This window comes from Marinoscillum furvescens DSM 4134, assembly GCF_003386095.1.
Classification (GTDB): domain Bacteria; phylum Bacteroidota; class Bacteroidia; order Cytophagales; family Cyclobacteriaceae; genus Marinoscillum; species Marinoscillum furvescens.
Genome location: NZ_QREG01000010.1, coordinates 89,593 through 137,172, shown reverse-complemented (window position 1 = coordinate 137,172; position 47,580 = coordinate 89,593). Strand labels below are relative to the sequence as shown.

The following is a 47,580-nucleotide window of genomic DNA, read 5'->3' as shown; positions in this document are numbered from 1 at the left end:
ATGAATTACAAATACCTTTATGAATAATGAGATTGTAATTGAGATAACACTCAAAATCTAGTAGGTTACATATTACAATTTGGACTTTAGTCTCAAAAAGAGCAGAGAAAGATTTTCATCTGGGTTTGTCTTTTTCATGAATAACTCATTTATAATATTACCCATCTCACTGCAATGAAATTAGCTTGAAATTGCTAACCACCAAAACAGTATTTGTAATACTCTGATTCTCAAATAAAATATCTCTATTATTGTTTGGTTCCTTAACACTGACTAGGAAAGAATTTAAGCCAGCCATAAAAGAAGCAATAAGAACAATTTGATTAATCGAAGTTCGCATTCTTTTTGATTTTGTAAAGAATCAATATCGGATTATCAAAGTCACCAACCGTCATCTTTGAAAGTATTGATCCATAGGGGTGATTCTCTAAATTTATATCATGGATTCTTTGATTGAAAATATTAGCTGGGATAATAGAAATAAAATAATTCGCGTTCACATTGTGTCGGCCAATACTCGACACACCTCCCCAAAGTCCATCCATGTCATTATTCAATTCTTTGATATAATAAAGACTGTTATGACTCTTATCAAGAATAGCCATTCTCCCTTGATTGCCTTTAATAAGGCCCAACATCATAAAACTCGGTGAATCCACAATTTGATCACTTAACGAAATAATGTCATTTTCTTTAAATCTTTTAAAAACATCCGCCGCGTCATAAGTAATATCAGGCTCATAGTTAAAGGAACCAGAACTGAAACTGATTGAGATTAACTTGGATAAAGAATCGCCTTTAGTCTCAATAAGTTTATTAGAAAATGTATTCTTAGCGTATAGACCTGCTCCATCATAATTTTGATATAAATAATTCTCTACTACACCATTTACAATGTGGATATCATCTTCCAAATGAATATAAACGGACTTCATTTTATTCAAATCCAAATCATAAAGCACAAGGCTCGTCTTACCGGTTTGATCAAAGGTGAACGCACAAAGAACTCCATTAACATATTGTAAATCTCTAATATTCAGGTTCATTGGTTTCTCCCATAGAAATTCACCCTTCAGTGAATAGACCAATATCTTATTTTGCCCTGAATCCTGAATATAAATTCTTTCGTCATCTTCAACCAATACCACATTATTTGGATGCTTGTACTCACCTGGACCTTTACCTAAACGACGGATTTTAGTTTTTAATTTTCCATGAAAATCATAAAGAAATATTGCTTTGCTCATTTGAGCATCTAAGACCAATAAAATCTCTTTACCTATTATAACACTTGATATCTTACCTATTAGGTTTTCTTTTGTTGTATTTAATGGTACAATAAAGCAAGTGTCAAAAAGCTGTGAGTAATGATAGACTTTCTCATCATCGACATCAAGAATATAATGTTCAGAGTTTACATCTCCATTCATCTCTTTTCGATGAATATCACAGGCGTATAAAAACATGCCTGATATTACTATTAAACAGGTTTTTCTCATATCATGGGCAATCTGATTCATCTTGACAGTATGCACTACTTTCGTCTTCATTGGGTTCGCAATCATCCCAGAAATATGATACTGGTACTGGAGGTACGGTTCTAACTATGCCATTCTTGTCGGTGCTTCTGTGCCAGTACTTCAGCCTCAGTTTTTTGATTATTGGCCTCATAAAGCATGGCCAATAGGTATTTGTGATAAAGCTTGTGGCCACCATGGCGCTTGCTTGCTCAAAGCTCTTAGCAGCTTCTCTGGCCTTTCCCAGTATCTTATTCTACTCATCCAATGTTAGGTAGTTATTTGTATTTTGATTTTCGGCTCTTGATAGCTTGGCCATCATAAACAGCGTGAGGGTAGAAAATGCGGATGTAAATGAAGACTGGTTCAAGATTTATATTGAGTGATTGTGTTAAGTCATAACAAATAACGCTCAAAACTTGACTCCTGAGGCTAAATGATGATCCATAATGGATAAGCCATGGCACATTACGGTGTTAAGTGTAGTACTTTCTAAGTTTAGCTGGTATTAATTACAAATACCTTTATGAATAATGAGATTGTAATTGAGATAACACTCAAAATCTAGTAGGTTACATATTACAATTTGGACTTTAGTCTCAAAAAGAGCAGAGAAAGATTTTCATCTGGGTTTGACTTTTTCATGAATAACTCATTTAGAACATAAGCTCGATCATATGGATGGATTAGAGGACATTGTGTATACAACAAGGACCGGATTGCTAGAGACATCAAAGTTTTCAAATCTTTCTATAACATCCAGTGGAAGATTCTGATCTTGACCTTGCTTAATCAAGTTGAATTTTACTTTTTAAATATCAGGAAACTTGAGTTCATAAAGAAGATACTCTGGCCCTGAGTCACATACATTTATGGTAGTTTGTCCAGCAAATAAGTCATCTACAATTTTTGCCTTTTTTACTTGGCCTGTGAACTTATCCACAAAAACAAATAGCAGCTTGTTTGAGGATTTATAAAAAAAATTAATCATACGGTCAGTTTCCAGGTAGTTCTGAATTCCCCACATCCCGGTATATTCATTGGATGCACTAAATGGGAGTCCCTGGTCATCTAGTTCGCCGCGACCTTGTTTGGCTTGAAGCCTTTCGAGTAAGTCTAAATCAACACTGAATTCGGGTACTATTTCTATCCACTCGGATAAATCATTCCCGTCAAAGCTGTAAATTTTCGAGAAGTAAGAGGGAAAAAAGCGAATTGTATTTTTATACCTCTTAAAACTCCCATTACGGAAGCTTGAAGAAGTATAAATGGCATTCTCTTCGAAAAATGAACGAACAATACCACCGTTTTTATCAATCAAAAGTAATGGGCTAATATTTTGACCAGGCTGGGGGCTTGGTTGAATGAAAAATTGATCGTCTCCAGCGTAACAAAATGATTTTACTTGACAGCCAATTTTAAACTTTACTTCACCGATAAATTGCCCACTAGATAAAAATGAAATTATTTTTTGCTGCAACGCATCTAAAATGAATATCCTCTCGCTTTCAGCATCGAAATCAACATACCATAGCGTACTATACTCACCCGGCCCACTTCCATATTTGCCAATCGTGGTGACATATGATCCTAGTGAATCAAATAGGAATATGTTCTCGGACCTATTGTCAGCTATGAGTATTTTATCATTCATTAACCAGGCCCCTGACAGGTGACTTATTAAGCAGTTTTTGTTCGTTTCGAGTAATACCAATTGAGTTGACTCCACAATATCTGACAAAACGATAGAATCTGATTCTCCCATATTCTTTCTTTCATCAAATACATAGTCAGCGTTACCAGCAGGCAATGCATGTTTTACACAACCTGCTAGCATTACACACATTACAGCAAGAAATAAGATCGATTTCATTCCGTTTATTTATCCTTTTAAGTGGCCACAATTAGGGTTCCTTCCTGCATTAATCTACTCAAACACCTTATCATCCTCTCTTCGTGTTGATGTCCTAAAATCTTTAAATCTTTTGCGTTCACGTTTCCCGACAAGTACTATTCCGAAACCGTCTGAGGTCTGTTTGTTCTACTTGTTATCTAGTTTTTGCTTTATGTTTTCCCTAAGATGATAAATAGTCAAAATTGGATTGCTATCAATCTTAACATTCTGAAAGTAATGGTCAAATACATTTTTTTCATCTTTATATTCCACTCCAGAAGATTCAAAATACTGTCGGGTTCTAATAATATCTTGAGCCATCACCGTTCCTACTAATTTGTTGTGATCCGCAAAAACCATAGGACTGAAAGGGACCCATTCCAAATCATTTCTAAGAGCACCGACTCGCAATTCCCTGGAGACTTTATCGTAAAAACAACTTAGGGTTTCGTAAGCGTCAAAAAATAAAAAATATAGATAATTGGTGTTTTCCACATAGCTATCTAAAACCCTGGAGTGTTTATTCAGTTGCTCTTCCAAATTCATAACATCATATGTCGAATCAGTGAGGTTCATACTCTCCCCTACGAAATCCAGTTGATAACTAATTTCTGAACCTTCAGCTTCGAATGAATGGAGTTTACTATCAAGCGATTGAACCAACCTCAAAGAATTATCCCCTATTTTATGTAAGTTCCAACTCGATTCAAAATAAACTGGTGTACTGAAAGGAAAATCTTTTGATACAATATCCCCATCGAGGTTGGATCTAATGATGTTGTACTTCCCGTGAACTGTTTCAGCATATCCTGTGTAGAAATAAATTTCATCTCGCAATATTTCAATATCAATAGCATGGAAATCAAATTTCAATGACCTCTCAAACCTACCCTTTTCGTTAAAGATTGATAGTTGGTATGAATCAGCGTCATAAACATATATTCTACCTGATTCGTCCAAACAAAAAGTTGTGACCTCAGAGAACTCTCCTGGGCCATTACCAAACTGACCTAATTTGAATAAAAATTCCCCAGTGATATCAAAAACAAAAAGGGCTTGTGCAATTTCTCGATCAAGAACGAAAAATTTATTGTCGTGAACTTTAAGCTTGTCTATGTTTCCTACCATGCTTTCATGGGAAAGCTGCAACTGAACATGCTCAATTGAAAAAACAAAATCAGAGACTAAAAATGATCCGTTCTGAACAAGTGGTATTTTTTGATAAGCATCATTCTCAGTCCTGACATTGCAGGATGAAACTGAAATAATCAACAACAAAAGTGCTGTCTTGAAATTATTAAAAAGATTCATTAGGAAATTAAATTTTATTGTAAATCATATGTCATTAATAGCTTGATAAATTATTCACCTCACCTAATGTTAGGAAGTTATTTTTATTTTTGGCTCTTGATAGCATAGCCATCATAAACAACGTGAGGATGGAAAAGGCAGATGTGAATGAAGGCTGGTTCAAGTTTTATAGTGAGTGCTAGTGTCAGGTCATAACAAATAACGCTCAAAACTTGACTCCTGAGGCTAAATTATGATCCATAATGGATAAGCCATGGCACATTACGGTGTTTGAGGAGGTAGTTTCTAAGTAGCCTGCTGGATGCTTGAATACTGTGGGAATTATGGAATTCTCCAACTCTATGGTACGTGTTTTTCTGGCGTTCCATAAATTACTGAATATCGAAAGTTATCAAAAATGGATTATCCCCTACATCAGTCGGTTTTTCTGTAACATTGACATGTCCTGGCTCCCCAAAATGAACCATTTCCGATGCCTCTACAACGGCATAAAACAACCCACCTTGTGTTATTTGAATAAATTGACATTTGGGTAGCCTCCCTTGATCGATAAAATCATTTATTCGCAACACCTTTCCCGTTTGCTTATTGATGGCCATGTAAATAAGCTCACCTGCGTATTGGACGTCAAATAGGAGATATTGTTCATTTTCTGATATCCCAAGAGGGTGAGAAACCCTACGACCTGATTTTACTGAACGCCACACCGCTGGTATTCCACCATATTCTACTTCTGATTGCTGGAGATTGAAATCACCAAAATCTAAATAGTAAACACTCGTTGCACCATCTTTAGTTAGCTGGTAAATGTGATAATCAAAAGCAGAGAGAAAAAGCGTTCTCTGTTTTACATAGTTTATCGCTTTCCCAAGGGCCTGCGAACCCCGATAAGTATATCCTGGCACAAACCTATTGATCACTTCAAAATTACTATCATATAAAGTATACTCATAATCCTTCTCAAATGTGGATCGGATCAAAACGTCCTGATTTGGTATCCTTTGGAAATCTGTCAATGGAACCCCTGGATAACTTTTCACTTTCAACAAATTGAGGTCCTGGTCGTAAATAAAGAACTTCTTGAGCGTCTGATCATAAATCCATATGTCAGGATCATTTTCTGTCCCTGTATCAAAGGCGTAGGGGTTGATCATTTCCTCTGGACCCTTTCCATATTTTGTTTTGTTCACAAATTTACCCGATAGCGAAAAGGCATAAAGCGCCTTAGAAACTCGTGAATCTAATAGGTAAAACCGATCTCCAGCAAGGCGAACAGTGCTTATTTCTCCAAAAATACTCTGGTCACTAGTCTCAAAATTTACTACATGATTTATCTTGATTTGTGGCAGTGGATTTTTAGTTTTCGCATTGATATCAATTTCTATCTTGCCATCAGGTTCATCATTACACCCAAATTGCATAGCCCCAACCAAAAACAATGAACAAAGACATCTTAAGTAATGTGATTTATTGAAAATTTGACGTTTCATCTTTTTTTATGTAATTAATGATCCTTTTGAAATATGGAGAATTTATAATCTGATCTCCTCCAGCCTTATACACAAATCGTGTGTACAAACTTTTCTCCAACACAAAAAATGAAGCTACGTACCTATCATTTTCAATGGGAATCGGAAAACTCTCAGAATAACTATAGAATGAGCATCGTATCTCTTTTCTCTTGATGAGGCTAATTAGCTTATTTAGGTTGAAAGTAGATATTATGGCAATATTTCGAATACCAACACTATCTTCAAGTTGCTTCACTATATCTAATTCATCCTCAACACATTGGGAGCATGTTTCATCATAGAAGCGATATATCAGCAATTTATCCTCCATAAATATGGAGGATAAATTTTTTGATTCATTCTTAGAATTAATTAATCGCACATCTGGTAATTGTACGTTCTCAGAAAAAAGGTTATAAATAATAGCTCGCTGGTTACTTTTTCTATCCCTTTCGCAATTATTGTAACTATTTCCACATTCAATAACTTCAGTGTTCAATTCATAAATTTGAATTACTAAATAGGTTATTTCCCCAATCAGCATGCAAGTAATCAACCCGAAGAATAAGTATTTAATCTTCATTTGTTATTTCTTCTTATTCCCTGAAGAATTGGTCATAGCACCACAGCAATAAGGCCCGTTACCTTGTCTATCATAACCGTCACCTGATGGTTCACCTCCCTTATCCGAGCATTTGGCGGTCGATGAACAATCTTCACCTTCCGAAGAAGTTTCAGCTAAAACATTCGATATTTCAAGCACCATGGATAATTTTTCGCGAGTTGAAACCTTTGACATTGAAGTGAACTGTACAATGTTTAGGTTGAGAACAGTTAATGATACCATGAACAATAGAATAATTGAATATAGAATTAAACTTATTTTTTTCATAACGTTATTATTAATATATAAAGGATATTATAATCTACTCCCCATCTATCCTTTCAGGGGCAGAAGCGTATAGCTTCTCGTACTATCTATCAATACTCTTTACCTTTGCACCTCCTTTCCTTTTAAAGGGGAGCTCGGAGCGGAAGGCTTTAGAGTTTTGCGGCTCACCTTCCGCTCCTCATTCCCAGATTCTACCATTGATTTACTCAAGATGTCCTGCATGGCTTGCCGTATTTCCGTTATAGCCGTGGACATCACCTTCACTTCTGAAGTGAGGATCTCATTAGCCAGTATTTTGGCCTCAGTTTTTTGATTATTGGCCTCATAAAGCAGCGCCAATAGGTATTTAGGATAAAGCTTGTGTGGCACCATAGCGCTGGCTTGCTCATAGCACTTTGCAGCTTCTCCAGCCTTTCCCAGCGCTTTATTCACCTCACCCAATGTTATATACCAGAAATCGTCTTTGTAGAATTCTCCGGATTGATCTAGTACCGCTAGTGCCTGGTCATAGTTTCCTGCCATTTGCAGGCACTTGCCGTATTGCTGCATGAATAGCCCATTCGTGTGAAGTACCTCCCTGGCTTCTTCAAAACTTTCATTGGCCGCTTCGTAGGCCTTGATCTGGTACAGAGATTTTGCTTCATCCCACAGCCAATAGGCTTCATCGAGCTTAGGAGCCTGAAGAAGCCCAAACGCTGAAAACCCTACCAACACCAGAGCCATTATAGGATTAAGGACAGGCAACAATTTTGTGCCTTTACTTATCCGCCTGGACTTCAGGTTTGCAGCGATCACGGCCAGAGCAAAAAAGAATAGCAACACGATGGCCGGAGAATGAAAGGGATAGGAAAACAACCCAAAACTAAAAACACCAATTACTGACCCCCTGGCAGCCAGGACTATTTGGTTCTGAATTTTTGACGGATCAGTTTTAAGAGGATATGTAAGCGCAATAACCACAACAGCCAGAAAGCAAAGCATCCCCGGAAAACCCAGCTCCACCCCCAGTTGTAGTGCTTCGTTGAACGCCCAGGGCACATTGCCCGCCAGCATTTGTTCGGCAGGTGTGTCGGATCCGCCGGCAAAATAGGCGGCTAGTGCCGGGGCATAATGAGCCTGAAATGTATCGAAGCCTGTTCCAATTACTGGATGCTCCAGTAGAATACTTTTACTCACTTTCCAGATCAACAATCGCCCATCAGCACTGTCTTCTTTGAAGCGATACAGTCCGTAGCTCCCCATGCCCCCTACCACTACCAATCCTAGCATAAGTGCAGCTACAAGTACTTTACGCTTCTGATATAAAGCTTGTAAGCGAGCCATTAGGTCATAATACTGTAGTGCAAAATAGGTCAGTACGCACGCGGCGGCTATCCAGGCTGCTCTGCTTTGAGTGGCCGGCAAGATGGCCAATATCAGCAGGGACCCAAGTAAACCTAACCAGGACAGTGTCTTCCACGCTGTGGTGGATACCGGGCAATTAGCTACTAACAGCGCATAAGGTAAACAAGCCACCAAAAATCCGGCATAGGGTCCCGGATTAAAAAATGTGCCCGTAACCCGATAAATCCCATGATATATGGGGTAACGATCTAGAATTTGGAGTTGCCCTAGAATGACTTCTGTACCTCCAAGCAGTACGATGACCACTACTGGTATCCAGAGTGGGTTAAAAGTTGATTGGTTAGTATTCGCTAAAAGAGCAGTCTTAACGATCCAAAAAAAGGTAAAACTAACGGAGAAATAAAGGAATTTTTCACTGTGCCAAATACCTCCTGGTCTACCCACTATTAGAAGCCACCCCATGAAAAGCAGCAGCAGCGCGCTGAGTACATCAAAGGCTGAACTTCTACTCCAGACCAACAAAGGAAGGGCTACCACTACCAGCACCGGTAGTGTATATAGCAGGTACAACCACTTACCCGAGCGGGTAGGATCATATAAGTCTGAAGATACCATCAGCACACAGCATAGGCATAGGGCCATTGCCGCAAACAGACAGCATTGATAGGTTAGGCGGTTCATTAGCTAGGTTCTTTAAACAAACAGTGCGTTAACACTTTATCAAAAGCTGACGATAACAAATAGCGTTGATTATGAATTTTTAAGGTATAAATTATGGATCATCTTATATCACTTATGTCCCTTTTAGGTGTATAGCATAAAATGGCACCTCTTTTTTAAGAAGAAATTTGTCACTGTTCTTGGTTTTAAAAAGAATTGAATCAAGTGTAACGCCTTATAGTTCATTAACTAACTTCTTCCCACTCCAGTCTTCAGCATAGAGGTGCTACATACGAACATGGATCAATTATAATTGTCAAAACCAAGCCACCGCTGCTTTCCGGAAGCACTTACTGTAAAAACATGTTCTTCTTTCCCTCGAGAGTGATTCTTTAACCAAAACAATGTATTGGAAGGCACCTGATAATACAATACGGTGTCCTGTGCCCTCTGTCTATCCCAAGATACCCATTGCCCCTGGTGTGAATTCATGTCTACGTCCCAATAAAACAATTCATAATCGTCTTGCTTTACAATGTGATTCTCGTCATTTCGAACCATATATTCTATAATAGGAATGGGTTGAGGCGATCGTAGTTCCAACCCTTGGGTAATCCATGCACTATGTGGTAGTTTTTCATTCTTTGGATTGATCACGCTCCCTTTGATTTTTTGATTCGCAGAATTTTTATAGGCTACAAACTGAAAAAGGTGTGGCTCGCTAGTCTGTGTATAAAATCGCATGTATTTATACACGTTCTGGTTATTTGTTTCGATTCGCTGGGGGTGTGTGGAACGACACGACTCGATTTTATGTAGCACGGTATAGTTTCTAAAATCAGGGAAATTGGAAGCTTGAAACTCTCCCCCTTCGATATTTTTAAACCATTGCAAGTCGGCCCGATACCTGGGCACCGTAAGACCATACTTGCGTAGCACGGTGAGGGAGTCTTTTTGCCTTAGGTTTACCCGAAAGTGCTCCACACGGCCATCAGCGTTTATAAAAAATGGGAAATTAACCGCTACCATCCCTGAGCTAGTGAGAATTCCTGGTAGGTACAGTACGTTAGGCCCGAGATCTGAAAATTTAAACTGGCTTCCATTCCACTCCCCAATGTCTACGGGCTCCCACTCTTTATGAAAATTGAATACACTCACAACCGGCACAAAGCTATTGCTCCAATCGCACCAGGGGTTATCTACTTGCACGTCATAGGTTTTAGTGTACTCATGGGTAACGTCTATACTATGAGGATACAATTCCCTATCTGACTCGGAGGAGTATTTTTTGCGGTAAACTTTTGGCACACTTTCATTCAGAGAACTGTAAAAGGACCTCAACCCCGTCTCATAGTTGGCTCCTGAGATATTAAAAGCACGTTCTTGCCCTCCATAAGCAACGGAAAACCATGAATGACCATTGGAAGCACTATTTCCCCATTGGGGTATAGACTCTCGGGAGGCTACGAGCCCAACAGACCTCAAAATGGACACGAGCAAATTGACTCCATCGTCGCATAAACCAAACTTTGACCGGATGCTTTGTGATGCACTTAGTGGAATGGGATAAATCTGACTGACTTCCGTAGCCACTTGAAAATTTACCGCTTTCATGAGCTGAAGCACAGTGCTGTCCAATGACACTCCATTTTCCAGGGAGTCCACCACCCAACCATAAGTTTTTCTAAACACTTTTCGTGTTTCTATTTCAATAGGCTCATTGTTACACTTATAGGGTAAAATAAACTCGCAAAAGTCGTCAAAATCGGCACGTTTGGATACGTGGATGTTCATCCATGCGTCATAGGCTTCATCTATATTTTGGATCAAATCTTCGGCACGCAATACTTGTACATCCTTACGACGAACCGTTCTAAAGCCAGTACCCAGTTGCTTAACACGCTGATCAAGCATCGCTTTATAGACGTGCTTCCTGTCCTGATCATTGTCATATGTAGATGCACTGTCAAAAACCGATTCTAGCTCATTTAAAAGCTGATATGACTCATGCTCAGCCATATTTTCAAGGAGAAAGAGAGCAGCTCTGAATTTTTCTGACAACACCCCCTCTTTTCTATAATGAATCAACACCTCCTCTAGCTCTTGGCGGTTGGCCCCTGCAAGTGCCAGTGTCTGCTTCAGGCGAGGAGAAAAAAGCTCCGCCCAGTATACGATATGGCTACAACCGGATAAAATGATCAATGAGAAAATAAGGCTCAGATTGAATGGCGTTACTCGTACCCTTGATAAGTTATTGGTTTTCATAGTTAGGTGATGTGCGTTCTATAGGCCGTGTTTTGTCAGCAGACTTTAGTTTTTCATTACAGATATGGTGAACCTGCGTACGTAACAAATAACGCTTAAAACATGACTTTTTGGGTTAAACCATGATCCAGAATGGATAAGGTATGGCACATTACGGTGTTTGGGAGTAATTTCCATCCGCCTTTAGTTTTTTTCATCTTTCACCTTAAAATTGTATACCATCAATACCGGATTGTTTTGATGGGTATAGTGATCAAGTATCTTCCTGTTCTCCTTATTTAATCGAATGGAGCCATCATTGACTTTCTCAAAAAAGGGGTCAACACTAAACCGACTGGAATTAATCCTCCTTCCAAACAGGTATGAAACCATTCCCTTTTCGCTTATAGACAGAAACTTTCCTGCTGAATAACCACCTGTCATGTCATCGATTAGGCGATTCGTAACGATTGGATCATTTGCTGACTTGGCATAAAAGACACTATGGTCATTCCCTTTGGATAAGTATTTGAAGTAAATCCATTCGTCATTTTCAAGGTAATTATGAATACCCCATACACCTGGAATAGACCGGAAGCCCGTAGATGGGTCTGTAGGGTCATAAGTATGTTTTAACGTTTCGCCCAGGATCGTCCGCTTAGGTACGGTGGCAGATTTGAGATGAACGTATTTGGTCATGCGCTTATCTTCTAATGAATAAACATAATTGGAGAACTCGGTGTAGCATCGCAACCCATTTTGATAGTTAAAAAACGGGGATGACGAGTCCAATCCAAGTTTGGAAAACACGGATACATCTGTCAAATAAGATTGATCAGGACGTCCACGATCATCAATGTGCATCACCAGGGCATTGCCAGACTGATTAGGGTGGTTCGGTACATTGTGAACGTAGAGGTTACTGTGCTCTACCCCTACTGACAGTACCATATCGCATTTTCTCGGCACAATTTCTTCGATGTACTCACCTCGGTAATTATACCTGACAATTTTGGATAGCATACGATCGACAATAAGTACGGTATGGGTTTGGACATCTACTGTAAATGAAGAGGGCTTTAAGTACTCCCCTTTTCCTCTTCCTACTTTTCCGACCTTTCTCAGAAATTTCCCATTCGATGCAAAAAGTAAAACGGACCTGGCGTAAGCATCGTCCAAAATGAAAAAAGTATCATTAACCACTTCGATCTGGGAAATTTTCCCCAACTGGCTCATTTCACTTGTTTCAAGCTGAATGAACTCAACATCTTCAAACAGTGATGAATACCGTACGGTATTTTCCGTAGGAAGGCTATCTACATCTACAGTAATGAGTGCTACGTCCTTGTCGCCAGCAATAGCAGGCTTTTCAGCAGCTGGTAATTGACAGGAACATATCACCAATGTCATTAAAACATACACAATACCTAAGCCCTTACCACGTGAATAAAGCGTCACCTTTTCTTGTATTATAGCTTTGTGATGTTTCACCAACCTGTACAAGCCGCTATTCGACATCACATGTTTTATAGTTGTCATTGCTTACCAAATAACGCTCAAAACACAACAATTGACGCTAAACCATGATCCAGAATGGATAAGGTATGGCACATTACGGTATTTGAGGAAGTAGTTTCTATGTTTAGCCAGGATGCATTAATAAGGGGGCTCTTGTGTTTATGCAACTCTAACGAGACTTTACGAATCAGTAGTTTTGCTCAACGAGACCTAATTGGAAAGCAAAGAGCGTTAATCAGCTCACTCTTTAAACTTGAAAAATGTCAATACGGGTTCACTGTTCATATCAATTTCATCAAGGCCTTGTTGTGAAAGTAAATCCTCGAAACCTCCCACCTTTTCTGGGAAGTATTTATTTAAGTAGTCTCTGTAAAATTGAATGGATTCATAGATCGAAACACCATCGTTCACCATTACAAAATAGCCTTCATATGCACCCACAATTTTGCCAGTCGTCCAGTTAAAGAATAAATTATCCAGCAAGAAAGTTGATTTAAACATATCTGGCACACCTGGTTTGAGTCCCTTCCATAGCCGATACCGATTAGTCCCTTTTCCTATTTCGAAGTAGATAGATTGATCTGTTTTGTAGGAGCAACCTGAGAGAAAGTAATATTTATTGAGACTGACTGGATCTTTTGAAGGGCTAATAATCTGATCTTTAGGTAATGATTCTTTACCAAAATCCAGGCCGTAAATAGTACTAATACCAACTGGTTCATCTTTAGAAGGAATGGAAAATTCATAAACAGACGCGCTAAATTGATCTGTAAATAAAATGGCATCAGAGCCATCACTTGAAAAATACGACCTGGCCAAATAGGTAGATTTTTGTTCTCTTTCGGAGTAAGGCATCCAACTTGATCGTATTCCTTCAACTCCTATTTCTATTTCGTTAATTGCATAGTAAGTCTCCTTGTGACCCCTGCTCGAATACCCGTCAAATACCATCATTCTGCCACCGTTGAAAAAAGCCATATCCACCAAGGCAAATTTGAATTTAAAACTCCCAACGTACTCCCCATTAGCAGTGTATTTCACTAAATTGTAACGCCTGTCGTATATCAGCAATTCATCTGTTTTGGTGTCAACAGTGAAGGCTTGTATGCCATTAAACTCTCCCGGCCCATCACCATGGTTATCAACCCTGAAAAGTTCCTTTCCTTTAAGGTCATACACTGTCACCAAACCTCGGTTCTCATCCTCAACATAAATCTTGTGGTTTCGCACTATGACTTTTCCAACTACGGAAGTGTAGTTTAGGCCTTGTAATGGGACATAGTAGAAGTCTTCAATCAGCTTTGTCAGAGAAATATCCTTTCCTGATTCGGTTACGTTAATATCTACCCTCCTTACATCTTCTATTTTACCCCCATCGTTAATCGGATTGCATTGACTACAAGCTAATGTGATAGCCCAACAAATCATGAGTCTTGAAGAGTACATAGTTCTTATATTCTATTACTAACAGGTGAAAGGCAGTAGGTCAGAGCCATGGCTATTACCGTATTTTCATTAACAATAGGATAGGATTGTCAAATTCATTTACCGTTAAATTCAGAACCTTCTGTTTCATTGGTGTAATCTCGTTATCTGTCAGTACCTCTTTGTATGCTTTTTGATATTTGATTATAATACCGGCTGGAACAACCGCTATAAATGAATTATCACTGAGTTGATGAAGAAAAACCTCCAATGCTAATTCTTCTATGAAAAATGAATAGATAGAATTAGCAATACATTTACGGTTATGCTTGTCATAAAGTGAAAATCTTCTAAATCCCCTTTTTTGTCCTTTTATGATCTCTGAAAACTCCAGGAAGAGGTATTTATCTGTTTCCATTACCTTATTTAAGGAAGTACGATTTTGGTGTAGTGATTCGGTCAGTAAATTCTCAAGCCTACTTTCGTAACTACTTTTACTGAATTCATATTGAATATTATATTTTGGCGTTGGACCATTTTCTGTTAATAGGTAGACAACTGAATTAAACGGTTCAAAGAAATGGACTTTGTTCTGATAGGTATAAAAGTTAAACATTGAACTGGTAGGAAAAACAGTTCGGTCTTTAATGTAAGGATAAGGAAAGCTCATGTACTCAACCTTGTTCTTATTTAAGAAAAACAACCTGTAGAGGGTATCTTCTGGAGCATTCATATCAAACCTAAAATTGTTATATAGAAAACTCAATTCCTTCCCAGCTGGGTAAATGGCATCAAGACTAAAATTGTCAAAAACCAGCCTGCTTTCTTCTAATGCTTCACCGGACGCAACGTCATATTGAATAAGTTTCCTACTAACATCCATCAAATCCATTGTATTAGACCATTGATTGTAGAAGAGCGACCTTATTTGTGTATACTCCATAATCCCTTTGCCTAATCGCCCTATCTTCCTTTCATAAGACCCGGAATTTTTAAATTTGAGAATGCGCTCTAACTGTCCGTCATAAATAATGTAAGAAGAGTCTGCAAAGAAGATCTTATCTACTCCCCCAATCAACGACTCATCAGTTGTTTCTAAAGCGATGAACTCGATTGAATTAGGTTCAAGAATGCTGTCAAGCGAAATTATTTTATTTGTCACTAAATCAATATTTACAATTTCAGTGCTTTCATCAACCTCATTTTGAGTTTCTGAGGATGTGTATTGCGAGCAACCCAGACACAAGAGTAGGAAGCCCATTTTGACGTTTTTCAGATAGGTCATTTGCTGATCTTGCAGAAGATTTGATGTTTCTTTTTTAGCACTGCCGACAGTAATTAAAACTACACTCCATCACATTAACCTCATCTAATATTATACATCATCAATCGTTTTGTTTAACCAGTCCTGACACCATCGCTCCATTAAGGTGAAAATGAGGTAATTAAAAAAGGCAGATGTTACATAAGACTGGTTCATGTTTCATAATGTGATAAGTGCCAGGTAAAACCAAATAACGCTCAAAACACAACGATTGACGCTAAACCATGATCCAGAATGGATAAGTCATGGCACATTGCGGTGTTTGACAGAAATTTCTTTCTACCAGCCCCAGGCATAGCCTATTCATTCTTTCTTCGGCATGTACACCGAGGAGTAGCTAGTTGATAAGACCTATGTACATTTTCATCAGTTTTCAGTCTATTATTTGGATTTACCCCCGTTTTGAATCATAATTTATAGCTACTGAGCCACCATTAACAGTATAACTTACGTTTTTTCGCTACCATTGTGATATAACAATCATCCTGCGATGGTAAGATTGGTTCCCAACCCAAAATTGATGATTCCTGTATGAAAACCACTTTTTCTGTAGCTGTTAGTTATACATTGGTTTTATTGGCACTCATTGCCATTCCTCTCGGCGATTGGCAGACCTCTCCAATAGCTGCATTTCTAGGCAACTTCCATCCACTGGTACTCCACCTGCCCATCGGGGCGCTGCTGGCCTTGTTTACCCTGGAGGTAGTCAATCTGCTGGCTCCCAAACTGGCCCTCGACAATGCCGCCAAAGTCTTGCTATGGTTTTCTGCTGCCAGTCTCTTGCCTGCCGTGCTGTTTGGTTTTTTTCTCGCTGCTGGAGGTGGCTACCGTGAGGAGCTCCTCACCTTCCACCAATGGCTCGGCTGGAGCACGGCATTGCTGTGCATATGGCTGTTGGTTTTGCGCCAGTGGGCACATCAGCGGGGAGGCACATTCGTGCGAATCTACCAGTTCACCCTCTTAGTCAACGTAGCTACACTCAGTGCAGCAGGACATTTTGGAGGCTCGCTCACCCATGGCCCCAACTACCTCACCAAAGACATGCCCGTGGCATTGAAAAAACTAGTGGGCATGCCAGTAGCTGCTTCCAAACCGGCTACCACATCTACCGTAGCTCAGCAGGTATCGGCCCCTACTGAAGAAGCCGTACAATTTCTGGAGCACATTTACCCGGTGTTGGAGCAGCGGTGCTTTGAGTGTCACAACGCCAACAAGCAAAAAGGAGACCTGAGACTAGACACAATCACGGGTTTTTGGGCCACAGCTAAGGCTCAGGACCTGTGGGACGATATTCTGTACGAGGTAACCGAGCGAAACATGCCTCCAGAGGAAAAAGCCCCCCTCTCTGATCAGGACTATCAGCTGCTTACCAGCTGGATTGACGAATCGCTCAAAGCAGCAGCACCGCCCAAAAATACCCAAGCACAGGTAAAGCTAGCCAGTCTAAATACCTCTCCGCCCCCGGCGCCACGAGAGGAACCGAAAGCACCTCCCTATTACCTACAAAACATTCAGCCCATCTTTGAGCAATACTGCTATGGATGCCACGGGCCCGACCGGCAAAAGGGTGGCGTGCGTCTAGATGTGTTGGACGCTGACTTCATCAATGGTGCAGATGCCCAAAGGTGGCATGCCGCACTAGATGAGATCAATGCAGGCAACATGCCTCCAAAGAAAAAGCCTCAGCTTTCAGCGGAAGAGCTGGAGCTGGTGTCGTCCTGGATCACTGCTTCCCTCAAAGAGGCCGCCAAAGCTCATAAAGGCAAGCAGCAGGTCAAAGCACGCAGGCTCACTAAGGTGCAATACACCAACACCCTCAATGAGCTACTAAAACTGCCAATCAACTTCGGAGACGTACTGCCCGATGATGCCAAGTCTAAATCAGGTTTTACCAACAATGCCGAAGCACTTCAGGTATCACAACTCCACATCGAGTATTACCAAAAAATTGCGCGGGAAGCGCTGGATAAGGCTATCGTGTCCGGCCCAAAGCCTCAGCCCATACGGTATAAGATCACTTTTGGTGAAGGTATCGGCCAGGGCCTGCCTGCTGCGGAGTTTAAAGGCTACCAAACAGCAGCCATCAGTGGAGACCATTTTCGCATCGACATCCTGGATGCTAATGGTCAGGAAATTATAGGTACCACCGAGGAGGAGCGAGACTCGCTACGTCAGGTAAAAGAACTTATAGGGGTAGGAATGCGTGGGTCCTCCAGTGACCGCTACGGCATCACCGACCAGGGACTGATCCTCTATTCGGCCATCCCGCACAAAGAACAACCCCCACGCTCCTGGCAAGGCCCCTCTCCCAACATGAAGGTGCTGATCAAAAATAACTACCCGCAAAGTGGAAGCTTTGTCTTTCGGGTGGAAGCCTCCAAGGGCACCACGCTTCCGCTAAAAGAGGGCATCTATGCACTCAGAGAGGAAGCTCCGGCAGCACCTACCGCCGATCAGATCGAATTGCCTGCCACCGCCTTTGGTCAGCTAAAAAATCTGGAGCTCCGCGCCGATGGCAAGCTGATCCCTAAAGAAACGGATGCTGAAGCCAGCGCCAAAGGTGTACTGAAGGTCAGCAAAGCAGGGATCTACCAGATCGATATGGTTCACCCTTACGTCTCGCAGGAGAACATGCCCTCTTTTCGTCTGCGGATTGGTAAATTTCGCCGGCTACAGGAGCGCCTCAGGTTTGAGCCTGTGCATGCCACCTCTGACAGCCTCATTACGCCCATTACGCTGGCATACCTTAAGCCGGGCACCTACGACCTCAACATCGGAGGGAAGTTTTTTGTGGGCTTCAAAAGCCTGCTGGTCACTCCTCTGGCCGATGACCACCCCATCTCACGCTCCCTCTTTGAGGAAGCTGCTACCAATACGGAAAAATATGCCGGAGAAACTCCAGCCATCCGGGTGTATGCCGGTAGTAGAACAGACGATGGCATGGACTACAGTAATTTTGGAGAAGTGGTAGCAGTCACTTCGCCACTGGGCGAATACCAGACCTTTGAATTTAGCGGACAGTTGGAAAACCTGCCTATTCCGGACTTTGACATCAACGACAACAACCCCTTGTCCAACACCATGAACGTGGGACTTTGGAACAACTACTTTGTCACAAGCAAGACCGAAACGGGCCCTCCTCTGCTCATCCGATCTGTGGAGCTGGAAGCTCCCTATCATCCTCAGTGGCCACCAGAAAGCCATACCACCATCTTTTTCGAGTCGCCAAATCAGGACAACCCTGAAATCTATACGGCTGAGGTACTGCTGGCCTTTATGGAAAAGGGCTTCCGAAGACCTGTGAGCATGGACGAGCTCAATCGCTACCTGGAGTTTTGGAAAGAAATCAAAGACGACTACACCTCCTACGAGCAAAGTGTGAAAGAAGTACTGGTGGCCGTGCTCTGCTCACCTAGCTTTCTCTACATCCTGGAAGACACACCCGCTAAAGCCTACGGCAATGAGGATCAATACGTGCTGGCCTCCAAGCTCTCGTATTTCCTCTGGAATGCACCTCCAGATCAGGAGCTACTAGACCTGGCAAGGCTAGGCCTGCTAAAAGATCAATTGCCGGCCCAAATCCAGCGGATGACACAAGACCCGCGCGTCATGCGGATGGTGGAAGCCTTTGCCTACGACTGGTTACGCATCGATCGGCTAAAAACCATGAACACCAGCGTGAAGTACTACCCGGATTTTACGCATTTTGTGAAAGAAGACATGGAAAAGGAGACGTATTATTTCCTCCATCGCCTATTGCAGGAAAACCTAAGCGTACTCAATATCATCGACTCGGACTTTGCCATGCTCAACCAAAACCTGGCAGAGTTTTATGGAATTGATGGTGTGGTAGGCAGTCATTTTCGGCCAGTAGCCATACCCCCTGCGGCCAATAGAGGCGGACTGCTATCGCAGGGAGCTTTCCTCACAGGGCATTCTGATGGAGTGCAGGCACACCCCATCAAGCGTGCTGTATGGCTCAAAGAGAAAATATTGGGTGACCCGCCACCACCGCCACCACCCAATGTACCCGAACTTGACCCTGAAACGCCGGGCTTTGAACACCTGACACTCAAAGAACAGCTGGAGCTGCACCGAAACAAGCCTTCGTGTGTGAGCTGTCACCTAAAAATTGACCCGTATGGAGTGGTTTTTGAAAACTACGATGCGGTGGGCAGGTACCAGCAAACTGCAAAAGATAAGCCCATAGATGCCGTATCTATTTTGCCGGATGGCACCAAGATAGAAGGCGTACAGGGGATAAAGGACTACATCCGCAACTATAAAAGAGACCAGTTTGCACATGCCTTTGTGGAGCATCTATACACCTATGCGCTCGGACGCGAAGTGGGCTTTGCCGACGATGAAGCCCTGGAAGCAATCGTAGCGCAGCTCAAAGGAGGTGACTACAAAATCCATAGCGCCATAGAAGCCATTGTACTCAGCGAATCATTTACCCATCAAGTGAACTAAAACAACGAAACCATGAAAAGAAAATCCTGGCACCTCGATCGACGAACATTTCTGAAAGGCATGGGAGCAGTATGTATGCTGCCCTACCTGGAAAGTATGGGTATGGACAAGCTCTCACGGTTTGCCACTGGCCAGGCGCCTAAACGCCTGTGCTTTTTGTATTTCCCGAATGGGGTAAGCATCGTGGGAGATGACAACCCTGCTGCAAGAGATTGGAACTGGTTTCCGCACACAGAAGGACGAGATTATACGCTCAATAAGTCCCTAAAACCTCTGGAACCATTTCGTGACGATTTTTCCATACTTGGTGGACTGAGCCATCCACTCAGCCGTCAGGTACTAGGGCATATCGCAGGAGATACCTGGCTCACGGCCGGTGACCTGCGAGGCAGCGCCTACCTCAACAACATATCCGTGGATCAGGTAGCGGCACGTCATCTTAGCAAATACACGCGAATACCGTTTTTGAGCCTGTCTACCGATGGTGGTGTAGGCTATAAGTCCCGAGCCTCCACCCTGTCCTATGACTCGCGTGGTGTGGCCATTCCTTCGGAGCATCGCCAGCGAGAGATCTTTGAGCGCTACTTTTCGCCAAATGGCGGGGGCACAACGGCTGAGCGCCGAAAAAGCCTGCAAAAAGGCAAGAAGATTGTAGACCTGGTACTGGAAGACAGCAAGAGCCTCAAAAACAAGCTAGGCTACAATGACCGGTCAAAGCTCGACGAGTACATGACGTCTCTCAACCGCGTGGAAGAGCAGGTCATACGCAATGAAAAGTGGCTGGATGTACCACTGAAAGAATTTGATGCGTCTAAGCTTAACTTAAATCCCGATGCTAGTGTGGATCCGGAAGCCTACCTGCGGTCTACCATAGACCTGATGGTGCTGGGCTTTCAGCTAGACCTCACACGGGTGATGACCTTTATGATGGCTCGCGAAGACGGCATGGGACTGGGGGACAACTTCCCAAAACTGGCCCTGAACCTGAGCGGACACCACAGCATTTCGCATGACAAAACCACCGGCCACTCTGAACGCTGGGGACAATATGACCAGTGGTTAACGAGACAGTTTGCCTACTTCCTGGAGCAAATGAAAAACACCCAGGATGAACATGGCTCGTTGCTAGACAATACCATTGTGCTGTACGGCAGTGCGTGCAGCTCTACACATAATGCCAACAATTGCCCGCTAGTGCTGGCAGGGGGAAAAAACATGGGCCTCAAGCATGGTAGCTACACCACATTTGATCCAGATCATGTGTACCTGTCCAACCTGTTTGTGAGCATGCTCAACACCGTAGGGCTGCCTACCACCAGTTTTGCCGACAGCACAGGCCCACTACCAGCGATTTTTCCTTCATAACCTATCAACAACAATTCATCTATAGCTAAATGAGTCAATCACGTAAAAAACCAGTAGTCAGCAAGGAGCTGCTCTTCCCATTTATCATCATCACCTCGCTGTTTGCCCTCTGGGGCATAGCCAATGACCTCACCAACCCGATGGTGTCGGCATTTAAAAAGGTGATGCCCGAACTCTCCAACGTGCAGGCATCGCTGGTGCAGTTTGCTTTCTACTTCGGTTACTTCTTCATGGCGCTGCCAGCATCGCTTTTTATCCGCAAATACAGCTATAAGTCGGGCATTGTCCTGGGTTTGCTGCTGTATGCTATTGGTGCGTTTATGTTTTATCCGGCAGCCAGGTATGAAGAATACAACTTCTTCCTGATTTCGCTATGGGTGCTTACCTGCGGCCTGGCCTTTTTGGAAACGACAGCCAATCCGCTCATACTAGCCCTCGGCGACAAAGAAACGGCCACCCGCCGCCTTAACCTGGCGCAGGCGTTTAACCCCATCGGGTCGCTCACCGGGATGATCATCGCTCAGGTGTTTGTGCTGCAGCTGCTGCGCTCCGACGACTATACGGCTGAGGCTTATCAGGCACTTACTGCTACAGAGCTGGCCGCAGTACGCGAAAACGACCTTGGGATTATTAGTATTCCTTATATCACGTTAGGCATGCTGGTGCTGGTGATCATGGCCATTGTATTGTTTACCAAAATCCCTAAAACTCCAGAGGAGCAAAAAATTAGTCTACCGGATGCCTTCAAAAAACTCTTTGCCAACAAAAACTACAAACTAGGGGTACTGGCCCAGGCAGCATGTGTAGGCTCACAGATCATGTGCTGGACGTATGTATTTCAATATGTAGACAACCTCAACGCAAATACGGGCTCCAATCTGACGGCCACCAATTTCAATGTGGCAGCCATGGTGCTGTTCCTTTCCGGGCGGTGGATAGGTACGGTGCTTATGCGCAGGTCTTCACCGGCTCGTATTCTCATGCTTTTTGGACTGGGCGGTGCCATTTGTAGCGCAGGAGCCATATTGCTTCCTGGTATTGCGGGGCTCATCTCACTGGTAGGCATTTCAGTGTTTATGTCCATCATGTTTCCTACGATCTACGGCATTGCCCTCAAGGACATGGGCGATGAAGCCAAAATCGCTTCGGCCGGCCTGGTGATGGCCATCGTAGGAGGTGCGCTCATGCCGGTGGTGCAGGGCGCCATGCTCGACTGGGGTGGTGATGGATTCGATGACCTGAGTATCCTCGGCTATATTCCCGAAATCAACTTTTCATTTATCCTACCGATGATCTGCATGCTGGTGGTAGGCTATTACGGCTTCACAGCGAGATCAAAAAAGAAAGCGTCACCTGAAGAAATCAACGAGCCAGTTGTGAGTAAGGAACTGGTAGAAGCTTAAAATACCCCCTGGTTACTGACTCACCTCAGTAGCCTTTTCTTTCAATCAAAAAAACACCTCCAACCTGAGAAAGGAAGGAGGTGTTTTTGTGTGATGCAATACCTGAAAAACATAATAATGGGCGACCCCTTGGGTCGCCCTGGATTCATCATTTTGATAAATCCTGCCTTAGTTTCATTTACCTTAAGAAGTAATAATACCGTCCGACAAGCATTCATAAAGACTACTGTTGGTTGTTTTAATAAGGTGTTGATCATTGCTCCAATTGATCTCTGACAACTTCAAACTCCTCCTTGAAATATTGATTTAACAGATGTACCATTGTTAATGAATCTTTCGGGTTTGAAAGCGTTTGTGATACTTCGCTTAGCTTTTTAGCCAGCTCGTACTTACTGGTATCAGGCACAAATCCTTTTCCCACCAGTCTAAGGATATTTTTCTCAGTCTGCAGAATATACTGATATCCATGCTCTACGCTTGGTTCTACTTCTGTTCCTTCATTCCAATCGTTCCAGGTTTCCACCATTACATATGCCATGGGTAATGTCCCGGAGTAATTCGAAATATACTGCCAGGTAGAATCATAAACTCCTCCACCCTGACGGGCAATGAGTCGATTTCCTCCCCAGGAAACATTATTGCGATCGTCAAACCCTGGCCATACTCCACCTCCAACGAATCGATGCGTTGAAATATCAAAGCGATCCACCTCCTGGTAGAAATAATCGAGGTAGTCCGCGCCCCAATTGAGCCCGGATGCTTCCCATGGCCCACCTGGCTGAACCCACGGATAAAACGCATCAACATAATCCTGGGTGTTTTCACCTTCGCCGAAGGTATTCCAAACAAGCAAGGCACCACGATCACCAAAAACCTGATCGAGGCTAGCACGCAAGGTCTCGGCTGTTAAAAACTTATGTGGATAATCAAACGAAAATATGACCGGTTTGCCCTCATAAGTAAGGTAGGCATCGTTGTTTTTATAGTTCACCATTTTGAACTGCGTAATCTTCCGCAAAGCAGTGTCAAGAGGAGGTTCCAAATCGAATCCCTGATCATCAAAACTAATGGCTGACTGGAGGTCAAAAAGACCTCCAGAAATCAACCTTAATTCTGCAATAACCTCTTGCACCTTGAGCAGGGTTTGCCGATCATACTCATCCTTCACATTCACCACCACAGCATCAATACCTGCTGCCCAGCTCCACATCATGTGACACAATATCACCGACTTATTGTGCGAATTGTAGTGCCCTAGCAATGGACGGTTGGCGGTACCGTGTTTCCAGTGCCTCATGGAGTCTACCCCTTCATGTGTATCGCTGTACCACCCCATGTAATGAATGACAGTCTTGGGTGTGTTAGGCACGGTCATTGATGAATTTGATTTTGGCTCACAAGAGAGAATCAAAATCGTCAGTAAAACGAACCAAAATCCATATTTTCTAATCATAAAAGCTTTATTGTACGATTAATCTTTGTACAGATTTTTGCGTTTGGGTGGTAATCTCAATGAGATAAAGTCCCTGAGCACCAGACGCATTCCATTGAATAGCTTTCTGAGCAGGATCTACCACTTGTGTATACACTTTCTTTCCAGCAAAATCATGTATTGTTACTTCTGCCTTTTCGTTTGGTAAAGGTATATTGACCAGTCCAAATGACGGATTTGGGTAAATTTCAGGAACTACCAACTCCTGGCTGCTTGCCAAAGCAACTACCGGGTTTATTATCTGGTCCAAAGAAGTAAGTGCTCCTTTAGCATCCCTATCGATAAAACTACCTATAGCATCTTGTAAAAAACCATAGAACGTAGCTGAGTCTCGCTCACCTGTTTCTATCATTTCCGCAGCAAAATAGAGTTTGGTAGCTGCTGAAAACAAGCTGTCATTCACGACGTAAGTGGTATCCTTAAATGCTGCTATATTTTCAGCTGATTTGGTAGCATAAGCAAAACCATGTTCCTTACTGGGCTCGAGCTCCGTTCCTTCGTTCCAGTCATTCCATGTTTCTAGAATCACCCATTTGATTGCACTCTCCTCCTGATACTTATGGATCAAATCCCATGTCTGCTGTAGCGTTTCACCATCTTTTCGATCAATCCATCTATTTTGCCCCCAGCTTGCCGCTCTATCATCAAATCCAGCCCAAACACCCCCTGTTGAAAAGGCAATATCTTCCCGTATTTGCAAGGTACGGTAGTACCAATCCAAGTATCCTTCACCCCAGTTGGTACCCTCATCATCAAAACCCTGAACCCACGGATAATAAGAGTCTATTGCTTCTTTGGTCGTGTTAAAATCAATTTCATTTCTCAACAGTACCGCATTCTTCGTAGGAAATGTAGCTGACACAGCCTCACGATAATCTTCTGACGAAAGGAAGCCGTCATAGTTCCATATGAATATTACGGGATCATCACCGGCATGTAGATAATGATCTGTAGTACCAATTATGTCATCTCTGAGCACCGCCAATTCCTCTTTTACAGACTCAATGGTCATGTCCTGGTCGTCATAGCTAACTGCAATCTGATAATTGAAGTCTGCATCTACATCCACTATTCGCTGAAGTGATGGAAATAACATTTTCAAACTAGCTTCGTCATAGTCAGTACGTACGTTTACCACCATGCCGTCTACGCCCAGCGCAGAAGAAATTAAGATGTGGTAAAGGTGTGTAGACCATGATTGTGAGTTATAAAAACCAATAATTGGCTCTTGGGCAGTACCGTCTTTCCAGTGGTTTCCATCTTCACCTGCGCCGTACCAGGCCATGTAATGCATGAAAACTTTATTATTTACTTCTCGTGATGCAGTTGCATCCTGAGCAAAGGTTGAGAAAGAAAATAATAAGCTATAGAGAATAATAAATTGAACTCTTGATCTCATAAGTTTTAGGAATTTAGTGATAAATAGATTTTATGGTATAGCCACATGATGAAGTATGTGCATCACGGAAGCTTCGATTGTTTCAGATATCTGTCATGACACATCTAGCTACTGGTTTCTTTAATAATGTGCCTGGCAAGCAGTATGGATAGCATTTGAAACAGCCCTATAAATACGAGGGAGAACCGTATGGCAAACACTTCCGATATAAAGGCATCCAGGCCAATGAAAAGCGCAAGGCCTGTAAACCGTCCAATATATAAGCCGAATTCATGATTGACGATGTAAGAAAATTCACCACGACCATCCTTGTCACACAAATAGTTGATGACTTTCATCTGGATGGGAAAGTACGCCATATCATGGAGTGGCTGGTACAGCACTTTGCACATGATGAAGATGATCACACCGATAGCTGAAAAGAGTACACTGTGCACTACTGCTCCGACAAAAAAGATGACATACCCTAGCGAAAACACATAAATTCTATGTTCTGGCCCAGTAACACGCCCTAGCACATACAACAGTAGCGCCGTGAGTAATCCGCTGATACTTTGCACGGATGATAGCGCCCCTTCATCTCCTACCATTTGCATGACCAATATGGCCGGAACGGTGACGAGATAGCCTTGTGCAAGCCCCTTCAACGAAGACAAGACCAATAGCTTTTTCCATAGCATGGAAAACCTAAAATGAAGAATCCTATCGACCTTTGGGTTCTTGAAATTTCCTCGATGCACCACAATACTTGAAAGTACCGTCAGAGCGAAGACACCCACAGTAATCAGTCGGTAAACGGCTACTGCATCACCTTCCAGCAGTCCAAACCGAGAAGTAAGCACAAAGACCAAACCTATTCCAGCTGGCACAGCAATTCCTGTGATGGTATAGAAAAAAGTTTCCAGACCATAATAGTAGTTCCTGTTTTCATCTACTGTGGTTTCTATGGCCAGGAAGTCACGATTGGACCAGAAGAAGCCATAAGAAATCCCCATCAGCAAGCCTGACAATGCAACCTGAATGATGTTCAGCTCTGGCAAATACATCATGGCCGAAATGGACACTCCGCTGAGCAACATCCCAAGGCTATAGAGTCCCTTGACACTAAACCTGCGGAGTAGGTAGCCGTTTAACACGAACGTGATAGGAATTCCTGTAAATACGGTGATCTGATAGATCATCACAGCCCTCGGGCTATTTAGGCTCCTCATGATGTAAGCACTGACGAAAATTTCAATAATGGGCAGCACCAGTGCGTAAATCATGTTGGTAATCAATAGCACGCGCATATCTCGCGGCATTGATTTGAAATACTCAAACTCTTTTTTTAAGTGACCTATCATCGTTCGTTAATCGGTTATTGATTCAAGCATTAATCATTGAATAGGCTATTTACCAGATCGTCAATAGCTACTGTAGCCAAACCGATGCTCGTGTCACAACAGCCATAGTAGATATAACCTACCCCATCTTTTTCCACAATACTGGTTGGAAAAACGACATTTGGAATTACCAATCCACATTTTTCATAGTACTCAGTTGGTTCCATTATCGGATCTTTACTTCTCGCCACTACTTTAGTTGGGTCATTTGAATCCAACATAAGGGCTCCTACCCGATACACGATCTCGCTATCTACACCATGATAGAGCACAAGCCATCCTCGAGACGTCTTTATCGGGTTGCAAGCTGCTCCGATCTTTTCACCTTCCCAGGGTTCTTGTGCTGTAGCCAGTAGCTTCGGTTGTGACCAGTCAAAAAGATCTTCAGAAAAGGTGATCCACATGCCGGGTCTGTCTGTACCGTATTCCTCCCCAACAAAATCCATCGGTCTACGAAGTAAGCAAAATTTCCCATCTATCTTTTCTGGAAACAGGGCATGATCTCGATCATCTATATCTTCCGGAGAAGTAAAACAAAGGTGTTCCCAATTCACTCCATCTAAAGATGTAGCAATCCCAGAACGCGTAATCATTGGATAAGGGCATTTTTCCCAGTTTTGATATTTTGATGTGTCATAAAATGGCACCCCTTCACCCGTAGGAAAGCAATCAAATCCATAGGGTTGGAAAGCGTAGTTCATATAAAAAACCTCATCTATTTTTACGACCCTCGCGTCTTGAACACTACCTTCAGGATATCCCAACATCTCTGAAGTAAAGACAGGTTGGTCTCCCACAGGCTTAAAATTCTTTCCATCTTCACTTTCAAACATACCAATAGCAGTACGAAAAGGACTCAGGGTACACGCTGCACGGTCATAAAGCAAGAATTTACCATTGTCATAAATGGCTCCAGGGTTGAAGGTTACTACCTTTCTAAAGTCTTTACCATTCGGAAAAATTATTGGGTTTTGGGCGTACTTTTCTATTGTCAGTGGCATTCTGAATTGATTAAATATTCTAGTTTATATGTGTTATGCGTTAATTACTACTTAGCTAGTTTGGGATTTTTGAGCACTTCCGCCTCCGGGATAGGCGCATACAAATTATCCAATGTTACATTTCCGATTATGGGCACTTGCTCACTCGGGTCTCGCTTATTTACCACTTCCTGAACTTTTTCTGTCCTCAGTAAATCGTACCAGCGTTTGCCTTCTCCTGCAAATTCCCAGCCTCTTTCTGCGATCACTGCATCTACAAACCCCTCCCTGGCAAGGCCTTCAGTCAGATCATCCAGTCCTGCGCGGTTTCTCACTTCATTGATAGCTGCATAAGCCGTGGCATCCGCACCGTGAGCCTGGGCCTGAGCTTCAGCATAAATGAGCAATACGTCTGCATAGCGCATGAGCATATAGGCTCCTGCTGTATGGTAAGCATTGACCCATGGAGTCTGCTCATCTACAGCGCCATCTCTGAACTTTGCATAATATGGATGTCCGGCTGCTGATTCCTGATAAGGGACTGTATCTCCTTCTTGTGTATAAAACTGCGTTCGGAACGTAGCATCTTTTCGTGGGCCTGCCGGAAACTCATTAAAAAATGTCAATTCGCAGAAAAAATCCTCCCAGCCATTTTCTTCCTTCGGCATGGAAGCCGTACCCATGAGGTGATTGGCGTGGGCTCCGTCACCGGTATTTCTGTCGTACTGGAGCGCAAACACCGACTCTGTGCTGTTGTCATTAGCCCTTAGCCACAGCGAACCAAAATCGGCCAGCAAATCATATGCCCACCTGGACTTTCCATCAATCACCTCTTTAGCTTTGGAAGCTGCCAATGCGTAGCTGGCCTGATCTTTCACTGGCCATCCAGCCCTGGTCAAATAGGCTTTCGCCAAAAAAGCCTTTGCTGCACCGCTGGTAGGCCTACCTACCTCTGCTTGATTATCTGGCAATAACTCTTCCGCTCGAAGGAAGTCATCAACCACCTGATTGTAAATGTCGTCTACAGGAGATAGTCCTATGTCTATGTGTGCCCCAGGTGTGGTGTAGAGTGGTACCTCGCCCCAGCTTCTCACTAAATAAAAGTAGCTCAACCCTCTTATGAAATACGCCTGACCTATCAGGTTGTCTATGTCATCAGGGTCAGCTTGTGTGTATTGCGCATATTCGATCAATGCATTGGCATTCAAAATTGCACGGTAGCATCCTTTGTACAAGTTGGACATCCAGATATTACTTGCAGACTTGCTGAAGGAGTCAAACTCACGATAAGGTTCTTTGTTGCCCCCAGCAATGGTGGTGAGGTCATCCGCGCCAAACATGGTAGTCATATGTTGGGCTGTAGCAAAGCCCTCCGCCCAGCTTCCATCGCCCCTTAGGGCTGCATACATGGCTATGCTTAAGGCATCCAGATTAGCTAATTCCTGAAAGGCCGTTTCCGGGTTATTTAGTCTGCCGTAGGGATTTTCGTCCAGCTCTACACACGCTGCTGCCAATAGCATGGCTAACAAAGCGACGATTATAGTATTTGATTGATTCTTTTTCATTGCTCTCTAATTAAAATCCGATTTTCAAACCAACAGTCACCGTCCTTGGGCTTGGATATGCTCCTGTATCAATATTTTGATCCACATCTGTATTTGACCCACCACCAACGGTGTTTCCCGCAGAAGACGCCTCAGGATCATATCCCTTGTAATTGGTCTTAACCCACAGGTTATCTCCACTTAGATACATCTGTGCAGAAGCAATCGGCATCTTATTCGTAATGAACGCAGGCAGATTATATGCTGCAGTTACGTTTTTGAGTCTCAGGTAACTACCATCCTCCAGCCATCTGCTACTGTTAGCAAATAGTTTAGAAGAAGTGCTAAACGCTGGCACATCGGTGTTTTCATTTTCCTCCGTCCACCGATCGTAGTGATCCGGGCTGGTAAAGGCCTGACTTTGTCCAAATAGTCCCACAGACTTTTGGTGCATGCCATTGAAAACCTGTCCCCCTTGTACTCCTTGAAATAAAACATTCAGTGAAAATGCCTTGTAACGAACGCTACTGCTAAGCCCAAAAATAAAATCTGGTTGGGCTACACCTATCACGCCCAAATCTTCCGTATCGATCACCTGGTCGTTATTAAGGTCTTTGTATTTGGCATCACCAGGTACATTTCCATAGCGCGCTGCCTCGGCAGCCTCACTGCTTTTCCACACGCCTTCATATAGATACCCATAAAAGGTACCCAGTGAGTGGCCCTGTTTGATAATGTTAATCGGAGCATCCGCATCCCCATATCTGGTAGTGGGAAAAATGACCTCTTCATCACCCAGGTCCAGCACCTTGTTTCTATTCACTGAGATGTTTCCCGATACATCCCAACCCCAATCATTCTGGTCTACTATGATTGCATTAGCGGCCAGCTCAAACCCCTTATTGCTCACTTCACCAATGTTGGAAATAACCGTTCCATTGCCTGCGTAAAACGGGAGTCTAAAGTCGAGCAATAGGTCTTCTGTGAATTTTTCGTAATAGTCAAAATTTACAAAGACCCGATCTTCCCAGACCCCAACTTCCATTCCCAAATCCAATTGTTTGGTTGTTTCCCATTTCAAAGACCTGTTACCGGGTGCTCCTATCCCCAGTCCGGTGATGCTTTCAGAAGTAGGCCCTCCAGGACTGTAATCTACCGTAGGATTTTGTACAAAATAGGGCAAAGTACCATACGAGCCCACAGCCTGATTGCCCGTCAGTCCATAGCTGGCCCTAAGTTTCAGCGTACTAAACAAGCCAAGATCTTTAATGAATGCTTCGTCCCCTAGATGCCAGGCCAATGCTACCGACGGAAAAACACTGTATTTATTGGCTCCATAGAATTTGGAAGAACCATCTCTGCGAACAGTAGCTGTGAGTAAATATTTATAGTTCAGCATATAGTTCACCCTAAAAGCCAGTGACGATAAATACTCGTCGTAGTAATAAGAAGATGCCCGCTGATTCCCACTGAGTGAAAGATTGTAATACTGTAAAGAGGAAGCATTTAAGTTAGACACGTCTGCTCCAAACCCCTCATCTTTAAACGATGTACCTTCATAGATTCCTGTAAGCTGTAAATCATGGACTCCAAAAGACTTCTTGTAGTTGGTGATTAGGCTATATTGAGTTCGAACGCGTCGCGATTTGTTCAATCCTGCACTGGTTACACCGCTAGGTCCTTCGAGCAAATAGTTGTCATTAAAATAATGGTTCGTCTGATTTTTCACATCGATTGCCGTGGAAGCCTTGACATCCAACCCTGGAATAATCAGATACGACAGAGAAGCTGAAGGAAGATAATTATCTGCTACATACCCGAATAACTGGGTGTTTTGCAAGCCAACTGGATTTCCGGTGACGGCCCCATATTCTGGAGAGTTATTATAAAATGTCCCATTTTCATCGAAAATAGGCTCTGTGGCTACCCACTGAGGCATCCTGCCTATTGCGCCAAACTGTGAACCAACATTGGTGTTGTTTTTCCCCTTTAATCTGCTTCCAAAGACATTGAGGCCTAGTTTCCATTTTTCCGATAGATCTATATCCACTTTCGAGCGAATATTAAACCTTTCAAACCCGGTATTGATCAATATCCCTTCCTGATCCAACAAAGAAGCTGACAGTGCATATTTTACTGATTCATTTGCACCGCGAACCGAAACTTCATGACTTTGAGTATGTCCCTGTTGAAATAGCTCATCCTGCCAATCTGTTCCTCCATTTTGACGAAATGCGGTTATCTGCTCCTCTGAGAAAGGCGCTTCGTATGGAAACAGTGGGTTATAATAAATGTCGCGATCATACGCATTATACAGTTCGGCGAATTCCGCTGCAGACAGGTAGTCGATTTTACGAGGCAACTCCGATACACTGTAAAAACTGTGAAGGTTTACAGCAACTCCCCCTGGAGTACCTTCCCTGGTAGTAATCATTACTACTCCATTCGCTCCTCTACTGCCATAAATGGCTGTAGCAGATGCATCTTTAAGAATATCTATCGACTGGATATCGCTCTGGGAGATCAACTGCATGTCGGCGCCAATCACACCATCAATAACTATAAGTGGTTGGTTATTACCCAATATAGAGTTTGCCCCTCTGATTCTTATTTTCACATCACCACCAGGAGCTCCCGAATTGGCATTGACCTGCACACCAGCTGCTCGCCCACTTAGTGCATTGTCTAGTCGTACAATCGGCTGGCTCTCGAAAACATCACTATCTATGGACGAAATAGAACCGGTGAAATCCTCCTTCTTTTGTGTGCCATAGCCGATCACCACTACTTCCTCCATCAAATCAAGATCCTCATAGAGTGTAATATTTACTGGAGAACCCGCTGCAACATTTAGCATTTCTGTCTGAAAACCAAGCATAGAGACACTGATATCTACCGAACTATCAGTGACCAGCAGATCAAACGCACCTGAGATATCGGTAATCGCTCCACGTGCTTCACCCACGACTAATACATGTGCTCCTATTAGTGGCTCGCCGTGTTCATCCACTACCGTACCTGACACTCGTAGGTCCTGGCCTACCAGATCGGAAACTCCCAGCGCAAAACACAGCATAACCAATACTCGAATACTCCTTAAAACTTTCATTTTCTTCTCTTTTATCCCGACAAAACACACCAGCGTAAGCAATTCATTTTCAGCTTGATAAAAACATGACAAACGCTAAACGCTCGCAAAATGGAGCTGGCGAACTAATTCGTTGTACAGACAAAACTAGAGAAGCATAGCAGCTAAAAATGATACTATAAATCCTTTTTTTGATACTCATATGAAGGCTACTCATCAAACTATTGATACTTTCACATATTATGGAGTAATCAGCCCTGATGCATTAGCGATTAGACAAAAAAATGAACCTCATTTGTGAGAATTTAAATCTCCTAAACCTGATAATTGCCAACACTTTTTTTGAGGGATGAATCATAAAAACACCACGAGCAAAATGGCAAATATGAATGACTCGCTGTGTTTGCTCTGAGTTCAAAGAAAATTACGGCTCTCAAACAAGACATTTTTTACAATGGATTGATAAAAAAGCTAAAAGGCCATCTCCTTTTCAATAAGAAGATGGCCTTATAATCAATCCTATTAATAGGATAAAACCACCGCTATGCCAGGTCTCATAATCCGCTGAAGTTACTTTCCTTTTATGATAGCTAATTGTGCGACTACCCTAATATGATTTGTTCTGCCAAATCATGCGCTTCCTGGCCATTGGTTTTTAAATAATGCTCAATAGCATCTTCTAATATGGGGTGAAAAACACTGCAGTCCCGGTCTCCATCTTCAATAAGCTTTGCGGCCTCATAGATTTTAATTGCGGCTTTAAACATCCACTGTTCACTATCGATTAAACTTGGCTCACCTTTATAACTTGCTATATGCGTAGCGGTTAAACCCAGGTATTGATAATTATCAGTAGTCGTTGGCTCTAGCTCTGAACCTTCGTTGAAGTCATTCCAGGTTTCCAGTATAACCCAATCTATGTCTCCAGTAAATGAATTATTAATGAATGACCAGGTATCTGTATATGTTTGTCCTCCTCTTCTATCTATCCATCGGTTTTGTCCCCAAACAACATTTCTGTCATCGAACCCAGGCCATACAGCTCCGGTTACAAACTCTACCTTGTTGTTTAGCTGAAAATCAATTTTAGTGTTGTAAAACCAATTTAAGTAGGTCTGTCCCCATTCGGAGCCATCACTTGCCCACCCTTGTATCCATGGGTAGTACGAATTCATTACAAACTGCCCGGGCACAGCATTCACATCAATTTCATTTTTTAGCAATACTGGTGAACCATAAAATACATTATTGGCAATATTTCGATATTCTTGAGGGGAAACATTGCCTGCATAATCCCAAATGAATATTACAGGTTCTCCGTTTTTATACAGGTAGTGTGTTGTATTTGGGATGATACTATCCCTTATATTGGAAAACCTTTGTGTCACCGAATTGATGGTAGCATCCTGGTCATCCGTGCTGAGTGATATATCATACTCAAAGTCCGGGTAGATGGCATCAATACGCTTAATTGATTCAATGAATTTTTCAAAAGACTGCTGATCGTATTCCGTCCTAACATTGATCACGGCACCGTCTATTCCTACTGCTGCTGACAAAAGAATATGATACAAATGTGTTGCCCAGGATTGTGAATCGTAATATCCAATTAAGGGTTCACTAACCGTTCCATCCGTCCAGTGTCTTCCGCCTATCCCCTCACCAAACCATGCTAAGTAATGCATATACACTTTTTCATTCACATTGGATGGTTTTCCTACTTCGAATGTTTCATTCAACTGAGGAGCATTCGATGAAGTAACCTGATCGGTGGAGTATTCAGCCTCTAACTCATCTACGTCACCTTCACAAGATGATAGCAAGAGTACTGTCAATGCGATTTGCAGAGGAATAATTTGTTTTAATTGACTATAAATCATGATAATTAGGTATTTGGTTTCTTGTATCGTCCTGCGTGCTAATTCGTGCATCTGACTAAAAAACTTATGTTTTTTTCATCCGGGCAGCAGAGTCTTTGATTGTGAAAATGGATCTGACCAGTGATTAACACACGTGAATTACAATGGCATGAAAGAAGGAGTCAACTCTCCCTTACCCTAACAGGCAAACTCGACAACCCACTTCAATGCTTCTTCCCTCATTTAGATTTTAAATCTTCAGCATAAACATTTCATTATCAGTTCGATAAAAAGCATTATATATGCCAAAGCTGAGGAAAAGCAAGGCTGATGATTACGCCATTATATAAGTCAAATCTAGAGAAGCGTAGATGCTGTAAATGATACTTTGAATCCTTTTTGTGATACTATGCTGAATCCAAATTGATTAGAAATTGATATTATCATACTTTTCAACCTAATTCGGCATATAAAATTGAGACTCAACCAAAATCAAATAAGATAAATTGAAAAAATTCAAAAGAGAACTTACACCCCTGGTAGATTACTCTTGTTTTATTCTGCAAAATCACTTTGATGCCAAGTTTGACTACCCGGTACACCTACACCCTGAATATGAGATCAACGTGGTACTGAACACCAATGGCACCAGAATAATTGGTGATAACCAGGAGCACTTTGAGCAAAGCGATATCGCACTTATAGGCCCAAACCTGTTGCATGCATGGAGAGGATCAGAAGAAAAAGGCGTCCGAGTAATTACCATCCAATTTTCAAACGAACTATTCGAATTTAACCTGCTCAAAACAGAAGGAATGTGGGCCATCTCCAAGCTACTTGACGATTCGAGTAGTGGAGTGATCTTCGACAAGAAAGACATTCCGCCTTTAACGGGTAAAATCATGGAGCTAATAGATCTTGAGGGGTTTGATGCGTTTATTGCCTTTCTTCAGTTGCTCAATTTCATGGCCTCATTGCAATACCGAAAGGCACTCCTGCACTTCAATCACAGGCAAACAGAAATGAATGAGATAGATTTCAGAATAGAAAAAGTATGCCGGTACATTGACGATCATTTTCACGAAAACATCAGTATGCATGAAATTGCGGAAAAATTTAACTTCTCCCCTTCTTCATTCAGTCATTTTTTTAAAAAATACACTTACCGATCATTTACTCAATACCTACTCGACCTGAGGATAAAACGAGCTTGCCAACTACTGATTGAATCAGACACTCCTGTTGGGGTTGTTTATGGGTTGTCCGGCTTTACCAATGCATCAAACTTCAATAGGATTTTCAAAAAAACTAAGAATGTAACGCCTCTGCAGTATCGAAAGAAATTTGGTCTAAAATTAAACTAGAAAATCTTTCAGACAGCACACCTCAAAATACTGCTTATTAAGCTATTAACCACACATCAATAACCAAAAACACCTCCCCCGAAATTACTCGAAGGAGGTGTCTTGATCGTTTTGATAGCTACTAGTGTACAGTTACTATTCAATCCTTTTTACCAAAAATCATTGCCTTTCTCTACTTGCATGCTTTTGTAGATGTCGATATACTTTTGGTCCAGCTCAGGCGAATCTTTGTACTGCTTTCGCAGGTCTGCCAGTTTGGTTTTTAGCTCGGCTACCACCCCTGCATAATCTGGATCATTATAGACATTGTTTAGCTCCTGTGGATCGTTGAGTCGATCGTATAGCTCCCACTCGTCCACATCGTAGTAGAAATGTGCCAGCTTGTATTCCTTAGTCACTATACCATAGTGGCGCTTTACCATATGCACACTCGGATACTCGTAGTAGTGGTAGTACACGGCATCACGATCCCACTGCTCTTTGTTGCCGGTGAGTAGCGGCATCAGGCTTTCGCCCTGCATGTCCTCAGGAGGGTTGATGCCTGCAGCTTGCAGCAGCGTTTGGGCAAAGTCCAGGTTTTGAACCATTTCATTTTCCACGGTTCCGGCCTTGACCTTTTCAGGCCACCGCACCATGAGAGGCGTTTTGAACGACTCGTCATAGATAAAACGCTTATCAAACCATCCGTGCTCGCCGAGGTAGAAGCCCTGATCTGAGGTGTACACCACGATGGTGTTTTCGGCCAGGCCACTTTCATCCAGGTAATCCAACACGCGGCCTACATTGTCATCCACAGACGATATACAGCCCAGGTAGTCCTGCATATAGCGCTGGTATTTCCATTTCATTTTCTCCTCCTGAGAGAGTGTCGGCCAGTTTTGTTCAAACCAGTTGTTGATAGAATCCAAAATGGGATCATATAGTGCTTTCTGCTCATCCGTAGCTCGACCATAAGGTCCGTAGAAGCCATTTTCAAACTCCTCTACTTTAGGACTCGCTTTATCCCCCATCTGCTCCAGTAGCTCCGGTCGGATCTTGCTATCGTGGCTGTACATCATATGAGTCAGCAGGTTCATTTCGGCAGTTTTGGCAGCCGTGCCTCTGTTTTCATAGTCATCAAACAATGTAGCCGGCTCTGGAAATCGCTTTTTGGTAAACTCCGCAAACTTATCTGCTCGGGGCCACCATGGGCGGTGTGGCGCCTTGTGCATATACATCATCATGAATGGCTTGTCTTCATCACGCCCGTCCTGGAGCCAGTTGAGCGTCAGGTCGGTGATCACATCGGTGACATAGCCCATGATGGTGGTATCCCCCTCCGGGGTATTAAAATCTGGGTTGAGGTAATAGCCCTGGCCGGGCAAAATCATGAAATCATCCACTCCTTTTGGATTGTTGCCAAAGTGGAGCTTGCCAAACATGGCCGTTTGATAGCCATTGGCCTGAAAGATCTGAGGAAAAGTCACCTGCGTGGTATCAAATGGCATCAGGTTATCAATCTTTCCATTGATGTGGTTGTGCTTGCCAGTAAGGATCGTAGCTCGGGACGGTGCACAGATCGAGTTGGTGACGCAGGCATTGGTAAAAAGCATCCCCTCTTTGGCCAGGCGGTCAATGTTTGGGGTGCTGATTAGCTTGCTGCCATAGGCGCTAATGGCCTGGTAGGCATGATCATCAGACATGATAAACAGGATATTAGGGCGTTTCGCTTCTTGCGCTGGTTTTTGCTGACAAGCTGCGGCTAAAAGCAGTCCTGTAAGGTAGATCAAATACGGTTTGAATTTCATAAATCAACGTTATTGGTTTTACTAAAAATAGTCTTTTAAATCCTTTTCAAATCACTGCCCTTCCACAGCGTTCACTTCATACTGCACACGGCTCACTAAAGGTACGCCTGTATTGGTAATTCCTTCCAGCACTACATTTACCGGAGCTGCCACGTCACTGTTGTAATATGATACAGTAACCTGACCGGTAGTATCTGGCTGTATGTAAGGGTTCCAGTAGATAGTATTTCGAATATCGGGCTCTGTGGTCTGAGCTATGGTGTCGTACTTTGGTGCATAAAATACCCGTGCGTCATAATAGCCCCGGAGCTGTGTGGAAACCGAGTGCCGTGCAATGGACTGATCACCGGTATACCCTTCACGAGTGTATAGGGCCAAAACGCCATTGGCAGCCTGGGAACCAAATACAGCACCTCCTGCTGAGTTGCTAATGGTCTCCACCCGATCGATATCTGTAGGCAGTAGCGTAGCCAGCACCTCCATATCCACCTGAGCGCCATCTAGCAAAATAAGGGGTTTGCCTCTGGCAAAGGACACCGACTTGCCAGTGGTAGTAAGGCCCGGAACTACAAACTGCAGGAAGATAAAAATATTCGAAAACCGTCGCTCTTTATCGGTCACTTCAAAAGCAAAGTCCGGAGTACCGTATATGCTTTCGTTTCCATCGTTTACTTCCTCATTAAACTTACTCCCTCGCACTACCAGGTCTTCGAGCAACATGGTATTGGCCTCTAGTGGGACTTGAAATTCGATGTGTTTTTTCATTACAGCTTCCTGAAAGCCTTCTACCTCCGTACTCCCATAGTTTTGATCGATTAGTCGGTACTGGGGCTTTGGTGATGGGGCGTACATAGAATCTATTGAAAGATGGCCTTTTGCGCGGTTGTACTTATCCTGATTGGTAAGCAGCAAGGTGGCGTTACCCTTAAACATTACATCATCAAATACAAAGCGGCCATTTTCATCTGTGGTTTCGTCTATTGTTAGCGATTTGCCCTTGTTGGTGAGCAGCATATTGATTTTAGTATCCGGTATCGGGCTGTTGCCTATGAGCCTTTTTAGCCGGCCTGAGATTTGGAGATCTCGCTCCAGATCATAAGCAGGAAGTTCGGGTAGAGTTGGCAGCTTTTTCCATAAAAAATCTCTCCATCCCTGAGTGAGCAGAAGAAGGTCCATCTGCTGTAGGCGCTGTTCATTCTCAGGGTCAAAATAGCTCCCGGGGTTGTAAACGGACCCTTTGATTTCCGATTGCAAAAAGAAATAGGAAGCAATATTCATTTCATGTACATCAACAGTACCTGGAATGTTGGCATCAGTAACGGAAAGCGAAAAACTACCTACTGCAGGTGTACCTCCGTTTGTCTTTAGCTCTACGTTCAATTGCACTTTTTCGCGTGTAGCATAAGTCTGCTGATCGGTACGAACTACCAGGGAAACATCATGCTCTTTGGCTACATAAATCAGCCGCTCCGCATGAGGGCGACCATCCGCATCGCGTAAGGTCAAAAACGCAATGCCTTCAGGCAAATCCGACGAAGGCAATATGAAGGAATGATTGATGGTGCTGAGTGGCTGCTGACCTTCCACATAGGTAATGCCTCTGCTCGTACAGCTCATGGCCATGAGCTGACCGGGATTGGCTGCCAGTGTCTCGGCATTGGTTTTTATGGAGACAATGTGCTTGCCTTTGTGCTGCATTACACTCATCGTGTACCCTGTAGGTAATGCTTCTGGCAATTTCCACTCTTGCTGATTGCCATGCTGGTCTGTCACCTGGGCAATGTAGACCTTCCCGGCTTCCGGAGTAAGGACAAAGCTACCCATACCAGCGTGTAAGGTCGTGATTTCAGCCACCTGCTCCCCTTCCAGTGTTTTTACGATTCCAGATACCTTACAAGGTTTTCCATTGGCATACGTGGCCTTGAATGCCACCTGACTTGCCACGCCAGCCACCAGGCTTCCCCCTTCCGGGAAAAGCTCCATGTCATACAGGAAATTGTCGGTAGTGTTGGTAGCTACTTCTACCTCCTCTCGTACATCCACTATGTCTATTTCTTTGGTAAAGAAATAATCTTGTCCGAAGTTTCTCGACCAGTTGGTATAGGCACGTAACTGATAGGTCCCAGCCTCAATTCCCAGTGTATCCAGTAAGGCCATATCTCCATGCCCCAGGCCAAGCTGCATGTGGGTAACGTTTCTCACCACCACTTCAGATGCTGGCGAAATCAGCTCTACATAGAGCACCCGACTATGATCAAAAAGGGCATTGGTGTAGGCATACGTGGTGTAGGCTTTGTACCATAAATCTTCGCCCACAGCATACTGGTCACGATCTGTATGCAGGTAGATTTTTTCCACATCAGGAATGGTTGGGGTCTGTGCCTGGCTTTCGCCGAACTGTAGGCAAATCAGTAATAACGTAGTGAGTAATTTTAGTTGGTTCATTTTAATGATGATTGCGGTGAGTATTATGTATTCTTTCAAACATAAACACCAGCAAGCGGACCAAACAGCTACAAGCGGTATATGAAACAAGGGTTATAGCCTTTGAGCCATAAGTTAAAAGCTCAGTACTGATTCCCGTCCTGATCCGAATTAAACACCCTTTTTCATCCACTTTCACCTACCAACCTTATTACAGTGAACCTTAATTGATATGCACCAATTTACCGCGATGCTTTTGCCCATCAGGGGCTGTGAGTTGCATGATATAAATGCCCCCACTCCAGCCTTTTGGCGCCAGCCTAAACTGTACCGTACCGGGACGGACATCCTGTAGTTTGTGATACATTATGGCTCCACTGAGATCAAAAATCTCCAACAGCGCGCTACCCGAAGTGGACGACTGAAACTCAATCGTGACCTGGCTGTCAAAAGGATTAGGATAGCAATGGATGAGAGATGACTGATCTTCACTTGCCAGTACCGCTTCATTGCCCGTTACCTCTATCCATACAGTCCGGAGGGGACTCCATTCGCCATTATGAAAGGTACGCGTCTTTAGCAGCGAAGAGTGGGTTAGCGAGAATGATCCTTCATAGGTTTCCGCATTCGCGGAAAGGTAGTTTACCTGATCATTTGAAGGCGCAGCTGTGAGCATCGCTGAAATCAGAAAATCGCTGCTATTTAAAGACAGATTAGCGCCATGGATGGCCAGCAAGTTGGTACCTTCCGTCAGCACACCGATGTAAGGCGAGATATCGAACGTGCTCCAGCTATTTCCGGCTTCATGGCCACTGCTGGCTTTGGTGTTCCATTGTGGGTCGCCATTCACGTTTTGGCGCTGTACCTCCACCCCATTGAGGTAAGCCACAAATCCATCATCCATACGCATGAGCAAAGTGAGCGCTCCGATATCCTTCAGTGATGTTTCGTCCAACTCAAAAGGTATTCGCACCAAACAACTGGTATTGCTTCCTTTCATAGATGTGACATTTATTCCTATCCAGTCCTGGTAACCATTGCCTGTCTCATATCCCACACCTCCAGTGCCCTGTAACCACCCCGCATCATCAAAAGCTGCGTTTGTTTTCCAATCTTCTGCCACAGGTCCATCAGGGATCCAAGCCGTTTTTGGGGCATTTTCCCCTATCAAAGTACGAATTTCTGCAGTGTTATGCTCTGCGTGATTGGGTATAGCATATGGGTCAGAGCCATCCAGCGTATAGTACACTGCTCCCGAAGTGGCTTTCAATTCCACCTTTGCCTGCTGATAAGAAGAGGTAGAATCTGATAGTAGCGTAGCACCATCGACTACTACCTGAGGTGGCTCAGCCGCTGGTAAGAAGCCCGCCCCTCTAAAGTCCACGATCACATCCTCAGTACGTGTGGTCAGTACATCGTTGATGTAGTTGTCTCGGGCTTCACGCCATGACTCTGGTGTGCGGTAGCCCCATCGGGCGGACTCCGCCAAAAAGGCGGTTTCTACTTCATTGCATCTTTGCAGCAAACGATCGCGATTCTTTTCAAAAGTCAGCGCACCGTCATTGAAATAATGCTCATAAATGCGGTCAGCCACAAGTGCTTTAAATTTTGGGTGACCTTCTTTGTACAACATGCTAAAAATACTGCCCGGACCATCGGCATTAGTCCTGCCCGGCTGCTTCCAGCCAGTACGGTTTCCGCTGCTGCGCAAAAAGCCATCAGCATCATTGAGGTAAAACTTAAAACCTCCGGCGCCAGGTGTAGCCGGCGCTACGGTGCGGTACTCGTTCTCGCTACGGCCAAACATATACAGCAGCATAAAATCTACATAATGAGCCACATCTACATAGTCCTGAATGGCTTCAAAGTCTTCACGCAGCGACTTGGCTGTCTCCCAAAAGCTGCCATCTCCGTCATAGGGCTCACCCGGGTCTGCCCAGCCTCCCTGGTTCCAGTTGCCATTGATGGCTTCATATTCTACTTTTTCACCACCCAGATACTGGGCATGCATGTCGGCATTCCATCGCTCACGCAGGTGATACTGCCCCCAGTAGGTGCCATTGATATACAGGTGCACGAATCTTCCATGTGGATTTAGATTGCCCATGTCCAGCATGGTGTCATCTGTAAAGCGATTGGACATGTAAAAACCGCGCATCACCATATCATGCGAGCCTGCCCGCAATTCCAGCTGATCAAATTTTTCAACCGGAGCAATGCCTCTGCCAAAGCCCTCAAACAACGGATACCTCAGCTTAGATACGCCATATTCACTTTTGAAATACAGCCGAAAGTTCTCTTTGTCAAAGTCCGTAAAAGCACCTCCAAAGTAGCGCACGCCTGCATCCACCTGAAAGCTCGAAGATTGGCCTGGTTCCAGCCATTCCACGGATGTGGCAATCAAGTAATCATCATTTACGGCTCCATTAGGCATCACCAGCGATACCGTGGGCAGTGCTTCCAATGCCTCCCGCATGCTGCGGCTGTAGCGCTCATCACCCGTGATTTCGGGATTCATCACCTCAGATGTGATGACATCATCGATGAATAGGAAGGAATATGTGCTGATGGTATTTCGCCATTTATCAGACTGATAGGCCGCCGAACGAATCACCGTGGTACGGTCGATCACAAAAGTGGTATCTGCTATGGAAGATGTAGTGGCAGGCCGTACCAGCGTGCCATTTGTTAGTGATGGTACACTGCCGTCCAGCGTAAAGGCCAACGTCTCTCCTGCCGCACCTGCTGAGAGTGTGAGCTCAACTGGGTCCTCATAAAATCCCCCTTTGTGACTAGCAATCGTTTTGGCTGTAAACCCACTCACTGAGTTGCCATTGGGCGTACCAGGTGTCGGGTGATAAAAATACCTTTTTTCCGGATCTCCTATTTTCACTGCTTCCAACCTCAAATCCATCAGTAAGGATTGATCATCTACATGGTGATTCATCACATGCACAGCTAAAATATTCTCTCCACTCTGAAGGTAAGTCTTAGGCACTCGAATGGACTCCTCCTGATACATTGGCGTATCGCTGGCTGCAGCAGAACGATAGGTCACTTCGTCAGGTGCATTGGCGCTAGCTATCTGCTTTCCGTTAAGGTAAGCCTCAAACCCACCATCAAAGGCCGCATGCAAATAGAGCTCGTCAATATCTTCTGTTTCTTCCAGCGTAAAACCGTACCGCAAGTAGGCGGAAGCATTTACTCCTTTCATGGCGGCCTGTACATTTGTAGTGATGTGTTGATCGTAGTTTTCAGAGCCGATTATTTCCACTTCTGCTAATGTGAGGTAAGTGTTGGTGCCAGGAGCCGGATCCTTGCGTACGCGCACGTAGCGCCCGTGTACCGGTGCATCCTCCAGGGACAGGGTAAGCTCATCTCCCGGACTCGTGGGTGTTTCTCCTGCTGCCACAGGGTTGAGCTTTTCGGAAGTATAGATCACCTCCTGTGCCTCATTCCTGATCTCTACTATGATGCTATTGAGCCGATCGTTGCAGCACCCCCGGCGATTATGCAAGACTACCTCACCTATCAGCAGGCTTTCGCCCAAATCTACCTCCCACCAGGGCGTTTCGTCTCCATCGGCAGTATGCGCAAAATTGGTGAGCACCCCGTCCACGGCATACTCAGCGGTAAAACCTGGCCAGGTGGATGACTGGCTAGCCACTTTTCCTAGTGCCAGGTTTCCAGACTGATCCGTTCCTTCGCGGGTATCATACCCCACGCTTCCGGTGACATTTGACCATGCGCCATCATCGAAAGATAAGGATTGGTTGTTTTTCCAGCTCTGACCTATGGATTCATCGTCCTCAGCTGTAGGTACTAAAAGTTTACCAGGTGATTTGCGCCCTACCAGGTCTATGCTACTATGCTTTTGGGCTCTTCCGTAGGTTACCTGTGGAATATGATTGACCCCATAGCCCGGCTTGTATTCATCCACCAGCGTTTTTCCGTCTGTGAAAACCAGCCCCATAAATTGTCCTCCGGGCTTAAACTCAAAATTGGTGTGCAGCGACGAATCAGGATTGGTTTTGTTTTGACCAGAAGTATAAACCACTAGAAACTCCCCGGCTTGCAGACTAATTTCTGGAAACTGCCACTTGGGCAAGTAGCTATAGTCGTCCGTGAGAAACCAACCGCGCAAATTTACGGTCTCCTCCGATGGATTATACAATTCTATCCAGGTACTGTTGGCCCCAGTATCATCCTCTGAGGTAGATTGTCCTGAAGCCGATAATTCATTGATTACTATAGCAGGATTTTGTTGGGCCCAAAGTCCGAAATGTAGGCTGATCAAGAATAGCAACATGAAGCTTTTGATCGTAGAAGTCTTCATAGCTTTATGGAATATTTGAGTGCCAAAACCTGAGAATGTCCGTCCTTGACCGTTCGGTTCATTTCAAAATCAAACAGATAACTGACGTCTATGGTGGAGCTATTGGAGCATTCGTAAGCCAGCCCAAAGGTGGTACGGCATTTATCGACATATGGAGCCGGGTTTTGATTCAGCTGATAAAACATTTCTTCTGCCAAGCTGAAGGTTATGGGTGTGCCAAACAGGTGGTATTCCATTTTAGCTTTAGTGCGATTAGTAAGCTCATTGCGCCGATCAAAAAGCTCCTGATGCGCTTCTTCCATCCCGTATTGCAGGGCGGTTTTTACCCCCAGCTCAAAATCAGACCATACATCCATTTTGTACTGTACAAAGGCAGTTGCCCGTTGTTCTCTAACGATGTGTCCCGTCCTGGCTTTGCGCGAAAAGCGAAACCGATATTCTGCTCCTGCTGACCATCGGTCGTTCAGCGCTTGTTCTACGAAAGGCTCTATAAATGCCTGATCAAATGTAGACCAGTTAGCTTCCCGACGGTACTGGGTAGACACGCCCAATTCTGTGTTTTTTCCTACCTCCTTTTCGACCTTAAGCCCTAGCCAAAGTCTAGAATCTACATTTTGCGCCTGTGCCAGCAAACCAGCAAACACCAGCAGCCAACCCCAGCCATATTTTGTATATGTACTCACGTTTGTCCGTTCGGGTAAAAGTAAATGTTGACTTGTGCCGATTGTGAAATGAAATTGATGTCGCTAACCACCACCCGATTGATCTTAATACCTGTTCGCTCTTCCAGGTCACGGTGGAGCAATTCCTTGTGCTCAGGCTTGATCAGCTCCAGTTTCTCGTATTTGATAGATTTTTTGGCTTCTCGTTTCAATCGGAGAAGTCGCTCCATGCTATAGGCTACTGCTACTATGGCCAAATTGGTAAAAACTAGTTCGGCATAGCTGATCCTGCGATTGGATAGCGCGTTGATGACCGACACGCCAATGACCACAAACAAATACGTCATCTCTTTGATGGGCATCTCCTTGGTACGGTACCTAATGATGCCAAAAATGGCAAAAAGCCCCAGAGCAAAGCCAAGCTCCAGCTTTACATTCTCTAGCAGGTAACACAGCAAAAAGATGACCGTAGAGATCAGAATGTAGGTGAAAAAATAATCCTTGCGATGCGTGGTTTGATAATACAGCCCACGAACGATGATGAAGATCACCAGAAAATTGAAGCCAAATCGAAACAACAGTTCCAAAAAAGCCTCCAGATCGATCAGTTCTATTTCAAATAAAGCCATAACGGAAACCCTTAGTGGTACTGGTATTCATATTTTTTCATTTTGTACAGCCTGTCACGGTCATCGTAATAGCGCTTTTCTACTCTTAGGCCATTTTCGTAGGTGTATTCTAGCCGTAGCTCCTGCTTGCCGCCATCGGACAGGTGGGTTTCTACCAGGACATTACCCTCTCCATCACGTTCATACTTTATCCAGCTTTTGATCCTGCCTTTTTCCGAAATCTCTTTTTCCTCGATCAGCTCCCCGTCCGAATCAAAGTATTCTTCCTTTTCTATGAGCATGGATTTTTCGCCCTGAATGATGTCTTGCTCATAGGTTTTGATCACGGATACACCTTTATTTCGAATAGTCTTTTTGCTTTGGGCTGAGCCATATGAGCAAATGAGCAACAGCACGAATAAGGTCAGTAGTGGTTTCATAGGTTGTAGATGTATAGGTCTCCTAAATCCGTCGAGGTTTCGGTTTGATTGATTTCTACCGTTTTGGAAATTACCACGTCCTCTGTGGCGCCTTTCGGATCTTCAGAAAATAAATGAATGGTGTAAGTACCCTTTATCAGGTTTTTGAAAGTAAAAGTGCCATCAGCGTTAGTTCTTATGCGCTCATCATACTGGCTATGGTTACCATAAGTTAGATAGACTTCCTGTTCCTGGGCTCTGGAAGTATCCTTTACAATCAGGTTGGGCCACTGTGAAAAATTGTAATAGTTCACCTTGAAAACTCGACCCGAAATCTGTGCATGACCGTCATCAAAATCAAGCAATTTCACGATCTCCAACTCCTGCAGGTCTACCTCCTCGCCTCTTTTCAGTGAAATCTCGTGGACAATTTCTACCTGGTCACCATGCGTAGCATTCGGTGTATCTGAGTAGTAAAACAAGCGGTAATCACCCGGCCAGAGATAACCGAATTGGAAATGGCCTGTATAGCTGGTTTCCACCTTTTCCCCTACCGTTTGCTCTTCACCAAATAGCAGGAATACATCTTCATCTTTAGCAGATTCTGTAGCAAGTAACAAGCTCTTATCGTCATTATAGATTTTTTTAACAATGCGTCCGCGGATCTGAGCATTGCCCCCAAGCCCTTCTTCAGGACTACATGCCACTATGGTGAGTAGCAATACCAGAGCCAGCGCCGAGCCAGAGATCGTTTTACCCTGCTTTAATTGGTGATTTTTCATTTATTCAGGTTTTTGCTTTAGAATTTTCAGTGTCTTTGTTAGGGATTTCCCTGAAAGTTGTAAGAAATAAACACCTTCCTGCTGAGCGCTCAAATCCAATACCTTTCCGCTTTGATTTGCCTCTAAGGAGCCTTTGAGGAGCACCCTACCATCAAGCGCAAAGAGTACAAACTCGCTAAAGTCATTATTAGGAATGTATACTAGTCCCTGTGTAGGATTAGGATAAACTGTTGCCTGATTAGATAAGGATAGTACATTGCCACCCAATACTGCCATGTTTTGGGCCACTTCATCCGCTGCAAAATACAGGTCATCTCCAGGCTGGCTGGCGGTGATGGTTACCACGCCGGACCCCTTGAGGTGTATCTTCCCATCAATAATTTCCGCTACGTCGGCATCAGAACTGGTATAAGTGATAGGCAAGCCAGATGATACCGTAGCACCCGGATCAAAAGGCTCATCTCCCACTGATTTCACTGGCAGTGCCTCGAAAGTGATCACTTGTTCTTTCTTCACCTGCAGTACCTGAGTGACCGGATCAGCTGGCTGATAAGCATTGCTACCTACCTGATA

At 43.6% G+C, this 47,580-nt stretch carries 30 protein-coding genes; 4 read left to right on the top strand and 26 right to left on the bottom strand.

The features are described from left to right. Positions 1 to 323: 323 nt before the first annotated feature. The 11 genes from C7460_RS12060 to C7460_RS12015 form a co-directional block, all read right to left on the bottom strand. Positions 324 to 1,550 carry a 6-bladed beta-propeller gene (locus tag C7460_RS12060; protein WP_170147989.1) on the bottom strand — a complete coding sequence of 409 codons (1,227 nt, stop codon included), beginning with the start codon at positions 1,548 to 1,550 and terminating at the stop codon, positions 324 to 326. A gap of 778 nt (positions 1,551 to 2,328) precedes the next feature. Beyond that, a complete protein-coding gene (locus C7460_RS12055; RefSeq protein WP_115868358.1) occupies positions 2,329 to 3,390 on the bottom strand; it encodes a 6-bladed beta-propeller in 1,062 nt (353 codons plus the stop codon). 168 nt (positions 3,391 to 3,558) lie between these two features. Further along, positions 3,559 to 4,722, bottom strand: a complete 1,164-nt coding sequence (locus C7460_RS12050) for a 6-bladed beta-propeller (protein ID WP_115868357.1) — start codon at positions 4,720 to 4,722, stop codon at positions 3,559 to 3,561. A 371-nt stretch (positions 4,723 to 5,093) separates the two neighbouring features. Then, positions 5,094 to 6,212 (bottom strand): 6-bladed beta-propeller, encoded by a 1,119-nt coding sequence (locus tag C7460_RS12045; protein ID WP_115868356.1) that lies wholly within the window; start codon positions 6,210 to 6,212, stop codon positions 5,094 to 5,096. After that, on the bottom strand, positions 6,190 to 6,816 hold the full coding sequence (locus C7460_RS24065) for a hypothetical protein (RefSeq protein ID WP_115868355.1): 627 nt from the start codon (positions 6,814 to 6,816) through the stop codon (positions 6,190 to 6,192). The genes C7460_RS12045 and C7460_RS24065 overlap by 23 nt, the downstream gene beginning before the upstream one ends. Positions 6,817 to 6,819: 3 nt before the next feature. Beyond that, positions 6,820 to 7,125, bottom strand: a complete 306-nt coding sequence (locus C7460_RS23500) for a hypothetical protein (RefSeq protein WP_147302933.1) — start codon at positions 7,123 to 7,125, stop codon at positions 6,820 to 6,822. 99 nt (positions 7,126 to 7,224) lie between these two features. Beyond that, positions 7,225 to 9,150 carry an O-antigen ligase family protein gene (locus C7460_RS12035; protein ID WP_115868354.1) on the bottom strand — a complete coding sequence of 642 codons (1,926 nt, stop codon included), beginning with the start codon at positions 9,148 to 9,150 and terminating at the stop codon, positions 7,225 to 7,227. A gap of 282 nt (positions 9,151 to 9,432) precedes the next feature. Next, positions 9,433 to 11,394 (bottom strand): hypothetical protein, encoded by a 1,962-nt coding sequence (locus C7460_RS12030; RefSeq protein WP_147302932.1) that lies wholly within the window; start codon positions 11,392 to 11,394, stop codon positions 9,433 to 9,435. A 183-nt stretch (positions 11,395 to 11,577) separates the two neighbouring features. After that, positions 11,578 to 12,912: a 6-bladed beta-propeller gene (locus C7460_RS12025; RefSeq protein WP_115868352.1), complete on the bottom strand. Its 1,335-nt coding sequence runs from the start codon at positions 12,910 to 12,912 to the stop codon at positions 11,578 to 11,580. Between the two features lie 219 nt (positions 12,913 to 13,131). Continuing rightward, positions 13,132 to 14,337 (bottom strand): 6-bladed beta-propeller, encoded by a 1,206-nt coding sequence (locus C7460_RS12020; protein WP_115868351.1) that lies wholly within the window; start codon positions 14,335 to 14,337, stop codon positions 13,132 to 13,134. 55 nt (positions 14,338 to 14,392) lie between these two features. Beyond that, positions 14,393 to 15,601 carry a 6-bladed beta-propeller gene (locus C7460_RS12015; RefSeq protein ID WP_115868350.1) on the bottom strand — a complete coding sequence of 403 codons (1,209 nt, stop codon included), beginning with the start codon at positions 15,599 to 15,601 and terminating at the stop codon, positions 14,393 to 14,395. A 570-nt stretch (positions 15,602 to 16,171) separates the two neighbouring features. Between C7460_RS12015 and C7460_RS12010 the strand changes: the two genes are divergently transcribed. From C7460_RS12010 to fucP, 3 genes are read left to right on the top strand one after another with little or no spacing between them, the layout of a single operon-like run. Further along, the gene (locus tag C7460_RS12010; RefSeq protein ID WP_115868349.1) at positions 16,172 to 20,113 is read left to right on the top strand and encodes a DUF1592 domain-containing protein; all 3,942 of its coding nucleotides are present in this window, start codon (positions 16,172 to 16,174) and stop codon (positions 20,111 to 20,113) included. A 12-nt stretch (positions 20,114 to 20,125) separates the two neighbouring features. After that, a complete protein-coding gene (locus C7460_RS12005; RefSeq protein ID WP_115868348.1) occupies positions 20,126 to 21,478 on the top strand; it encodes a DUF1552 domain-containing protein in 1,353 nt (450 codons plus the stop codon). A gap of 29 nt (positions 21,479 to 21,507) precedes the next feature. Further along, positions 21,508 to 22,881, top strand: a complete 1,374-nt coding sequence (gene fucP, locus C7460_RS12000; RefSeq protein ID WP_115868347.1) for an L-fucose:H+ symporter permease — start codon at positions 21,508 to 21,510, stop codon at positions 22,879 to 22,881. 253 nt (positions 22,882 to 23,134) lie between these two features. On the opposite strand, the gene C7460_RS11990 is transcribed toward fucP, so the two are convergent. From C7460_RS11990 to C7460_RS11960, 7 genes are all read right to left on the bottom strand, one after another. Further along, positions 23,135 to 24,256 carry a glycoside hydrolase family 71/99 protein gene (locus C7460_RS11990; RefSeq protein WP_115868345.1) on the bottom strand — a complete coding sequence of 374 codons (1,122 nt, stop codon included), beginning with the start codon at positions 24,254 to 24,256 and terminating at the stop codon, positions 23,135 to 23,137. Positions 24,257 to 24,341: 85 nt separating this feature from the next. Next, positions 24,342 to 25,772, bottom strand: coding sequence for a T9SS type A sorting domain-containing protein (locus tag C7460_RS11985; protein ID WP_115868344.1), 1,431 nt, complete (start codon positions 25,770 to 25,772; stop codon positions 24,342 to 24,344). 104 nt (positions 25,773 to 25,876) lie between these two features. Then, a complete protein-coding gene (locus C7460_RS11980) occupies positions 25,877 to 27,115 on the bottom strand; it encodes an MFS transporter (RefSeq protein WP_115868343.1) in 1,239 nt (412 codons plus the stop codon). A 29-nt stretch (positions 27,116 to 27,144) separates the two neighbouring features. Beyond that, on the bottom strand, positions 27,145 to 28,155 hold the full coding sequence (locus C7460_RS11975) for a glycoside hydrolase family 130 protein (protein ID WP_221409507.1): 1,011 nt from the start codon (positions 28,153 to 28,155) through the stop codon (positions 27,145 to 27,147). Between the two features lie 47 nt (positions 28,156 to 28,202). Continuing rightward, positions 28,203 to 29,699: a RagB/SusD family nutrient uptake outer membrane protein gene (locus C7460_RS11970; protein WP_115868342.1), complete on the bottom strand. Its 1,497-nt coding sequence runs from the start codon at positions 29,697 to 29,699 to the stop codon at positions 28,203 to 28,205. Positions 29,700 to 29,709: 10 nt separating this feature from the next. Further along, positions 29,710 to 32,787 (bottom strand): SusC/RagA family TonB-linked outer membrane protein, encoded by a 3,078-nt coding sequence (locus tag C7460_RS11965; protein WP_115868341.1) that lies wholly within the window; start codon positions 32,785 to 32,787, stop codon positions 29,710 to 29,712. 581 nt (positions 32,788 to 33,368) lie between these two features. Further along, positions 33,369 to 34,646, bottom strand: coding sequence for a glycoside hydrolase family 71/99 protein (locus C7460_RS11960; protein ID WP_147302931.1), 1,278 nt, complete (start codon positions 34,644 to 34,646; stop codon positions 33,369 to 33,371). Between the two features lie 485 nt (positions 34,647 to 35,131). On the opposite strand from C7460_RS11960, the gene C7460_RS11955 reads away from it, so the two are divergent. After that, positions 35,132 to 35,989, top strand: coding sequence for an AraC family transcriptional regulator (locus C7460_RS11955; RefSeq protein WP_115868339.1), 858 nt, complete (start codon positions 35,132 to 35,134; stop codon positions 35,987 to 35,989). Positions 35,990 to 36,138: 149 nt separating this feature from the next. Here C7460_RS11955 and C7460_RS11950 read toward each other — a convergent pair whose 3' ends face one another. The 8 genes from C7460_RS11950 to C7460_RS23765 all read right to left on the bottom strand — a co-directional run. Next, positions 36,139 to 37,776, bottom strand: a complete 1,638-nt coding sequence (locus tag C7460_RS11950; protein WP_115868338.1) for a sulfatase family protein — start codon at positions 37,774 to 37,776, stop codon at positions 36,139 to 36,141. Positions 37,777 to 37,827: 51 nt separating this feature from the next. Beyond that, complete coding sequence (locus tag C7460_RS11945) at positions 37,828 to 40,221, bottom strand: TonB-dependent receptor (protein ID WP_147302930.1); 2,394 nt, start codon at positions 40,219 to 40,221, stop codon at positions 37,828 to 37,830. A 202-nt stretch (positions 40,222 to 40,423) separates the two neighbouring features. Then, positions 40,424 to 44,536 carry a lamin tail domain-containing protein gene (locus tag C7460_RS11940; RefSeq protein WP_115868336.1) on the bottom strand — a complete coding sequence of 1,371 codons (4,113 nt, stop codon included), beginning with the start codon at positions 44,534 to 44,536 and terminating at the stop codon, positions 40,424 to 40,426. Continuing rightward, positions 44,533 to 45,219 (bottom strand): DUF2490 domain-containing protein, encoded by a 687-nt coding sequence (locus C7460_RS11935; protein ID WP_170147988.1) that lies wholly within the window; start codon positions 45,217 to 45,219, stop codon positions 44,533 to 44,535. Before C7460_RS11935 ends, C7460_RS11940 begins: the two co-directional genes overlap by 4 nt. Then, complete coding sequence (locus C7460_RS11930) at positions 45,216 to 45,827, bottom strand: DUF4956 domain-containing protein (RefSeq protein ID WP_115868334.1); 612 nt, start codon at positions 45,825 to 45,827, stop codon at positions 45,216 to 45,218. The genes C7460_RS11935 and C7460_RS11930 overlap by 4 nt, the downstream gene beginning before the upstream one ends. Before the next feature lie 11 nt (positions 45,828 to 45,838). Further along, positions 45,839 to 46,246, bottom strand: a complete 408-nt coding sequence (locus C7460_RS11925) for a hypothetical protein (RefSeq protein WP_115868333.1) — start codon at positions 46,244 to 46,246, stop codon at positions 45,839 to 45,841. Then, the gene (locus tag C7460_RS11920) at positions 46,243 to 47,007 is read right to left on the bottom strand and encodes a collagen binding domain-containing protein (protein ID WP_115868332.1); all 765 of its coding nucleotides are present in this window, start codon (positions 47,005 to 47,007) and stop codon (positions 46,243 to 46,245) included. The genes C7460_RS11925 and C7460_RS11920 overlap by 4 nt, the downstream gene beginning before the upstream one ends. Further along, the coding region (locus C7460_RS23765) for a T9SS type A sorting domain-containing protein (protein WP_170147987.1) at positions 47,008 to 47,580 on the bottom strand (573 nt) is incomplete at its 5' end. It abuts the gene before it with no gap.

What these genes read in the sequence shown, in the direction of transcription:
- C7460_RS12060 (WP_170147989.1), bottom strand. Translation starts at nt 1,550, where the DNA reads ATGAAGACGAAAGTAGTGCATACTGTCAAGATGAATCAGATTGCCCAT.
- C7460_RS12055 (WP_115868358.1), bottom strand. Translation starts at nt 3,390, where the DNA reads ATGAAATCGATCTTATTTCTTGCTGTAATGTGTGTAATGCTAGCAGGT.
- C7460_RS12050 (WP_115868357.1), bottom strand. Translation starts at nt 4,722, where the DNA reads ATGAATCTTTTTAATAATTTCAAGACAGCACTTTTGTTGTTGATTATT.
- C7460_RS12045 (WP_115868356.1), bottom strand. Translation starts at nt 6,212, where the DNA reads ATGAAACGTCAAATTTTCAATAAATCACATTACTTAAGATGTCTTTGT.
- C7460_RS24065 (WP_115868355.1), bottom strand. Translation starts at nt 6,816, where the DNA reads ATGAAGATTAAATACTTATTCTTCGGGTTGATTACTTGCATGCTGATT.
- C7460_RS23500 (WP_147302933.1), bottom strand. Translation starts at nt 7,125, where the DNA reads ATGAAAAAAATAAGTTTAATTCTATATTCAATTATTCTATTGTTCATG.
- C7460_RS12035 (WP_115868354.1), bottom strand. Translation starts at nt 9,150, where the DNA reads ATGAACCGCCTAACCTATCAATGCTGTCTGTTTGCGGCAATGGCCCTA.
- C7460_RS12030 (WP_147302932.1), bottom strand. Translation starts at nt 11,394, where the DNA reads ATGAAAACCAATAACTTATCAAGGGTACGAGTAACGCCATTCAATCTG.
- C7460_RS12025 (WP_115868352.1), bottom strand. Translation starts at nt 12,912, where the DNA reads ATGACAACTATAAAACATGTGATGTCGAATAGCGGCTTGTACAGGTTG.
- C7460_RS12020 (WP_115868351.1), bottom strand. Translation starts at nt 14,337, where the DNA reads ATGTACTCTTCAAGACTCATGATTTGTTGGGCTATCACATTAGCTTGT.
- C7460_RS12015 (WP_115868350.1), bottom strand. Translation starts at nt 15,601, where the DNA reads ATGACCTATCTGAAAAACGTCAAAATGGGCTTCCTACTCTTGTGTCTG.
- C7460_RS12010 (WP_115868349.1), top strand. Translation starts at nt 16,172, where the DNA reads ATGAAAACCACTTTTTCTGTAGCTGTTAGTTATACATTGGTTTTATTG.
- C7460_RS12005 (WP_115868348.1), top strand. Translation starts at nt 20,126, where the DNA reads ATGAAAAGAAAATCCTGGCACCTCGATCGACGAACATTTCTGAAAGGC.
- fucP (WP_115868347.1), top strand. Translation starts at nt 21,508, where the DNA reads ATGAGTCAATCACGTAAAAAACCAGTAGTCAGCAAGGAGCTGCTCTTC.
- C7460_RS11990 (WP_115868345.1), bottom strand. Translation starts at nt 24,256, where the DNA reads ATGACCGTGCCTAACACACCCAAGACTGTCATTCATTACATGGGGTGG.
- C7460_RS11985 (WP_115868344.1), bottom strand. Translation starts at nt 25,772, where the DNA reads ATGAGATCAAGAGTTCAATTTATTATTCTCTATAGCTTATTATTTTCT.
- C7460_RS11980 (WP_115868343.1), bottom strand. Translation starts at nt 27,115, where the DNA reads ATGATAGGTCACTTAAAAAAAGAGTTTGAGTATTTCAAATCAATGCCG.
- C7460_RS11975 (WP_221409507.1), bottom strand. Translation starts at nt 28,155, where the DNA reads ATGCCACTGACAATAGAAAAGTACGCCCAAAACCCAATAATTTTTCCG.
- C7460_RS11970 (WP_115868342.1), bottom strand. Translation starts at nt 29,699, where the DNA reads ATGAAAAAGAATCAATCAAATACTATAATCGTCGCTTTGTTAGCCATG.
- C7460_RS11965 (WP_115868341.1), bottom strand. Translation starts at nt 32,787, where the DNA reads ATGAAAGTTTTAAGGAGTATTCGAGTATTGGTTATGCTGTGTTTTGCG.
- C7460_RS11960 (WP_147302931.1), bottom strand. Translation starts at nt 34,646, where the DNA reads ATGATTTATAGTCAATTAAAACAAATTATTCCTCTGCAAATCGCATTG.
- C7460_RS11950 (WP_115868338.1), bottom strand. Translation starts at nt 37,776, where the DNA reads ATGAAATTCAAACCGTATTTGATCTACCTTACAGGACTGCTTTTAGCC.
- C7460_RS11945 (WP_147302930.1), bottom strand. Translation starts at nt 40,221, where the DNA reads ATGAACCAACTAAAATTACTCACTACGTTATTACTGATTTGCCTACAG.
- C7460_RS11940 (WP_115868336.1), bottom strand. Translation starts at nt 44,536, where the DNA reads ATGAAGACTTCTACGATCAAAAGCTTCATGTTGCTATTCTTGATCAGC.
- C7460_RS11930 (WP_115868334.1), bottom strand. Translation starts at nt 45,827, where the DNA reads ATGGCTTTATTTGAAATAGAACTGATCGATCTGGAGGCTTTTTTGGAA.
- C7460_RS11925 (WP_115868333.1), bottom strand. Translation starts at nt 46,246, where the DNA reads ATGAAACCACTACTGACCTTATTCGTGCTGTTGCTCATTTGCTCATAT.
- C7460_RS11920 (WP_115868332.1), bottom strand. Translation starts at nt 47,007, where the DNA reads ATGAAAAATCACCAATTAAAGCAGGGTAAAACGATCTCTGGCTCGGCG.